Genomic DNA, 57,050 nt, shown 5'->3' on the forward strand with positions numbered 1-57,050 from the left:
CTTCGAGTTCGGGGGAGAGCGCTGCGGTGGTCATGCATCCATCCTTCGGAGGTCGGGGCGGCAATGCCTGGGGATCCTCCGGTCATTCTCGCAGCCGAATCTCCGCGCGACGCTGTGCGCTCTGCACAGTGCGTGACGTTCGCGCCGTGCACGCCGTGCGTCTGGTGTGTGCGGTGGCTCGTTTACCGATTGCGCGAGGAACCCACCGCGGCGGAAGCGCGCACGCCACGCACGCCCCGGGCGGAGGCGACGGCGCTGCTCATGACGATCAAAGCGACGCCTGCCCACTCCATGAGCGCGAGCTGCTGCCCCAGAATCACCCAGCCGAACAGGGCGGCGCACACCGGATTGCAACTGGTGAGTACCCCGAATAGCGAAGCGGGAACCCGGCGCAGCGCGAGCAGATCGACGATGTACGGCACCGCGGAACTCAGCACCCCGCAGGCCACGGCGAGCAGGATCACCGACAGCGTCGGGGTGTGCGACGCGAACCAGATCACTGCGACCGGGGCCCAGAATAGACAGGCGACGAGACTCGCCGCGCCGCTGCCCTCGAGCCCGGGCAACACGCGGCCGATGCGTCGATTGAGCAGGATGTACATCGCCCACGCGCACCCGGCGATCAGCCCGAAGGCGATCCCGAGCGCATCGGTTGACGGCCCGGGGTGCGTCAACGCGAGCACTCCTCCTGCGGCGACGAGGGCGCACCCCAGATCGATGAGACGTCGTGTTCCGAGGAGCGCGATGGTCAGTGGCCCGAGAAATTCCAGCGTGACCGCGAGGCCGAGGCCGATGCGCTCGACCGCGCTGTACAGGGCGAGATTCATGACCGAGAACGCGAGGGCCAGGCCGAGAATCGGCAGCCACTCCGCCCTCCCGTATCGCCGCAGCCTCGGCCGGCCCGCTGGCAGCAGCACGGCGAGCGCGACGAGTTGGCGGATCGCCACGACGCCGACCGGCCCGATCACCGGGAACGCGAGCGCCCCGAGCGCACCGCCGAGCTGGCCCGAGGCGCCGCCGGCGAGCACGAGCCCGACTCCGAACGCGCGTTGGCCCGGGCGGTCGGCGAGTGATCGGGGCTGCTGCGGGATCGGAATCGCCCCCGTCGCGGGCGTCGGTTGAAAGCTCACCCGACTACGGTACTGCCCGTGGCGTGCGACTCTGTTCGGGAGTCCGGCCGCTCCCCTGTGAAGCGAAGCCGCGTGAATCGTGCAATAGTGTGCAGCGCACCTGCAGGGTGGTGCGCGGAAGGCTGGGATCGTGGTCGACATGCAGCGACTCAGGTTGCTCAGGTTGCTCAGGTTGCTCTGGGGGCTCGATGTGCGCGGCACCGTTGCCGCGGTCGCTGAGGCCCTGAGTTACAGCCCCTCGGCCATATCGCAGCCGCTTGCGCTGCTCGAGCGCGAAGCCCGAGTGCCGCTGCCGCGCCGGGTAGGCCGCACACTCGAACTGACCCCCGCCGCTCATGCGCTCGTGGCCGAAACGCATGAGCGGCTCGCGGGCCTGGAGCGCGCCGAAGCCACGCTGCACCGTACTTCGCCGGCCTCGACCGACAACCTCTGATCGCTGATTGCTGATCGCATCAGCTTTGCGGCGCCGGTACTGGGAGTCGGTGATCCGGAATTCGCGCACGTGCACCGCCGGGCCGATGCTGCCGGATACCCGGCGCTCGAGGCGGTGCGCGGTGCGCTGCGCCTCGAGCGCCGGGCTCATCAGTGGCGAATCGACGCCGCTTACTTGACCTTCGGCTGCTGCTGCGTAATGCAGTGGATACCGCCGCCACGCGCGAAGAGCGGACGGGCATCGAGACCGATGACCTCGCGGCCCGGGTATGCCTCGCGCAGGATCGCGAGTGCGCGATCATCGGCGGGGTCATCGAATGCGCATGCGAGTACCGCGCCGTTGATCACGACGTGGTTGATGTAGCTGTAGTCGACGTATCCCTCGTCGTCGCGCAGGGCCTCCGGTGCTGGGAGATCGATGATCTCGAAGCCCGCGGAAGTATCTTCGCGATAGCGGTCCGCGACCTCGCGATTCGTGCGCGCGATGATGTGGTCGGGGTGCGAGGCCGCGTCTTGGCGGTGCATGAGGAGCAGATCCGGGCTGGTGAACGCGGCGAGGATATCGGAGTGACCGCGGGTGCCGAACGTATCGTGGTCGCGACTCAGGCCGCGCGGCAGCCACAGCGCACTCGTCGCGCCGATCGTGCGCTCGAGTTCGGCCTCGACCTGCTCCTGCGACCAGCCCGGGTTGCGACCCGGATCGAGCTGCACCGTCTTCGTGATGACGACGCGCCCCGTGCCGTCGACCTGGATGCCGCCGCCCTCATTCGTCATCTCCGAGTTCACGAGCTCGGCGCCCGAGGCCTCGGCGACGATGCGGCCGATGTGCTGGTCATGATTCCACTGGGCCCATTCCTGGCCGCCCCAGCCGTTGAACACGAAGTTCACGGCACCCAGTCGGCCATCGTCGCCGATCACGAAGCTCGGGCCGATATCGCGCATCCACGCATCGTTGAGGGGGGCCACGATACGGTCGATCTGACCCGACAGGTACTGAGCGGCGATGGCTTCATCGCCGGGGTTGACAACGACCGTCACGTGCTCGTGCTCGCTCGCGGCGTTGGCGACGGCCGCCCAGGTCGTGCGCGCTTCCTCGGCTTCGGCCTCGGTGTCGCCCAGGGTGTATCCGCTCGTCGGCCAGGCCAGCCAGAGGCGTTCCTGTTCGTGTCCTTCGATCGGCATGCGCCATGCAGTCATCAGTGCTCCCTTGTCTCCGAGTTCAAACGGCGTCGATTCAGTCTACTGGTTGCGTGACCAATAAGGCGAGCGGTGCGTTATTCGTCGTCGGTCACCCCGGTCGCCCACACCGTGCGGGAGCGCGAGATGTGCTTGCGCTGCAACGCTTCAGCCGCCACTGCGTCACCCGCGACGAGCAGATCGATGAGTTCGTGATGCTCGCGTGCGGAATCGACGAGGCGCCCCTGGCGGGCCAGCGAACCGATGCCGTAGAGCCGAGTGCGGCGGCGCAGCGAGGTGGCAAGGTCGACCAGCTGATCGTTGCCGGTCAGCGTCAGAACGAGTGCGTGGAACTCGCGATCGTGACGCAGATACGACTCGAGTTCGCCGCGCTCGGCCGCACGCAGACACGCATCAGCGAGGCGGCGCATTCCGACGACCGCGGCCTCCGGAACGTGACCCACGACGAAGTGCATCGCGGGGGGTTCCAGAAGCAATCTGATTTGCGCCAGGTCATCGAGATCGTGCTCACTCATCGTGGTCACCCGGAAGCCCTTGTTCTTCAGGGTTTCGACCAAGCCCTCGCGCGCGAGATCCATCATCGCCTCGCGCACGGGGGTCGCGGAGACACCGAGCGTGACACCGAGCGCCGGTGCCGAGACAACCTCGCCCTCCGCGATCTTGCCGGTGATGATTGCTGTGCGCAGCTGTTCGAGAACGGTCTCGCGCAGACTGAGCGGGCGCGTCAGCGGGGTGAGGGACGAGTCGAGCTCGCGCTCGTGAGGGGTGATGGCCATGCGGGCTCCTTGGAGTCCAGGGCGGCGCGCCGGATGCGGCGCTGCGCGCGGAGTATCGTCCCCTCATCTTCCCATGCCGACGTGCAGAGCAGCCGAGAGATGCTCGAAATCGCGCCGCAGGTGCGTTGTGCGAGTCGGCCCCCAGAAACAGCCGGCCGGGCCGCGTCGCACCGATGAGATGCGTCGCGGCCCGGCCGGGCGGTAGGGCTGCGCCTATTCTGCGTCGAAGCTGAGCGCGCGCGAGATGAGCGCCTCCTGCTCAACCGCGTGCACCTTCGCCGAACCTGTTGACGGGGCCGCCGACGCTGCGCGCGAGACGACGCGGATGCGATCGTTCGCGAGCTTCTTCGACAGCTCGAGCGAGATGAACGGCCAGGCGCCCTGGTTCTCGGGCTCGTCTTGCACCCACACCATCTCGGCGCCCGGGTACTGCGCGAGTACGCGTCCCAGCTGCACCGCAGGAATCGGATAGAACTGCTCGACGCGCACGAGTGCCACACGCGGGTCGGGGTTCTTCTCGAGTGCGCCGCGCAGGTCGTAGTAGACCTTGCCGGCGACGAGCAGCACGCGCTCGACGCTCGACGCATCGGTGATGTTCGGATCATCGATCACGGGCTGGAACGCGCCCTCGGTGAAGTCTTCTACCGACGACGTCGCGCCGCGCAGGCGGAGCATCGATTTCGGCGTGAACACGATCAGCGGCTTGCGAGGCCGGGCGTAGGCCTGGCGACGCAGCAGGTGGAAGTAGTTCGCGGGCGTCGATGGACGCGCAACGATCATGTTGTCTTCGGCGCAGAGCTGCAGGTAGCGCTCGATGCGCGCCGACGAGTGGTCGGGCCCCTGCCCCTCGTAGCCGTGGGGGAGCAGCATCACGACGGAGGACTGCTGACCCCACTTCTGCTCGGCCGCACCGATGTACTCGTCGATCACGGCCTGGGCCGTGTTCGCGAAGTCGCCGAACTGCGCCTCCCAGAGCACGAGTGCGTCTTCGCGCTGCAGCGAGTACCCGTATTCGTAGGCGAGTGCCGCGTACTCCGAGAGCAGCGAGTCGTAGATCCAGAACCGTGCCTGCTCTTCCGAGAGGTTGAGCAGCGGGATCCACTCCTGGCCGTTCGCACGGTCGTGGAACACGGCGTGACGCTGCGCGAAGGTGCCGCGACGCGCATCCTGACCGGCGAAGCGCACCGCGGTGCCTTCCATCAGCAGCGAGCCGAGCGCGAGCAGTTCGCCGAAGCCCCAGTCGATTCCGCCCTGACGGCTCATGTCGTGACGCTTGTTGAGCAGCTGCTGGAGCTTCTGGTGCACGGTGAAGCCATCGGGCTGGTTCGCGTGGGCGTCGCCGATGCGCTCGATGACGGTGCGATCGACCGCGGTCTCGAAGTTCTGCTCGGCGCGGCCGCCGGACTCTGCCACCTCGCCGATGCCGCTGGTGTCGATCACGGGGATCGAACCGGTCTGCGCCGCGTGCGTCTCCTGGAACGCGCGCTCCAGGCGATCCTGGAAGTCCTGCTTCGCCTTGTCGTACTCTTCTTCGGTGATATCACCGCGCCCGACGAGCGCGCTGGTGTACAGGCGTCGGGTCGAACGCTTCGCCTCGATCAGGTCGGTCATCAGCGGCTGCGTCATCGACGGGTCATCGCCCTCGTTGTGCCCGCGACGGCGGTAGCAGACCAGATCGACAATCACGTCGATATGGAAGCGCTGACGGAACTCGTAGGCGAGCTTCGCGACGCGCACGACCGACTCGGGGTCGTCGCCGTTCACGTGGAAGATCGGCGCCTGCACCACCTTGCCGATGTCGGACGAGTACGTGGTCGAGCGCGAGTCGAGCGGCAGCGTGGTGAAGCCGACCTGGTTGTTGATGATGATGTGGATCGTGCCGCCCGTACGGTAGCCGCGCAGCTGCGACATCTGCATGGTCTCGTAGACCACGCCCTGGCCCGCCATTGCCGCGTCGCCGTGAATGATGATCGGGAGCGTGGTGAACGAGCCGATCGGCTTCAGATCTTGCTTCGCGCGCACGATGCCCTCGAGCACGCCGTCGACGGTCTCGAGGTGCGAGGGGTTCGCGGCGAGGTGGATCGGCACCTGAGTGCCGTTCGGCGCCGTGAACACCCCGGAGGTGCCGAGGTGGTACTTCACGTCGCCCGAGCCGGCCTTATGCGCCTGCGCGCCCTCGAACTCGCGGAAGATCTGTCCGTAGGTCTTGCCGGCGATATTCGACAGCACGTTGAGGCGGCCGCGGTGCGCCATGCCGACGTCGACGCTGTCGACCCCGTCTTCGGCGGCGTCGCTGAGCATCGCATCGAGCAGCGGGATGACGGTCTCGCCGCCCTCCAGGCTGAAGCGCTTCTGGCCGACGTACTTCGTCTGGAGGAAGGTCTCGAAGGCCTCGGCCTCGTTGAGCTTCTCGAGGATGCGCATCTGCTCGTCGTGGCTCGGCTTGGCGTACGGCACCTCGAGCTGCTCGCGCAGCCACAGGCGCTGAGCCGGATCCTGGATGTGCATGTACTCGATACCGATCTTGCGGCAGTACGAGTCGCGCAGTACACCGAGGATGTCGCGCAGCGGCATGGAGCGCTTGCCGCCGATGCCACCGGTCGGGAACTCGCGATCGAGGTCCCAGAACGTGAGCCCGTGCGATTCGATTTCGAGGTCGGGGTGCGTGCGCTGCACGTACTCGAGCGGATCGACATCGGCCATCAGGTGGCCTCGCACGCGGAACGAGTTGATCAGCTCTTGCACGCGGGCGGTCTTGTCGACCGCGCCGAACACGTCGACGTGGATGTCGGACGCCCACTGCACCGGCTTGTAGGGGATGCGCAGCGCGGCGAAGATGTCTTCGTAGAAGTCGTGCTTGCCGATGAGGCGCTCGTGCACGAGCTTCAAGAACTCGCCCGAGCCGGCACCCTGGATGACGCGATGGTCGTAGGTGCTCGTCAGAGTGATGGTCTTCGAGATACCGAGACGGTTGAGGGTCTCTTGCGAGGCGCCCTGGAACTCGGCGGGGTACTCGAGCGCACCCGCGCCGATGATGCTGCCCTGGCCCTGCATGAGGCGGGGCACCGAGTGCACGGTGCCGATGCCGCCGGGGTTGGTGAGCGAGATCGTCGTGCCCTGGAAATCGCCTGCGCCGAGCTTGTTGGCGCGTGCGCGCTTGACGAGGTCTTCGTACGCGGCGAGGAACTCGTTGAAATCGAGCGATTCTGCGCGCTTCACGGCGGGGACGAGTAGTGAGCGGGTGCCGTCTGGCTTGGGGACGTCGATGGCGATGCCCAGGCCGATGTGCGCCGGGGCGACCACTGAAGGCTTGCCGTCGACCTCGGCGTACGAGACGTTCTGGCTGGGGAAGTCCTTGAGCGTCTGGATGAGTGCCCAGCCAATGAGGTGCGTGAACGACACCTTGCCGCCGCGGCTGCGGCGCAGATGGTTGTTGATGACGATGCGGTTGTCGATCAGGAGTTTGGCCGGAATGGTGCGCACGCTGGTTGCGGTCGGCACCGTCAGGCTCTGATCCATGTTCTTGGAGAGGGTGCGGGCCATGCCCTTGAGCGCCGTGACGACATCTTCTTCGAGCGGCTCGGAGTCAGTGGCCGTGCGCGCCCGACTCGGCGCATCTGCAGGGATCGGCGCGACACGGGGGGCAGCCTTCGTGGTGCGAGCCGGCTGCGTCGGCGTCGTGATCGGGGTCGTGCTCGGTCCGGTTGCTGGAGCGGTACTCGCCTGCACCGGCGGCGCCGGCGCTGCGGGGGCGCCCGATTGTTCGGCCCCGTACTTCTCCAGGACCGGCCACCACGACCGATCGACGGCGTTCTTATCGACCTGGAACTGCTTCCAGAGTTCGTCGACCAGCCACGCGTTTGCACCGAAATCTCCTGCGGGACCAGCCTGGTTGGTGGTCTCCGTGCGCTCCGCCAAAGCGACTTCCTCTCGTTGTGCCCTGCATGCAAGATAGATGTAGTCGTGAGGTGACGGCGCCTGAGCCGCACCGGTGACAAGCCTACGCCCATCTGTTCGACGCCGAGTAAAATCTCACAGCGCGATCGGGGAGTTCAGGTGGTAATCTCGGATGGCTATGGATGTTGATTCTCGAAGACCCTCAGACCCTCCGAGTATCGGCCGCGCTGAAGCGCGGCACATCGTCTCTGCACGGAGCCATGGATGAACGACTGGCTCCTTTTGCTCATCGGAGTGATCCTCACTCTGGGTACGGGTATCTTCGTCGCGGCGGAGTTCTCCCTCGTCGCGCTCGATCGTCAAGATCTTGAGCGTCGTCGTGCCGGTGGCGAGCACGGGCTCGACCGAGTCATTCGTGGCCTGTCGCGCACCTCGACACATTTGTCGAGCGCGCAGCTCGGCATCACGCTCACGACGCTGCTGGCGGGGTACACCCTCGAGCCGGCACTGAGCAATTTCCTCGGGGGGCCGCTCGGCGCGCTGGGGGTTCCCGAGGAGTTGCGGCGTGCCATCAGCGCGCCGATCGCGGTGGCGATCGCCACCGTCTTCTCCATGATCGTGGGCGAGCTCGTCCCGAAGAACTTCGCGATCTCGCGTCCGTTGCCCACCGCGAGGTTCGTCATGCCCGCGCAGGCCGCCTTCACGACGACGCTGAAGCCCGCCGTGCTGGTGCTGAACGGCAGTGCCAACGGGATCCTGCGCTCATTGGGCATCGAACCACAGGAGGAGCTCTCGGGTGCGCGTTCCGCCCAAGAGCTGTCGTCACTCGTGCGGCACTCCGCGGAAGCCGGCCTGCTCGAGGCCGATACTGCGACTCTGCTCGATCGAACGCTACGCTTCTCAGAACTCACTGCGGGCGACGTCATGACGCCGCGTCTGAAGGTCGAGAGCCTGCAGCGCCTCGAATCGGCGAAGGCGGTGCTCGAACTGTCGGGCCGTTCCGGGTTCTCGCGATTCCCGGTCATCGATGAGGATCGCGACGACATCGTCGGGGTCGTGCATGTGAAGCAGGCCGTCGCGGTGCCGCGAGCGAAGCGCGATGAGGTTCCCGTGGCCGCGCTCATGGAAGATGCGGTTCGCGTGCCCGACACGATGCACCTCGACCAGTTGCTCGAAGAGCTGCGCGGCAGCGGCTTCCAGCTCGCGATCGTCGTCGATGAGTACGGGGGCACGGCGGGTATCGCCACGCTTGAAGATCTCGTCGAAGAGATCGTGGGCGAGGTGGCCGACGAGCACGATCGTGCGGCCGCAGGTGTCGTCGGCACCGCCGAGCAGATGAGCTTCCCCGCCGATCTGCGCCCGGATGAGGTGCGCGAGCAGACCGGCATCGAGATTCCCGAAGACGATGCCTACGACACCGCAGCCGGGTTCGTGCTGCACGCACTCGGCCGTATTCCGGTACCCGGAGACGAGGCCGAACTGCCCGGCAGCGGCACGCTGCGGGTGATGCGCATGGACGGGCGTCGCATCGCGCGGCTGCGCTTCACCAGCGCCCCGTCAGTGACAGATGCCGAAACGGAGGACCGCGCATGAGCGACTGGGTCGGAATCGTATGGCTCGTCGTGCTGCTCGGCGCGAACGCTTTCTTCGTCGGCGCCGAGTTCGCCGTGATTTCGGCACGGCGCTCGCAGATCGAACCGCGCGCCGAGGCGGGGTCGAAGCGCGCCCAGACCGCGCTCTACGCGATGGAGCATGCGACGCTGATGCTCGCGACGAGCCAGCTCGGCATCACGGTCTGCTCGCTGCTCATCTTGAATGTCTCCGAGCCGGCGATCCATCACCTGCTCGAGGGGCCGCTGCACTGGACGGGAATTCCCGCCGAAGCGGTGTCGATCGTCGCGTTCGTGCTGACGCTGCTCGGAGTGTCCTATCTCCACGTCGTCTTCGGCGAGATGGTGCCGAAGAACGCCGCCTTCTCGATGCCGGATCGCGCGGTGCTCTTGCTCGCACCGCCGCTCGTGGCGATTTCGCGACTTTTTAAGCACGTCATTGCCGCGTTGAACGCGGTCGCCAACGGGGTGCTTCGGCTCTTCGGGGTCGAGCCGAAGTCGGAGACCAACAGCACGTTCACGCTGGAAGAGGTGGCGAGTATCGTGAGTCATTCGACGCGCGAGGGCGTGCTCGAAGACCGTAGCGGTGCGCTCTCGGCCGCGTTCGAATTCACGACGAAGCGGGCGCACGATCTGCTCGTCCCCGCTGAGCGACTCGTTGTGCTGCCGGCGGGCGCCACCCCCGAAGACGTCGAAGCGGCGGTCGCACGGCACGGATTCTCGCGGTATCCGATTGCGAACGAAGCCGGAGAACTCGATGGCTACGTGCACATCAAGGATCTCGTGCGCCTCGGCGACGAGCGCATCGCTCAGCCGATCCCCGGGAAGCGCATTCGCGAGATGGAATCGATCCGCGCCGCGACGGAGTTGGAAGACGTGCTCGCCAGGCTGCAGGGTCGTGGCATTCACCTCGCACGCATTCACGACGACGCCGGCGCCGTGCTCGGCGTCGTGTTTCTCGAGGACGTCATCGAGGAGCTCGTCGGGGAGATCCACGACGCGACGCGTCGCCAGCGCTTCGCGTAACCGCTTGGCCGCGCACCGCCCGGGCGTGAGAGGGGCGGGCCGGGCGCGATTACTGCGAGACGAGCACGAGGTGCGCCGAAACCTCGTCGAACGGCAGCCCTGCGGTCGATGCCAGCAGGTTGTCGGGCACCGCGAAAGTGACGTCGAATTGTGCCTGGTCTTCGCCGAGCTCCGTCGGGGTGAGTTCGACCGACGTGTTCGGCTGGGAGACGTTGCCGACCGAGAGCGTGCCGACCGAGCTGATCGCTTCGATTTCGTCGTCTGACTGCGCCAGGAGCCGGGTGGGCTTCGTCTGCACGAACGATGCCTCGGGCATGTCCGCGAACTTCACCGTCAGTTCGGCGGCCGTGATCATTCCGTCGTTGATGACCATGTACCCGGTCGACGAGATGCGGTGCTCGAGTGCTGAGCCGAGTGCAGATGCCGCCAACGGGGCGATGAGATTGATCTCGGTGACGTCGTAGGTGCGGTCGACCGGCATGGTGAGCAGATCGGAATCCGGGGCGGCCTGCAACTCGGCTGCCTGTGCGCTGAGGTCGATGGCGGGTGCGCACCCGGTCAGGCAGAGAGGGATCGCCGCGGTGACCGTGGCCACCACTCCCAGAGCGCGCGCCGAGGTGCGCGCATGCGAGATCGTCAAGCTGCCGCTCCTCTTACCTTCGATGCCGTCACGGGCTCCACGCGAGTGGTGCCCGACCGGCGGTGCGCCGGTGTGTATGGGGAGAGCCTACGATCGGTAGGTGGGAGGCTCCCGTGTGCTCCCTGCGAGCCCGCTCAGGCGGCGAGTAGGCGACGCAGCTGTGTTCCGACGCGCTCGAATTCGATGAGGAACGCATCGTGCCCGAACGGCGAATCGATGCGGGTGGCGAGGGGTCCATCGAGACTGCCCGGGCTGTGCTGAGCGATCTCGTCTTGCCCGTCGAGGGTGAAGAGTCGATCGCTCGGGATGCCGAGTACGAGGAGGGGGAGATCAAGCGTCGAGAGTGCTGCGCGCACCCCGCCGCGTCCGCGGCCGACATCGTGCGAATTCATGGCCTGTACCAGCGTTACATAGCTGCCGGCGTCGAATCTCCGCGTGAACTTATTGCCGTGGAAGTCGAGGTACGACTCGACGGCGAAGCGTCCGCCCGCTCCGAGTGGACTCACCGCGGACTGCCAGGCGCGCCCGAATCTCGCGTCCAACTCGGTGTTGCTGCGGTAGTTGAGCAGCGCGAGGCGGCGCGCGGTCGCCAAACCGTGGTGCGGCCCCACGCCGTCGGGAGAGTCGTAGTAATTGCCGCCTCGGTAACTGGGATCGGAGCGGATCGCCTCGAGCTGCACGAGGTTCAGGCCGATCTGGTCGGCGGTGGTGACCGGGGGTGCGGCGATGACCGCGAGACGCTCGACGCGATCCTGATGCGCGATGCCCCACTCGAGTGCGTGCATGCCCCCCATCGACCCGCCGATCACGGCAGCGAAACGATCGATTCCGAGTGCATCGGCGAAGCTGCGGGTCGCGGCGACTTGATCGCGAACGGTCAAATACGGGAACCGGCCGCCCCACTCGCGGCCGGTCGGGTCCAGCGATCCCGGGCCGGTGGTGCCCTGGCATCCACCGAGCACGTTCGGGGCGATGATGCAGTAGCGGTCGGTGTCGAGCGGTCGCCCGGGGCCGACGATCTCGCCCCACCAGCCGTCGGTCGAGTGCCCTGCCGATGCCGGGCCGACGAGATGGCTGTCGCCCGTCAGCGCGTGAAAGACGAGGATCGCGTTGTCTCGACGATCGTTGAGCTCGCCGTACGTCTCGTAGGCGAAGCGCACGTGGGGCAGGTGCCCACCGGTTTCAGTGGTGAACTCGCCGATCGAGAGGAACTGGCGATCGCCGACCGGATCACCGTCGCGCCAACCGCCCGAGATCGGCGGCCGCCCCATCAGCGCGCGCAGTTGCGCGTCGGTGATGAAGTCGGTCGGAAACGAATCCTCGGGGGTCTGCCAGTCCATGACTCACCATTCTGCCCTGGCAGCACCCCGAGGCTCCGTTTGTTACGCCCGAAGCGCGCGAGCTAGGCTCGCGCCGCTGACTCGGCGACGACCTTGCGGGCCGCGGCGAACCCGCGTTCGAGGTCGGCCTTGATGTCGTCGATGTGCTCGAGGCCGACCGACAGGCGCACGAGGCCGGGGGTGACGCCGGCGGTGAGCTGCTGCTCGGGGGTCAGCTGCGAGTGCGTGGTCGAGGCCGGGTGGATGATGAGGCTGCGCACATCGCCGATGTTCGCGACGTGGCTGAAGAGCTCGACGTTTTCGACGACCGCGCGGCCGGCATCCACTCCGCCCTTGAGTTCGAACGAGAGCACGGCGCCGACACCCTTCGGTGCGTACCGGTTCGCCGCGGCGTACCAGGGGCTCGACGGCAGGCCGGAGTAGTAGACCGATGCGACGTCGTCATGCGCGTCGAGCCACTCGGCGACCTCCTGCGCATTCTGCACGTGGCGCTCGACGCGCAGCGACAGCGTTTCGATGCCCTGCAGCAGCAGCCACGCACTGTGGGGTGCGATGGACGAGCCGAGATCCCGCAGCAGTTGCACGCGAGCCTTGATGATGTAGGCGATCGCATCCCCGACGGCACCGGTGTAGCTGACGCCGTTGTACGACGGGTCGGGCTCGGTGAGACCGGGGAACTTGTCGGCGTGCTGCGACCAGGGGAAGGTGCCGCCGTCGACGATGACGCCGCCCAGAGTCGTGCCGTGCCCGCCCAAGAACTTGGTGGCCGAGTGGAGCACGATGTCGGCGCCGTGCTCGAAGGGGCGCACGAGGTAGGGGCTCGCCACGGTGTTGTCGATGATGAGCGGCAGGCTGTTCTCATGCGCGACATCGGCGACCGTGCGGATGTCGAGGATGTTCGAGCGGGGGTTCGCGATCGATTCGGCGAAGAAGAGCTTGGTGTTGGGCCGCACGGCGCGCTGCCACGCTGCAGGATCATCCTGATCCTCGACGAAGGTGACCTCGATGCCGAGCTTCGCGAGCGAGTACTTGAAAAGGTTGTAGGTGCCGCCGTAGATCGAGCTCGAGGAGACGATGTGATCGCCGGAGTTGGCGATGTTCAGCACGGCGAACGTCGATGCGGCCTGGCCGCTCGCGAGCAGGAGAGCGGCGGTGCCCCCCTCGAGCGCGGCGATGCGCTCCTCGGCGACGGCGACCGTGGGGTTCGTGATGCGCGTGTAGATCGGGCCGAGCTCGGCGAGTGCGAAGCGGTTCGCCGCCTGTGCGGTGTCGTCGAAGACGAATGACGTCGTCTGGTGAATGGGCACGGCTCGCGCCCCGGTCTCGTCGGGCTGCTGGCCGGCATGGATCTGGCGGGTTTCGAATCCCCAGGCGCTCGGGTCGGTCATGGTGACTCCTTCGAAGAGTGTGAAGCGGAAGCGGTGGATGGTGGTGCGGTGCTCTGAGCGTACGAGAGCGCCCCGTGCCCGGCAACGGGTTCGGTCGCACTGCGTAACGTACCCCCTAAGCTCGAAGCAGGCCCGCAGGTGCGGGCGCGATGACGCAGCGAGGAGGACGTGATGCAGCGACGAGTGGTGGTCACTGGGGCCAGTTCAGGGATCGGCGCGGCGACGGTGCGTCGCTTCGCGGAACTCGGCTGGGAGACCGTGGCGGTCGCGCGTCGCGCCGAGAAGCTCGAAGCACTCGCCGCTGAGACGGGCTCACACGTCGTCGTCTGCGATGTCACCGATGAGGCGCAGGTCGCCGCGCTCGCCGCAGAGGTCGCCGCGACCGGCGGCGCCACGGCGCTCGTCAACAACGCCGGAGGTGCGCTGGGGGTCGAATCGGTCGAACACGCGTCGAACGACGATTGGCGACGCATGTTCGAGGTGAACGTGATCGGACTCCGCTCCGTCACTGCAGCGCTGCTGCCGGTGCTCCGCGAGGGCGCGCGCCGCTCGGGGTGGGCCTCGATCCTGAACCTGACCTCGACCGCCGGGCTCGATGCCTATCCCGGCGGCGGCGGATACAACGCCGCCAAGTACGCGGCGCACGCCGTGACGAACGTGCTGCGCCTCGAACTCGGCGGGGAGCCGATCCGCGTGATGGAACTGGCCCCGGGCCTCGTGCATACGGAGGAGTTCACGCTCAACCGTCTGCGCGGCGATGCCGCTGCTGCGGAGCAGCCCTACGCCGACGTCACGCCGCTCACGGCGGAAGACGTCGCGCGCGTACTCGTCGGCGCGTTCGAGCAGCCGCCGCATGTCAACCAAGATCTGATCGTGCTGCGCCCCGTGGCGCAGTCGAGCGTCTTCCATACCCATCGTGGGCCGCTGACACTGAAGGCCGAATGACCGGGATGCTCACGGGCCGCGGCATCGCCGATGACTGGGCTGCGGCGCTGGCGCCGGTCGCCGGCGAACTCGCCGCGGTCGACGCATTCGTGGCGGGGGAGCGGGCGGCGGGCATCGACGTGTTACCGGCACCTGAACGGGTGCTGGCGGCGTTCGAGAGACCGATGGGCGAGGTGCGCGTGCTCATCGTGGGGCAGGATCCCTACCCGACTCCCGGCCACGCCATCGGGCTGTCATTCGCGACCGACCCGGGGGTGCGACCGCTGCCCCCGAGCCTGCGGAACATCTATCGGGAGCTCGCCGATGATCTCGGGGTCGCGCCCGCAACGCACGGAGACCTCACACCCTGGGCCGATCGAGGGGTGCTGCTGCTGAACCGGGTGCTGACCGTTGCCGCCCATGACGCCGGGTCGCATCAGCGTCGCGGCTGGGAGGCGGTGACCTCGCGCGCGATCACCGCCCTCGCGGAGCGGGGAGGGCCGCTGGTCGCGATCCTGTGGGGCAAGCCCGCGCAGACCGTCGGCGCACTGCTCGGCGACACCCCGCGCATCGAAAGCGCGCACCCGTCGCCGTTGTCGGCGTCACGGGGGTTCTTCGGCTCGCGTCCGTTCAGTCGGGCCAACGCGGCGCTCGAGGTACAGGGTGCCGCCCCGATCGACTGGAGTCTGCCGTCGATCGAGGCGACCCTGTTCTAACGGCTCAGCGCTCGGGCGTCGAAGCGATGGCGATGGGCTCGGTGCGGTCGACGAGCTGGTGCGGCCGTCGTCCGGAACCGCGCACGAAGAGCAGGTAGCACGCGGTCAGCGCGGCGACCCAGATCAGCCCCACCCAGAGAGCGGGCCGAGACTCGGGCACGATGCCGACCATCACGATCACGAACACGATGAATCCGACCGTGAGCCATGAGGCCACCGGCCACAGCGGCACGGGAAACTCGCTCGGCAGCCTGCGGTCGCGGGCGATCTCGGCCTTCATGCGGATGTGTGCGACGAGGATCACCAGCCAGACCAGCACCGTCGCGAAGGTCGCGAGCGCACCGAGCAGGAATAGCACCTGATCGGGGTAGAGATAGTTGAGCACGACGCCGACGAGCAGGCCGATCACCATGGTGATGACGGTCATGATCGGCACTCCGGTGCGCGTGGTCCGCGTGAATGAGCGCGGGGCCTGGCCCTGCTCGGCGAGCCCGTGCAGCATGCGCCCGGCGCCGAAGATATCGGCGTTCATCGCTGAGAGCGCGGCGGTGATGAGCACGACGTTGAAGACCGCTGCCGCGGCCTGGAAACCGACGGACTCGAAGATGGAGACGAACGGGCTTGTCTCGCCGGTCAGCTCAACCCAGGGCTGAATGCACATGATCACGCCGAGCGTCAGCACGTAGAAGAGCAGGATGCGCACGGGCACCGAGTTAATCGCCTTCGGCAGCACCTGCTTCGGGTTCTGCGCCTCTCCGGCGGTGACACCGATGATCTCGATGCCCCCGAAGGCGAACATCACGATCGTGAAGGAGGCGAGGAGCCCCCACACGCCGTGCGGCAGGAACCCGCCGTGATCCACGAGATTCTGCGGTCCCATCTGGTCGTGGCCGGCGGCACCGAATCCGAACAGGATGATGCCGATGCCGGCGACGATCAGGGCGATGATCGCGACGATCTTGATGAGCGCGAACCAGAATTCGAGTTCTCCGAAGACCTTGACGCCGATGAGATTGATCGCGGCGATGAAGCAGACGACCGCGAGCACCCACACCCACTGCGAGACGTCGGGGAACCAGAACCGCATGTAGACGCCGATAGCGGTGGCATCGAAGACCGCGACGAGAAACATCTCGAAGGCGAACGTCCACCCGACCAGGAACCCCGCGTACGGGTGGATGTATCGGGACGCGTATTGCCCGAACGAACCGGAGACGGGGTGGCGCACGACCATCTCACCGAGCGCGCGCATCACCATGAAGACCGCCGCGCCGCCGATCACGTAGGCCAGCAGCACGGCGGGCCCAGCGGTCTGGATCGTCCCCGACGATCCCATGAAGAGCCCGGTGCCGATGGCCGACCCGAGTGCCATGAAACGGATGTGGCGCGCCGTCAGCCCGCGCTGCAGGCCCGAGTGCGAACCCGACTCGTCGGGCGAGGGATCGGCGGTGGTAGTCGATGCGGGTGCCGGAACGGTCATGGCATCATCCTTTCGTCGTTGAACGGAGGGGAGAAATCGGGCGCGACGGCGCGCCCCGCGACGCCGGTGCGCGTCAAGAGAGGTGGCGGGCGTCAGGTGGTGCGCCCAGGCGTTGAGCTTCGGGTGGGTCCGAGCCGGGTCAGCGCCCGAGTCGATGGGCGAGGCCGGCGGCAGCCTCGAGCACGAGCAGAGCGGCGAGACGCACGGTTCGGCCGTCAGGTGCGTCTGCGGTCGCATCGACCTCGGCGATGTCGATGCCGCGGACGCGATCGTCTGCGGCGAGCAGCCGGGTCGCCGTGCGCAGCTCGTGGGCTTGGATGCCTCCGGGAATCGACGCCGGGCACCCGGGGGCCACCGAGCGGTCGCAGACATCGACATCGAGGTCGACATGGATCGGGCCGCCACCGGCGCCGGCGATCTCCAGGGCTTCGGCGACGACGTCGCGCATCGGTCGCTCGTGGAGTTCATCGCGGTGGATCACCGTGATGCCGAGCTGCTGCGCCCGTTCGCGGTAGGCCAGGGAGTTCGCGAAGTCGGCGATGCCGATCTGTACGATGCGCCGCGGGTCGAGACCCGCCTCGATGACGCGGCGCACGGGCGAGCCGTTGCTGCGCCCATCACGCAGATCGTGGTGGGCGTCGAACGTGATCAGGCCGGCTGTGCCGAGCGAGGCCCCGGCGATGCCGAGCGCAGCCGGCACGGTGAGTGCATTGTCGCCGCCGAGCGCGACGACGAGTGCGGCGCGTGCGGCGAGCGCTGCGATCATTGAGGCGGCCGACTGCTCGCCGGGCTCGGTGTCGGGGTCCGGGCAATCGCCGGCGTCGACAATGGTGAGTGCCTCGTCGAGCACGAGCTGCGACTCGGAGCCGCGACGGTGCGGGGCTCCAGAGCCGACGACATGGCCGGAGTAGCGCCGGATCGCCTCGCGGATCGCCGCAGGGGTCTCGTGCGCGTTCGAGGGCGACAGCGAAGTGCGCGATGTCGGTACGCCAATGATCGCGAGGTCGATCGGCCCCGTATCCGCCGCAGCGCTGACGGGCCAGGCGCCGGTGCGGGGCCAGAGCGGATCGTGCGACAGGGTGGCGGCCATGGGACTCCTCGGAAGATCGATCGGTTCGTGCGGGCGCTCGATTCGGTGTCGTTGCGGATCGTGGCGCCGTCGCGGGGATGCTGACCCCAGTGTGCCGTTCGGGGCACGCACCACGCATCGGCCGAGCGAAATCGCCCGTCCGGGATCCCAGATCGACCCCCTCGGCCCATTTGTCCGGAATCCCGGACACGCACCCACGCGATCCAGTGGTCGCCGGGTCGCGAGTGCGCTGAGATCGATCCATGACTGATCACGCTGCACCCGCCGTCGTTCTCGGCGCCGCCCCCCTGACCATCGCCGACGTCGTCTCGGTCGCCCGTCACGACGCGCCGGTCGAGATCGCTCCCGAGGCGATCGCCCGTGTCGATGAGAGCCGCCGCGTGATCGAGAAGCTCGCCGATGACACGCGTCCCCACTACGGCGTTTCGACCGGATTCGGGGCGCTCGCGAACGTGCAGATCCCCGTCGAGAAGCGGCAGCAGCTGCAGCGCAGCCTCATCCGCTCGCATGCGGCGGGCACCGGCGACCATGTCGAGCGCGAGGTCGTGCGCGCACTGATGCTGCTGCGTCTGAACACGCTGGCCAGCGGCCGCACGGGCGTGCGCGTCGCCGTCGTCGAGACCTACGCGGCGATCCTGAACGCCGGCATCACGCCGGTGGTTCACGAGTACGGTTCACTCGGCTGCTCCGGAGACCTCAGCCCCCTCGCGCACTGCGCCCTCACGCTCATGGGCGAGGGCGACGTCCGCACCTCCGCGGACGCCGACAGCATTCCGGTCGCCGCGGCCGACGCGCTCGCCGCAGCGGGAATCACCCCGCTCGTACTCGCAGAGAAGGAGGGGCTCGCGCTGATCAACGGCACCGACGGCATGCTCGGCATGCTCTGCCTGGCCCTCACCGATCTCGCGCAGTTGCTCACGGTTGCCGACATCGCTGCTGCTGCCTCGGTCGAAGGGCTCACCGGCACCGACGCGGTGTTCGCCGCCGACCTGCAGGCCCTCCGGCCCCACCCGGGGCAGGCGAGTGCCGCGCACAACATGCGCCGGGTACTCGACGGCTCCCATCTCGTGCAGCGCCCGCGCGACGACGAGTTCACGCGGGTGCAAGACGCCTATTCGCTGCGCTGTGCTCCGCAGGTGCACGGCGCGGCGCGCGATACCGCGGCCCACGCCGCACGCGTTGCCGGCGTCGAACTCGTCTCCGCGGTCGACAACCCGGTGGTGTTGGCCGACGGTCGCGTCGAATCGAACGGCAACTTCCACGGCGCTCCGGTCGCCTACGTGCTCGACTTCCTCGCGATCGCCGTCGCCGACGTCGCGAGCATCTCGGAGCGCCGCACCGACCGATTCCTCGATGTCGCGCGCAACCACGGCCTGCCGCCGTTCCTCGCGGCCGACGCCGGGCTCGACTCGGGCCTCATGATCGCGCAGTACACGGCGGCCGGCATCGTCTCCGAGCTCAAGCGTCTCGCCGCTCCAGCCTCCGTCGATTCGATTCCGTCATCGGCGATGCAAGAGGATCATGTCTCGATGGGGTGGGCCGCCGGGCGCAAACTGCGTCGTGCGATCGATGGGCTCGCGCGCGTGCTCAGCATCGAGCTGCTCGCGTCGACCCGTGCGCTCGACTTCCGGGCGCTCGCCGGGGGTGGCGATCCCGCGCCCGCGACCGCGGCCGTGCATGCGCTGTTCCGCACCAGCATTCCCGCGCCCGAGACCGACACGTTCCTGTCGCCGACGATCACCGCGGCCCACGGGTTCGTGGCGAGCGGCCAGGTCACGGCCGCAGTCGCCGGAGCGCTCGGCGCGCCGCTCGAGTGAGGTCGGGTACGGCGGCGGGGGATAGGCTGCGGAGATGGTGACGCCGAAGGTTCCCGCAGCCGATCACACGCTGCGCATCCTCAGGCTGCTCGCGAGCTCGCGCGGACCGCTCGCCGCGAGCATGATCGCCGGGCAGCTCGACCTGCCGCGGTCGACGGTGTACCACCTGCTCGACACGCTGCAGGAGCACGGGTTCGTCATGCACCTCCCCGAGGAGCGACGGTACGGCCTCGGCATCGCCGCGGTCGAGCTGAGCTCTGCGTACGAGCGCCAGGAGCCGCTCGCCCGCATCGGGCGCCCGTTGCTGGCCGCACTCGTCGATCGGGTGCGGCTCAGTGGCCACCTCGCCGTTCCCCACGGTCGGGATGTGCTCTACGTCGTCGAGGAGCGGGCTCCCGGGTCGCCGCCGCTCGTGACCGACGTCGACGTGCGACTGCCCATGCAGCTCACCGCGAGCGGCCGCGCCATTCTCGCGGCGCTGCCGAAGGCGCAGGTGCGCGCCCTCTTCCCCGACCGCGAGGCATTCGTGCACCGGCACGACGACCCGGACGGGATCGACCGCTATTCCCGACTCCGCAGCGTGCTCGATGCCACAACGACGCGCGGCTACGCATTGGAGGAGGGGTCGGTGACCGCCGGTCTCTCGTCGATCGGAGTGCCGGTGCTCGACCATCGGGGGTGGCCGGTGGCAGCCATCGCAGTGACCTATCCTGCAGCGGGCGTGGCGCCCGAGGTCGCGGCAGGTTTGGCGGCAGAAGTGCGTGCCGCGGCGACATCGCTGTCGACCCGCATCCACGGTCGCGCTGCGACACCGAGTGCATCGCGCACCGACCGTGCGCCGCAGCGGGCCGGTCGGTCGGAAACCATGGTGTAGACTTGGTGGCTGTACTTCGGCGAGGGGCCTTCGAGCCCGTGATCGACGCGGGACGGACTGCCTCAGCGGGCCATCTTGCTGCGTAGCTACGCAAGTGCGAGACACCAATTCCGGCGGCCAGACCGCCCTCATTGGGCGAGAGCCCGCAAGGAGATATCACTATGAGCGAGACCAACCAGCTCGTCGGCCACGCACGCGATAACTTTGGCAAGGGCGCTGCACGCAAGCTCCGCGCTGCCGGCCAGACCCCCGCAGTGGTGTACGGCCACGGCACGGAGCCGATCCACGTGTCGATCGACACCCACCCGCTGAGCCTGATCCTGCGTCAGAAGAACGCGATCATCGAGCTCGACATCGCGGGCAAGAACCAGCTCGTGCTTGTCAAGGACGTGCAGAAAGATCCGGTACGCCAGATCATCGAGCACGTCGACCTCATCGTCGTGAAGAAGGGCGAGACGGTCGACGTCGAGGTTCCCGTGCACGTCACCGGTGAGTCGTTCTCGGGCACCAACGCGCTGCAGGAGCTCAACACCCTGCACCTCAGCGTCCCCGCGACCTCCATCCCCGAGCACATCGAGGTCAGCGTCGAGGGCCTCGAAGAGGGCGCTCAGGTGCTCGCCGGTGCCATCGAACTCCCGAAGGGTGCCACCCTGCTGGGCGATCCCGAGCAGCTCATCGTGAACATCGTCGTGCCCCGCGGCGCGGCTGCTGACGACGAGGAGTCGGCTGAGGAAGCCGCAGCGGAGTAATCTCCTCTCGAATACGGGCCCGTCGGCTCGGCGATGCGTCGCCGACCGGCGGGCCGTTCGTTTCTCCGTGAATGTCGGAGGCGCCTGCGAAGATGGGTGCCGAGAGGGGAACGAATGTTTTGGCGCAAGCGAAAGAAAGCGGAGGATCACGTGTCCGATGACAGCTGGCTCATCGTGGGTCTCGGCAACCCGGGGGCCAAATACGAGGCCACTCGGCACAACGTCGGCCAGATGGCCCTCGACGTCCTTGCCGGTCGCATCGGAGGCAGGTTCTCGGCGCACCGCACCGGTTCGCGCGTCGCCGAGGGGCGCGTGCGCCCCGGTGGCCCCAAGCTCGTGCTCGCCAAGTCGAACGGGTACATGAACACGTCGGGCGGCCCGACCTCCGCGCTCGCGAAGTACTTCGGTGTGCCCGCCGAGCGCGTGATCGTGCTGCACGACGAACTCGACCTCCCGTTCGACACCGTGAAGCTCAAGCAGGGCGGCGGCCACGGCGGTCACAACGGGCTCCGCGACATCGCGAAGGCGCTCGCGACGCCCGAGTTTCTTCGCGTGCGCATCGGCATCGGTAGACCTCCGGGGCAGCAAGACCCGGCAGATTTCGTGTTGAAGCCGTTCGGCACGTCCGAGCGGGCAAACCTCGGGGTGCTGCTCGAAGACGCGGCAGACGCCGCGGAAGCACTCGTCGATGAGGGGTTGCTCGCCGCACAGCAGCGATTCCACAGCCGGAGGGCGCAGTGACGCTGCGGGGGCTCGATCACCTGCTCGAGGCATCGGCGTCGTTCTCCACCGCGCTCGATGCGAGCGGCTCCGACGTGGAGCTTTCCGTCGTGGAGGGACTGCGTGCCCCGCTGATCGCGGGCATGCTGCGCCGACGCCGTGCCGGGGGCGATCGCGGCGCACTGCTCGTCATCGCCGCGACCAGCCGCGAGGCCGACGCACTCCGCAGCGCGCTCGCATCGCTCGTGCCCGAAGCCATCGCAACAGAATTCCCCGCATGGGAGACGCTGCCGCACGAGCGGCTCAGCCCGAGCGCTGAAACGGTGGGCCGCCGTGCCGCCGCTCTGCGCCTCCTGCGCGAGCACACCGGTGAGGTACCGCTCATCGTGGTGGCCTCGGTGCGCGCCGCGCTGCAGCCGGTGTCGCCGCACGCGGCCGCGGCTTCACCGATCGTGCTCACGGCGGGCGCCGATTCCGACGGCCTTGAATCGGTGGCGCGTGGTCTCGTCGATGCGGCGTACACCCGCGTCGACATGGTCACGCGTCGTGGCGAGTTCGCCGTGCGCGGCGGCATCCTCGACGTCTTCCCACCGACGGCCGAACAGGCCGTGCGCGTCGACTTCTTCGGCGACGAAGTCGATCAGATCAAGCGCTTCGCGGTCTCAGATCAGCGCAGTGCTGGCGATCCCTTGCCCGGTATCGAGTTGTGGCCGGCTCGTGAGCTGCTGCTTACCCCCGATGTGCGCGCGCGAGCGGCCGAGTTGTTGCCGCAGTTTCCGGCGCTCAGCTCGCTCCTCGAAAAGATCAGTCAGGGCATTCCGGTCGAGGGTATGGAAAGCCTGCTGCCGCAGCTGCTTCCTGGCGTCTCACCGCTGACTGCACTGCTGCCCGAGGGCGGCGCCGTGCTCGTCGCGTCGCCGGAGCGCGTGGCGAGCCGTTCGGTGAGCCTCGCCGAGACGAACCGCGAGTTCTTGGAGGCGGCCTGGCAGGCCGCAACGGCGGGTGCCGACGCGCCGGTGCCGGTCGACGACAGCGGCATGCTGTCCATCGGCCAACTGCGCGCCGCCTCAGCGGGGCGCCCCTGGTGGTCGGTCTCCAACTTCGTGCGCGACGAAACCGTCTCAGACGCGGTCGCGTCGACCAGTGATCCGTCGGTGCTGGCCGTGCACGCCGGGGTGTTTCCGCGGCCGGCGCAGGTCGGCGAGGCCACCGGTGCCGCGATTCGACTCATCGGCGAGCGACTGCGCGACGGCTGGCACGCGATCGTCACCGCACAGGGCATCGGGCTCGTGGAGCGCGCACGCGACGTGCTGGCCGAGGCCGGCGCAGCCGCACGCATCGTCGACGAGCTGCCCGAGGCCCTCGACGACGGAGTGGTCTATCTCGTTGCCGGAACCGCCTGGTCGGGCTTCGAGAGCGGTGAAGCGCGCCTGCTCGTCGCGACCGAGGCCGAGTTCTTCGGGCGCTCTGCCGGGGCGCAGGCGGCGGCCGGCCAGAAACTTGCAAAGCGGCGCGGCAAGAATGTCGTCGACCCGCTCAAGCTCGTGCCGGGCGACTACGTCGTGCACGAGACGCACGGCATCGGCCAGTTCGTTGAACTGACGCAGCGGATGGTGCCGACCGGCATCGGGCGCGATGCGACGAAGGCGCTGCGCGAATACCTGGTGCTCGAGTACGCCTCGACCAAGCGCAACATGCCGAAAGACAAGCTGTACGTGCCGACCGATCAGCTTGATCAGCTCTCCCGATACGTCGGCGGCGAGGCCCCGGCGCTCTCGAAGATGGGCGGCAGCGACTGGGCGACCGCGAAGAAGAAGGCGCGCAAGGCCGTGCGCGACATCGCCGTCGAGCTGGTGAAGCTCTATTCGGCGCGCGTGGCCTCCCAGGGATTCGCCTTCTCGACCGACACCCCGTGGCAGCACGAGCTCGAAGAAGCGTTCCCGTACGCCGAGACGCTCGACCAGCTCACCACCATCGACGAGGTGAAGCGCGACATGGAGCGGTCGATCCCGATGGATCGCCTGATCGCGGGCGACGTCGGCTTCGGCAAGACCGAGGTCGCGGTGCGCGCCGCGTTCAAGGCGGTGCAAGACGGCAAGCAGGTCGCGATGCTCGTACCGACGACGCTGCTCGTGAACCAGCATCTCGAGACGTTCCAGAACCGCTTCGCCGGGTTCCCCGTGCGACTGCGCCCGCTCAGTCGATTCCAGACCGAGAAGGAGTCGCGCGACACCCTCGACGGGCTTGCCGCCGGCACCGTCGACGTCGTCATCGGCACCCACCGGCTGCTGGCCGAGAGCGTGCGCTACAAAGACCTCGGCCTCGTCATCATCGACGAGGAGCAGCGTTTCGGCGTCGAGCACAAGGATTCGCTCAAGAAGCTGAAAACCAACGTCGACATCCTCGCGATGAGCGCGACGCCCATCCCGCGTACGCTCGAGATGGCCGTGACCGGCATCCGTGAAATGTCCACCCTCGCGACCGCGCCAGAAGATCGTCATCCGATCCTCACGTTCGTCGGTCCGCGCAGCGATAAGCAGATCACCGCCGCCATCCGTCGCGAACTGCTGCGCGAAGGCCAAGTGTTCTTCGTACACAACCGGGTGCAGTCGATCACGCGCATCGCGAACCAGATCGCCGAACTCGTGCCCGAAGCCCGCGTCGCCGTGGCGCACGGCAAGCTGAGCGAGCACCAGCTCGAACAGGTCGTGCAAGACTTCTGGGAGCGCAAGTTCGACGTGCTGGTGTCGACCACCATCATCGAAACCGGCCTCGACATCGCGAACGCCAACACGATCATCATCGACGCCGCCGACAAGTACGGTCTCAGCCAGCTGCACCAGCTGCGCGGTCGTGTCGGGCGCAGCCGCGAGCGCGCCTACGCCTACTTCCTCTACGATCCCGACAAGCCGCTCACCGAGCACGCGCATGAGCGCCTCGACACGCTCGCCACGAACAACGAGCTCGGCGCAGGCATGCAGGTCGCTTTGAAAGACCTCGAGTTGCGCGGCGCCGGCAACCTGCTCGGCGGCGAGCAGTCGGGCCACATCGCCGGTGTCGGCTTCGACCTGTATCTGCGCATGATCGGCGAAGCCGTCAGCACGTTCAAGGGCGAAGACGTCGCCGGTTCCCACGAGCTCGTGCTCGAACTGCCGGTCGACGCCCACATTCCCGAGGAGTACGTCGAGAGCGAGCGTCTGCGCCTCGAGGCGTACCAAAAGTTCTCGGCGGCCTCCCACCCGCAGGCCCCCGAAGAGCACGTGGCGCTCGTGCTCGAAGAACTCACCGACCGCTACGGCGCCCCGCCCGCCGAGGTCGAGCGGCTCGCCGCCGTCTCGGCGCTGCGCCGTCGCGCCTCGAGACTCGGCCTGACGAAGGTCGTCGCTGCGGGCCCGGCGCTGCGCATCGAACCGGTGAAGCTCCCCGACTCGCGCCGAATGCGCATGAATCGAATGTACCCGGGCTCACGCACCGTCGAGGCGACCGAGAGCCTGCAGATTCCGCTGCCCGGCGGCACCGCGTCATCGCGCAGCCCGCTCGCCGGTGTCGGCCAGAAGCACGTGGGCGACGAGAGCGACATCGTCGCCTGGACGACGCGCGTGCTCACCACGCTCTTGGAGCCCGACGCGCCCGCATCCAACTGACCCCGTGACACAGGTCGGGCCCCGATTCCGTCATGTGGAATCGGGGCCCGACCTGCACCATGCCTGGCTCAGCCGGCGCTGCAGACTTCCTGCAGCTTCTTGCCGGATTCAGTCAGCGCCGTCGACTGCTCCTGAAGCTTCGTCGAGATCTCTGCCGATTCCTCCTGGAACTTCTCGAGCTCGGCCATCTGCTCCGGGTCGGTCGGATCGATGTTGCTCGTGTCCGGGATCTCGAAGCCCGAGAGGGTGTCGCTCATGGCGTTGAACTGTGCGGTGACGTCGGCGAGGGCCGTCGACACTTCCTCGTTCGTGACCTTCGACTTGGCCTCATCGAGTGCTGCGCTGATGGGCTCGAACGCCGTCGAGAGGTCTCCGCCCGAGGTGACGTCGCTCATGATGCTCTGCAGGTCACCCGTCGCGTCGTTCACGGTGCTGTTCGCGACCTGGCAGGCCTCTGCAACACTCTGGCCGCCCGAGCACGCCGCAAGGCTGAGCGTGAGTGCGGCAGCGCCCAGCACGCCGGCGAGCTTGAAGACAGACTTCTTTTCCATGTGTGGATTCCCCTTGTTCGTCGGTGCCCCAACGTGATTCCCCGGGGCGCGACTAGGCTAACAGCAATCACACAGACTTTGCGCGCCAGATAGGGTGTCAGATTATGACGAGCGAAGCTGCTGCAGCCGGACGTCCGAATCACTTCGATGCATTGCTGGCCACGATCCGACGGCTCGTGGCTCCCGGGGGGTGTGCCTGGCACGAGGTGCAGACGCACGAATCGCTGACGCAGTTCTTGGTCGAAGAGACCGCCGAGCTCATCGATGCGATCGAGCGCGAACTGCCCGCCGACGAGATGCAGTCGGAACTCGGCGACGTGCTCTACCAAGTGCTGTTCCACGCGGCGATCGCCGAGCGCGACGGCGAGGGCTACGACATCGACGGCGTGGCGCGCACGCTGAACGAGAAGCTCGTGTCGCGTCATCCGCACGTGTTCGGCGACCGCGGGTACATGAGTGTTGAGGAGCTCCACGCAGAGTGGGAGCGCTTGAAAGAGGACGCTGCGGGGGAGGAGCGCGGGTCTCGCGGCCCGCTCGAGGGGATTCCGGCCGGAATGCCCACACTCGCCCGTGCCGCGAAGGTCGTGGAGCGCCTGAAACGTGCCGGGCTGGTGGATCCGGGTGCGGGCGACAGCTCGCCCGAAGACCCGCTCGCGGCGGTGATCGGGCCCGACGAGCAGCGCCTCGCAGAGTTCGGCATCGGCGACTCCATGCTCGCCATGATTATGCAGGCGAACCGTGCCGGGGTCGATCCCGATCGCGCACTGCGACTCGCGGTGGAGCGTCTGACCGCGCGCGTGCTGCACGACGAGGGCTGACGCCGCTCCGGGCGATCCGGCGCCGCGCGGTGCGCGGTGCGTTCGGTGCCGTGGAAGAATGGTGAACCATGGCCCAACCCGTGAACCCGCCGCGCGGCATGCGCGACTTCCTTCCCGCTGACAAGGCGCGTCGCGAGCACGCGCTCGGGATCATCAAGAGCGTGTATCGCTCGCACGGTTTCGATGAGATCGAGACCCCGGTGGTCGAAGACTACGCGCGTCTGCACGCAGGGCTCGGCGGCGACAACGAGAAGCTCAGCTTCTCCATTCTGAAGCGCGGGATCCGCCCCGAGTCGTTGGCCGCGGCCGCCGAGGCGGGCGACGCCGAGCAGCTGGCCGACCTGGGGCTCCGATTCGACCTGACGGTGCCGTTGACGCGCTTCTACGCCTCGCACCGGGCGGAGTTGCCGCCCGTGTTCCGCTCCATCCAGATCGCGCCGGTCTGGCGCGCTGAGCGACCGCAGAAGGGTCGCTACCGCCAGTTCGTGCAGGCCGATATCGACATCATCGGCGAGGCCGGGCTGCTCGCCGAGATCGAGCTCATCACCGCGACCTCGCAGGCGCTTGCCGCGCTCGGGCTCGCCGGGTGCGTGATTCGCGTGAACGATCGGCGCATCCTGTTCGGCCTGCTCGAGCACTGCGGGTTCCCCGCCGAGACCCATGACCGCGCCCTCATCACGATCGACAAGCTCGACAAGATCGGCGCCTCGGGCGTCGTCGAAGAGCTCCGCGAGATCGACGCGGCCGGGGCCGAGCGCATCGGTTCGGTGCTCGCCGCGGTCGAACCGCTGCTCGGGGCCGACGGATCCGGCGCCGGGATCGCCCTCACCCGTGAGGCGATTGCCGCGGTGCTGCCCGAGGGCGCCGCCGAGGCGGGCGTCGACAATCTCGCCGCTCTGGGCGACGCACTCGCCGGAAGCCTGCCCGAGGGGGTCAGCGTGCAGTTCGACCCGACCCTCGTGCGGGGCATGGGGTACTACACCGGCACCATCTTCGAGGTCGCGCACCCCGGCTCGGGCAGCTCGGTGGGCGGCGGCGGCCGGTACGACGGCATGGTCGGGCGCTTCCTGGGGCAAGACGTGCCAGCGGTCGGCTTCTCGATCGGGTTCGAGCGCGTCGTCGACCTCATCGAACTGCCCGAGACCACCGGGCCAGAGTCGGTTGCGCTCATCGCCGACGCCGACGTCGAACTCGCCGACCTCGTGGCGCTCAAGCGCGAACTGGTGTCGCGCGGGCACCGCGTGCGGCTCGAGAAGCGGCAGAAGAACATGAAGACGCTGCTCGCTCGCGTGGCCGAAGAGGGGTTCTCGAGCGTCGCGAACGTGCGCGCCGGGGTCTCGGATGCCGACGCGCTGGAGTTCCGCTCACTCGCCGACTGACGACGCGGCGCTGCAGGTGGCCCGCGCAACGCCGGTCGCGCATTGACGCGACGGCGGCGCGGTGCCACGCTTACCAGTGCGCCGCGCCGACGGGGCGGGCCGAACCTGGAGGATGCCATGAGCACGCAGATCTTCGTCAACTTCGCCACCGACGACCTGGAACGGTCGAAAGCCTTCTACACGGCGCTCGGCTGCGAGATCAACCCGAACTTCACCGATGAGAACGCCGCCTGCGTCGTGTGGGACGAGAGCATCTTCTTCATGGTGCTCACGCGCGAGTACTTCAGCACCTTCACCGACAAGCCGATCATCAACGCGCACGAGTCCGCGCAGGTGTCGCTCGCGTTCAGCCGCGAATCGCGCGAAGACGTGGACGATGTGCTCGCAAAAGGGCTCGCAGCCGGGGGCAGCGAGCCGCGCCCGGCGCAGGATCTCGGCTTCATGTACTCCCGCGATCTCGACGACCCCGACGGCAACTCGCTCGGATTCCTGTACATGGACCCGGTGGCTGCTGAGCAGGGGCCGGAAGCGTTCGAACAGCCCGAGGGCTGAGTCGACGGTGCCCTAGACTGGGGTGCGGCGGGTTCGCCCGTCGCACCCTTTGCTTTCACCCGGCACCGGACACCCCTTCAAGGAGCGCATAGTGGCTTTTATCGACGCAGTGATCGCCCGAGAGATTCTCGATTCGCGAGGCAACCCGACCGTTGAGGTCGAGGTCGGCCTGACCGACGATTCGGTGGGCCGCGCAGCGGTTCCGTCGGGAGCCTCCACCGGAGCGTTCGAAGCGTACGAGCTGCGCGATGGCGAAGACCGCTACCTCGGCAAGGGCGTGACCCGCGCCGTCGACGCCGTCTTTGACGAGCTCGCGCCGGCGATCGAGGGCCTCTCGGCCGACGACCAGCGCATCATCGACGAGACGCTCAAGGAGGTCGACGGCACCCAGAACAAGGAGCGCGTCGGCGCCAACGCGATCCTCGGCGTCAGCCTCGCCGTCGCCCACGCTGCAGCCGCAGCGGCTGAGCTGCCCCTCTACCGCTACCTCGGCGGCCCGAACGCGCGCACGCTCCCCGTGCCGCTCATGAACATCATCAACGGTGGCGCGCACGCCGACACCGGCGTCGACATTCAGGAGTTCATGGCGGTGCCCCTCGGTGCCGAGACGTTCTCCGAGGGCCTCCGCTGGGGCGTCGAGGTCTACCACTCGCTGAAGGCGCTGCTCAACGAGAAGGGCCTGTCGACCGGCCTGGGCGATGAGGGCGGCTTTGCTCCCGATCTGCCCACGAACGCCGAGGCGCTCGACCTGATCGTCGAGGCCATCACTCGCGCCGGCTACGAGCCGGGCCGCGACGTGGCCGTGGCGCTCGACGTGGCATCGTCGGAGTTCTACGAGAACGGCGTCTACACGTTCGAGGGCCAGCAGCGCACCGCTGCCGAGATGAGCGCGTACTACGCCGACCTGCTCGACCGCTACCCGCTCGTCTCGATCGAGGACCCCCTCGACGAGAGCGACTGGGAGGGCTGGAAGCACCTCACCGACGAAATCGGCGCGCGCGTGCAGCTCGTCGGCGACGACCTGTTCGTCACCAACCCCGAGCGTCTGGCGCAGGGTATCGAACAGGGGGCGGCGAACTCGATCCTCATCAAGGTCAACCAGATCGGCACACTGACCGAGACCCTCGACGCGGTGCAGCTCGCGCAGCGCTCGGGCTACACGGCCGTGATGTCGCACCGCTCGGGCGAGACCGAAGACGTGACGATCGCCGACCTCGCGGTGGCGACCGACTGCGGCCAGATCAAGACCGGTGCACCGGCACGTTCCGACCGCGTCGCGAAGTACAACCAGCTCCTCCGCATTGAAGAAGAGCTGGGTGCCGCAGCGCAGTACGCCGGCCGCGGCGCCTTCCCGCGCTTCGAGGCCTGAGCCCGGAATCTCCCGGTCTCACTGACGAACACCCCGCACGTACGAGACGACGACCACGATGAAACGCTGGATCGATGACATCGGAACGTGGGCTGCAAGCCTGCGGTTCAGCGCATTCACCGTGGTCGTCGTCGTGCTCGTGCTCGCAGGTGCTGTCATCGTCAGCCCGAGCCTGTCGACGTTCGTGCAGCAGCGCCGAGAGATCTCTGAACTGCGCGAAAGCGTGCGGCAGAGCCAGGAAGCGGTCGATGCCATCGATGCCGAGCGGGCGAAGTGGAAAGACCCGGTCTACGTGCGCGCCATGGCACGCGATCGCTTGTTCTACGTCATGCCGGGGGAGACCCAGCTCAACGTCATCGACGACATCGTGATGCCGGTCGAATCCGATGAAGAGACGGAAGCCGAGCTCTCGCGCATCCCAACGAACTGGGCCCGCACGCTGACCGCGTCGTTTTTGAGCGCCGGCACCACGGATGCGCCTCCGGTCGATCCCGCGGCATCGACCGATGTCGGCACTGCACCCACCCAGACCACTGACCCCGCTTCGGGTACCGACGCTGTCGACCCGGCGACATCCTCCGAGGAGAACCCGCAATGACCCGCCCGCCCTATACCGCCCCCACTGATGCCGACATCGCGGCGGTGAGCGAGCAGCTCGGGCGCGAAGCGCGCGGCGTGATCGGAATCGCAGCCCGTGCCGCAGACGGAAGCCCGGCAGTCGTGGCAACTGCACCGCGACTCCCTGACGGGTCTCCGTTCCCGACGTTCTACTACCTCTGCCACCCCGATGCGGTTGCTGCGGCATCGCGCCTCGAAGCTGCGGGCGTCATGAACGAGTTCAACGACCTGCTGGCAGAAGACGCAGAGATGCGCGCGCAGTACCAGCGCGCGCACGAGCAGTTCATCGCCGATCGCGACAGCGTGGGCGAGGTGCCCGAGGTCGCCGGGGTGAGCGCCGGTGGCATGCCCACCCGTGTCAAGTGCCTGCATGCGCTCATCGGTCACGCGCTGGCCGCCGGCCCGGGCGTCAACCCGATCGGCGATTTGGCACTTGCGCGAAGCGACTGGAACGGCTGAACGCCTCAGTTCTCGTCACGCGGACCTGTGAAAAGGCGATAAGCTTGGTCCACGGGCGTGTTGCGCCCGATTTTTCTGTGCCCGCATTGCGGGTCCGACACTGATTGCTGCAAGGAGATCGCTACGTGGCGAAGAAGATTCTGATCGTTGGTGGTGGCTACGCCGGCTTCTACACCGCATGGAAGCTCGAGAAGCTGCTCCGTGCCGGTGAGGCTGAGGTCACGATCGTCGATCCGCTGCCCTACATGGCGTACCTGCCCTTCCTCCCCGAGGTCGCCTCCGGTTCGATCGAGCCCCGCCACGCGGTGGTCGCGCGCCGCCGTCACTTGAGCAAGACCGCGAACATCGCGGGCAAGGTGACCGGCATCTCGCACGCGACGAAGTCCGTGACGATCACGCCGAACGTGGGCGAGGCGTACGACTTCTCGTACGATCACATCGTCATCACGACCGGCTCGGTCTCGCGCACCTTCCCGATCGCTGGCATCGCCGACAACGCGATCGGCATGAAGACCATCGAAGAGGCCGTCGCCGTGCGCGATCGCCTGGTCGGCAACTTCGAGCGCGCTGCGTCACTGCCCAAGGACTCGGCCGAGCGCGCGCGCCTGCTCACCGTCACGGTGGTCGGCGGCGGCTTCGCCGGTATCGAGACGATCTCTGAGCTCCGCTCGTTCGCGACCTCGCTGCTGCGTCGCTACCCCGAGATCTCGTTCGACGAGACGGTCTTCCACCTCGTCGAGGCGATGGGCCGCATCATGCCTGAGGTCTCGCAGGAGACAGCAGACTGGGTCGTCAAGGATCAGACGCGCCGCGGCGTGCAGATCCACCTCGACACGCAGCTCTCGTCGGCGCTCGACGGCAACATCGAGCTGTCGACCGGCGAAAAGTACGAGTCCGACCTGATCGTCTGGACCGCCGGCGTCATGCCCCGCCCGTTCCTGCGCGGCACCGACCTGCCGATCGGCCCCCGTGGCCACGTCATCGGCAGCCCGTCGCTCCGCATCACCACCGAAGAGGGCGAGGCTCTCGTCGGTGCGTGGACTGCCGGAGACACCTCGCAGACCCCCGACATCTCGTCGACCCCCGGCCCCGGCGGCTTCTGCGTGCCCAACGCGCAGCACGCGGTGCGTCAGGGCAAGCTGCTCGCGAAGAACATCGTCGCCGACCTGCGCGGTGAAGGCGTTGCCGAGTACAACCACAAGAACGCCGGCGCGGTCGCCGGTCTCGGCGTGAACACCGGTGTGTTCCAGTCGGGCAAGTTCGCGATGAAGGGCTACTTTGCCTGGCTCGCGCACCGCTTCTACCACGGCCTCGCGATCCCCTCGTGGGAGCGCAAGTGGCGCGTGTTCGGCGGCTGGGTCTCCCACTTCTTCCTGGGTCGCGATGTCGTCAACATCGAAGCGGTGCAGCAGCCCCGCGACATCTTCGAGGAGTTCGCGTCGCGCCCCAAGGCGTAACGCGAATCCGTTCGAAACGGGAGTGGCCCCGCAGCATCGCTGCGGGGCCACTCCCGTTTCTGCGCTGCGCGTCGCTAGGACGCTTCGGGCGAGTGCTTCGCGAGGAACTCGTACATCTCGGTGTCATCGACGCCGGGGAACGTGCCGGTCGGCAGCGGTGACAGTACGTGGGCGTGCATGCGCGCGCTCGGCCAGGCCTTGCCCTGCCACTTGGTGAGCAGACCGTCGGCCGGCGTGCGGCAGCAGGCGGGGTCGGGGCAGGTCGATACCTGCCGTTCGGTGGTGTCGCGACCTCGGAACCACTTCGCATCGTCGAAGGCGACGCCACAGGCGATCGCGAACGGGCCGAGTTCGGCATCGCCGGTCTGCACGCTCGACCAGAAGGTGCCCGAGGGGGTGTCCGTGTACTGGTAGAACTCGCTGGTGCGGTTGCGCCGGTTGAACGCGGTGCGGCCGCCCCATTTGTGGCAGAGTACTTCGCCCTCGATCGACCCGGAGTCATCGGCGGGGTAGGGGAGACCGTCGTTCTGGTATCCCCGTACGATGGCACCCGCGCCGTCGGCCCGGTAGTGGTGGGCGCGAAGGTCGAGATGCTGGGTGGCGAGATTGGTGAACCGGTGCGAGGCTGCCTCGTGAGTGACCCCGAATGCGTCGCGGAAATCCTCGATGGCGAGATTGCGGTTGCGTTTTGCGGCCTGCAGGAACTCGACAGCCCGAGCCTCGGGTATGAGGCACGCCGCCGCGAAGTAGTTGATCTGCAGCCGCTGCTGCAGAAACTCCGCGTAGCTCGACGGTTCGGAATGGCCGAGCACACGGTGCGCCATGGCTTGGAGCGCGAGCGAGCGGAGGCCGTGGCCGCCCGGGATCGACGCCGGAGGCAGGTAGATGCGCCCGTGCTCGAGGTCGGTGATGCTGCGGGTATTCGACGGGAGGTCATCGACGAAGATCAGTGTGAATCCGAGCATCTCGGCGAGCATCGCGACCTCGCGGTGCGTGACGGCACCGAGCGTGTGGCCGATGCGGCGCATGAGGTCGGAGGCGATGAGCTCGATGTCGTGGATGTAGTTGTCGCGTGCTTGCATCTGCATGCGGATCGCGGTGTTCGCGCGTCGTGCCTCTTCCGAGGTCGTTGCGGCGGCGCGGGATCGCCGGGCCAATTCTCGGTGCAGGCCCACGAGGGCTTCGAGCGTGTCGTCCGGCAACGTGCGCGGGGTGCGCACGTGGGGGAGTCCGAGCCGTGAGTAGGTCGGCGTCGATTGCGCGCGCTCGAGTTCGACCTCGAGGGTGCTGCGGCGATCCGGAGCCTCGCGCTTGAGGAGTTCGGCCGCATCGATGCCGAGCTCTCGGGAGACGCTCTGCAGCAGCCCGAGGCGGGGCTCGCGGCGACCATTCTCGATCAGCGACAGTTGGCTAGCGACCACGCCGACCCGCTCGCCGAGCTGTTCGAGTGTGAGGCCTGCGCGGGTGCGGAAGTGACGAATGCGTTTCCCGAGGATGAGACGGTCGAGTTCGGACTCGTCGAATCCAGAGGTGGTTGGGGGCACTTCAGGGGTCATTCCTTGACTATATGTCAAAAATGGCGAAAATTTCTGCTCGAAAGGGTGAATCGCTGGTGAACGGCCCACTCAGAATGGACATGTCGCCGGTTCTTCGCCCGGCGGCGTCACATTCCGAGGAGCACGTCATGGCACTGACCCAGACCATCGATACCGAGAACACGGTTGCCGATCTCGTTCGCAGCGGCGCGACGACGACCAACGAAGAAGTGCTGCAGTGGGTGACCGAGGTCGCCGAACTGACACAGCCGGAGTATGTGGTCTGGTGCGACGGCTCGCAAGACGAGTGGAATCGCATCACCGGCGAGATGGTCGAAGCGGGCACGTTGATCCCGCTCAACAAGAACCTGCGCCCGGGGAGCTTCCTTGCTCGCTCGAATCCCTCCGACGTTGCGCGCGTCGAGGATCGCACTTTCATCTGCTCGGTCGATGAAGCCGACGCCGGCCCGACCAACAATTGGGTCGCCCCCGACGCGATGAAGCGCGAACTCATGCCGCTCTTCGCCGGTTCGATGCGCGGACGCACCATGTACGTCGCACCGTTCTCGATGGGCCCTGTCGGCGGTGCGATTACGCAGCTCGGTATCGAGATCACCGATTCGCCCTACGCCGTGCTCAACCTGCGCATCATGACGCGCATGGGGCAGGATGCGCTGGACGGCATTCTTCCCGGCGGCGAGTGGGTGCGTACCGTGCACTCGGTGGGTGCGCCCCTCGAATTCGGTCAGGAAGACGTGGCCTGGCCCTGCAACGACACCAAGTACATCACGCACTTCCCGGAGACCCTCGAAGTCTGGTCGTACGGTTCGGGCTACGGCGGCAACGCGCTGCTGTCGAAGAAGTGCTTTGCGCTGCGCATCGCGAGTGTCATGGGCCGCAACGAGGGCTGGCTCGCCGAGCACATGCTGCTGCTCAAGCTGACGAACACCGAGAGCGGCAAGGCGTACCACCTGTCGGCGGCATTCCCGTCTGCATGCGGCAAGACGAACCTCGCGATGTTGCAGCCCACGATCCCGGGCTGGAAGGTCGAGACCATCGGCGACGACATCGCCTGGCTGCGACCCGGTGCCGACGGGCGTCTGTACGCGATCAATCCCGAGGCGGGTTTCTTCGGAGTCGCACCGGGTACCGGCGAGTCGACGAACCCCGTCGCGGTCGAGACGCTCTGGGGCAACACGATCTTCACGAACGTGGCACTGACCGACGATGGCGACGTGTGGTGGGAGGGCAAGACCGACGAAGTGCCCGCGCACCTCACCGACTGGCAGGGAGAGTCGTGGACGCCCGAGTCGGGTCGTGTCGCCGCGCACCCCAACTCGCGCTTCACCGTGCCGATTCAGCAGACTCCGACGCTCGCGCAGGATTGGTACGAGCAGAACGGCGTGCCGCTCGACGCGATCCTCTTCGGCGGTCGTCGTGCGACCAACGTGCCGCTCGTCGCCAAGTCGCTGTCGTGGGAGCACGGCGTGTTCGTCGGCGCGACCATCTCGTCCGAGAAGACTGCGGCCCAGGAGGGCACCGTCGGCGAGCTGCGTCGCGATCCCTTCGCCATGCTGCCGTTCTGCGGCTACAACATGGCCGACTACTGGGGCCACTGGCTCGAGATGGGTGAAGAGCTCGGCGAGAACGCACCGAAGATCTTCCAGGTCAACTGGTTCCGCAAGGGTGCCGACGGTCGCTTCCTGTGGCCCGGATTCGGCGAGAACTCGCGCGTGATCGACTGGATCATTCGCAGCGTCGAGGGCTCGGTCGAGGGACGCGAGACCGCGGTCGGCACGATTCCGGCAGCCGGTGAGCTCAACCTTGACGGCATCGAGGTGCCGCAGGGCGATCTCGACGAGCTGTTTGCGATCGATCCCACGTCGTGGCTCGCCGAGGCCGGCCTGACCGAAGAGTTCTTCGGCCAGTTCGGTGACCGGGTTCCGGCCGCGCTCTCCGCGCAGCTGACCGAGCTCCGCGCCCGCCTCGGCGACGCGTAGCATCCGCGCCGGCTCGCCCGGCGCCCCGAGACCGTAGGCCCCGCCGTTCTGCCCAATGGCGGGGCTTACTCGTACCCGGCGCTCGCGCCGGATCGTTCGACCTCGCAGAGTCTGCGAGAATCGGACGAGCCCCCTATAGCCCAACTGGCAGAGGCAGCCGACTTAAAATCGGCACAGTCAGGGTTCGAATCCCTGTGGGGGGACCAGGAGCGGCCGTGAGGTCGTCAGCCCGTGGGATCGCGGGGCCAGGCTCATGGTCTCGTCTGTCAGGGCGAACTGCATGGCCGTCGCCGCAATACACTGGCGACGTGCGCACGATGACGAAAACCAGGTTGACCGTTTTCGTGTGGCTCATCGGCTTCGCGGCGGGGACCACCACGCACGCAATCGATCTTGTGCTCGGTGGACGCGACGTCTACTCCGATTTCCCGACACTCGTTCGATGCTTCTGGGTGCTGCTCACCGTGCTCGACCCACTCATCGTCGTGCTGCTCATACGTCGATCGCGGGCGGCGGCTCCCATGGCCGTCATCGTGATGGTCGCGGACCTCGCCGTGAACTGGAGCGTGTTCTTCGCCGTTGGTGGCCTGTCCCTGTTCGGGGTGCTCGCGCAGTCTCTGTTCGGTGCCTTCGTGTTCCTCACTGCCGCGCACGTCTGGCGGAGTCATCGCCGCTGCAGCCGCCGCCAGACGTCGGCGTCGCGTAACTGAGCCGGCCGTCGAGTCGACTAGGCTGACCGCGTGCTCTTCGCCAAGTTCGTGCTCGTCGCCGCGATCCTCATCGCCGTCGTTTTCGCGGTGCTGATGCGCGTTCGGGCTGCCCGACTGCGCCGTGAGCGAGCACAGCGCGAACGAGCGCGAGCGAGGTCGCGCGCTGCGACGCCATAAGCATCAGCTGATCCCAGCAGATTCAATGCCGCCACCGGTAAGATGCCAACCATGTCTGGTGGATTGATTGCCACGCTCGTCGTGGGCGGCGTGCTTGTAGTGCTCATCGGGTACGTCTGGGCGACGTACAACTCGCTCGTGACGCTGCGCGTGCGCGTCGATGAGGCGTGGAGCGACATCACGGTGCAGCTGAAGCGTCGCGCCGACCTCATTCCGGCGATCGTCGAGACGGTCAAGGGGTACGCGGCCCACGAGAAGAGCGTGTTTGACGACGTCACCAAGGCGCGCGCCGAGACCATTTCTGCTCAGGGCCCGGCTGAGGCGTCGGCTGCTGAGAATCACATGCAGCAGGCACTGAAGAGCATCTTCGCGGTGGCCGAGGCATACCCGCAGCTGCAGGCCAGCCAGAACTTCCTGCAGCTGCAGAGCGAGCTTGTCGACACCGAGAACAAGATCCAGGCGTCGCGTCGGTTCTACAACGGTGGCGTGCGCGAGTACAACACGAAGATTCAGGTGTTCCCCAACACCTTGTTCGCCCGTGGCATGGGCTTCACGGAGCGCGTGTTCTTCGAGGTCGAAGACGTTGCTTCGATCTCGGAGCCGCCGCGCATCCAGTTCTAATCGGGGCGGGCCGTGTACCGGGCAATACGCCGCAATAAGGTCAACAGCTTCCTGATCATTCTGCTGTTTCTCGGCATCGTTGGGGGCCTCGGCTATCTGGCCGCGACCATTTATCGCTCGCCGGGCATCGTGATCGCGGTCGTCGTCGTGTCGATCGGGTATGCGCTGTTCCAATACTTCATGGCTGGGCGCCAGGCCATCTCGATGAGCGGCGCCCAGCGCATCACCGAGGCCGACCACCCGCGGCTCTACCGCATCGTCGAAAACCTGTCGATCACCACGGGAAGCCCGATGCCCGAGGTCTACATCGTGAACGACCCGGCGCCGAACGCCTTCGCCACGGGGCGCGACCCCGAACACGCGATGGTGGCGGCGACGACCGGGTTGCTCGATCTCATGACCGATCCCGAGCTCGAGGGCGTTATGGCGCACGAGCTCGGTCACGTGCGGAACTACGACATTCGCGTGTCGATGATCGTGTACGGCCTCGTGGTCGCCGTCGGCATGATCGCCGATGTGCTCGTGCGCATGGCGTTCTTCGGCCGCAATAACAACAACGGCAATCCCGTCGTACTGATCTTCGGATTGGTCGCGATGCTGGTGGCGCCGCTCGTCGCGACCGTCGTGCAGCTCGCGGTCTCGCGGCAGCGCGAGTACCTGGCCGACGCCACCGGTGCGATGACGACGCGTCACCCCGAGGCACTCGCCAGCGCGCTGCACAAGCTCTCGACCTACGGGCAGCCGCTGCAGCGCCAGCAGTCGAGCATGGCGCACCTCTGGATCGCCGACCCGCTGAAGCCGGGCATGGTGCAGCGACTCTTCGCCACCCACCCGCCGATTCCCGATCGCATCCGTCGCCTGCTCGACATGGGCGGCAAGTTCTAGTTCGCTCGTTCACGCTCACCGGGTGCGGCGAATGCTCGGCGGCACAGTTGAGAGGTTGGCTGGTCGGGCAGGCGTAAGGTAGAGGGGTAGCCGAGGAGGTCGCCCGTACCGTGTCAACCATGTTCCGCTCGCTCTCCGTTCGCGATTACCGCATCTGGTTCTTCGGAGCGCTGGTATCGAACATCGGCGCCTGGATGCAGGCCACGACGCAGAGCTGGGTGGTGCTGACCGAGCTCACCGATACGAATGCGGCGGCAGTCGGCACGACGATGGCGCTGCAGTTCGGCCCGCAGCTGCTGCTCGTACCGTTCAGCGGGGCGGTGGCGGATCGCTTCGACCGTCGACGCGTGCTCATGGTGACGCAGTCGCTCCTCATGCTGCTCGCCGCGGGTCTCGGGCTCCTCTTGATCACCGGTCAGGCGGAACTCTGGCATCTGTACGGCTTTGCGCTCGCGCTCGGAGTGGTCAACGCCTTCGACACAACGTCGCGTCAGGCGTTCGTCTCCGACCTCGTCGGTCTCGAACAGACATCGAACGCGGTCGCGCTCAATTCGGCGTCGTTCAACTCGGCGCGACTGATCGGCCCTGCCGTCGCGGGTGTGCTGATTGCAGCGATCGGTTCGGGCTGGGTCTTCATGATCAACGCGGTTTCATTCTTGGCTGTGCTCGGCGCACTCGCGGCGATTCGCACGCGCCGGGTCAAGCCGCCGCAGACGGGGCGCCGTGAGTCGCAGTGGCGTCAGCTCTCCGCAGGGTTCCGCTACGTGCGCGGCCGCCACGACCTGCTGGTGATCTTCGCGATGGTCTTTCTCGTCGGCGCGTTCAGCATGAACTTTCCGGTGATCTCGTCGACAATGGCGATCGAGTTCGGTCGGGGTGCGAGCGACTACGGATTGCTCTCGTCGGTGCTCGCGATCGGCTCGCTGGCGGGCGCGCTGCTCTCTGCACGCAGGCCGGCAGCGCGTATGCGAGTGGTGATCATCGCGGTGGGCGGCATCGGCATCGTGAGTGTCATCGCGGCTGTGATGCCGAATTTCTGGACGTTCGCGGCGACCCTCGTGTTCTTCGGGCTCGCGATTTCCACGATGCTGACCACCGCGAATGGCTTCGTGCAGACGACGGCCGCACCAGCGGTGCGCGGGCGAGTGCTTGCTCTGTACATGGCGATTCTGATGGGCGGCACCCCCATTGGTGCACCGCTGGTCGGCGCCGCGGCCGATGCGCTCGGGCCCCGGTCCACCCTGTTCATCAGCGCCGCAGCAGGCCTGGTGGCATTCGGGATCGGCCTGGCGTGGTTGTTCTCCGAACGCAACCTGCGGTTCCACCGCGACGGCACGCACGTGCGGGTCACCCATGTCGGGCGCCCGGGCCTCGATGATGACCCGAGCGCGCAGGTCGAGACGCTGACGGCGCCGATCTCCGTGCTGCGCCGCGAGGCCAGGCCGGCACCGATTATTGGTGCGGGGGAGTCGGTGCCGCAGGAAGGGTCGAGCAGCTCGGCGACGGGTGCGATCGGCGTCAGCGAAATTGTGACTGAACTCGAGCAGTCGACGCCCGGCACGAAGCCGGACGATCGCGACGATGATCGGCATCATCCGTCCGCGTGAGGCTCACCAGTCCAGGCCAGTGATGTTGAGTTGGGCAGGGCGGGGCTACGCGCGAGACTGGGATTCGTCGCGCAGCCGACCTGCGATGTCGCTCCCGATCTCTTTGAGATACCGATCCGCGTGCCGCATGCTCTCTGCGCGGTTCGGAGCCAGGTCCATCACGGCGTAGCACCCCACGAATCCCGCAGCACGCCAGTCGGATTCGGGGAGTGTCGTGGTTCCACAGACGGCAATCGTCGGAATCTGCAGGGACTGCGCCGCACGCTCGACGCCGACCGGGGTTTTGCCGCCGATGCTCTGCTGATCGAACGAGCCTTCGCCAGTGATGACGAGATCGGCCCCCGCCAAGTGAGCGCGAAGCCGAGTGAACTCCGCGACCATGTCGACGCCCGGTCGCTGGGTCGCTCCGAGCACGTGGAGCGCAGCGAATCCGACGCCTCCAGCGGCACCGGCACCGGCGGAGGTCGCAGCATCGAACGCGGCACCGCCCAATGCCGACTCCTGGACAACGTGGGCCGCGAATCGCGTGAGTGCCAATTCGAGCAGCACGATATCGGTACGGCTGGCCCCTTTCTGGGGCCCGAACACGGCCGCAGCGCCCCTCGGCCCGAGCAACGGATTGTCGACGTCGCTGGCGAGGATGAATCGGGTCGTCGTGATCCGCGGATCGAGACGGGAAAAATCGACGCGGTGCAGCTCTGCCAATGCGGCACCCCCGTCGCGAAGCTCGTGGTCGGCTTCGTCGAAGAATCGCGCGCCCAGGGCGGCGAGCATGCCGGCTCCGCCGTCCGTGGATGCGCTTCCACCGATGGCAAGCACAATGGTCGTGGCCCCGGCATCAAGCGCGGCGACGATAAGTTCTCCGGTGCCGCGAGACGTCGCCGCGAGTGCGTTTCGGTGCGCGGGCGGAAGGAGTTCAAGCCCGGAAGCGCGAGCAAGTTCAACGACTGCGAAGTGATCCTGCACAGCGAATGAGGCGTTGAGCGGCGCCCCGAGCGGGCCGGTCACCATGAGGGAATGCTCCATGAAACCGCTGGCGATTGCGGCTTCAAGCGTTCCTTCGCCACCGTCTGCCATCGGAACCACGGTGATGTCAGCGTCTGGAACGCACGACCGTATTCCGTCGGCGATCGCTGCACCCACTCCGCCGGCGTCGAGCGAGCCCTTGAACTTGTCCGGTGCGATGACGATACGCATGTCTCAACGCTATCGAATCAGTCGTGTCGGGGAGCCGCGTATCGCTCCGAATTTTCACTGGCGAGGAACGTACGCAGATGCCCGTTTCCGTCAATAATGCGGCCGCAGGGTGAACGGCTGCCCGCGTGCGCGCAGGACCGATAGGCTGAGTCCCGTCCCGGCGGCTCGAGCCGCTTTTCCACGAGTATGGAGCCATGATTCACGGTGAGTGATTTCTTGTCCGCACAGACCCGCACTGAAACGGACTCTCTCGGCAGCGTCGAGATCCCCGCCTCCGCCTACTGGGGGGTGCACACCGCTCGGGCGCACGAAAACTTCCCGATCGCGCGTCGCCCGGTGTCGGTGTACCCCGACTTCATTCGGGCGTTCGCCTGCGTGAAGCAGGCAGCCGCTCGAGCGAACCTCGAGATCGGCGCCCTTGATGAGCAGCGCGCTACCCTGATCGATCGCGCCTGCGAAGAGATCAAGACGGGCATGCTGCACGACCAGTTCGTGGTCGGCGTGATTCAGGGCGGTGCCGGTACCTCCACGAACATGAACGCGAACGAGGTCATCACGAACCGCGCGCTCGAGCTCGCGGGGCATGCCAAGGGCGACTACGCGTTCATCAACCCGAACGACCACACGAACCACAGCCAGTCGACGAACGACACGTACCCGACCGCGATCAAGATCGCGCTCGCGTTCTCGCTCGGCAGCCTGCTCGATGAACTCGGGCTGCTCGCCGAGTCGTTCGCCGCGAAGGGCCGCGAGTTCTCGCACATCATCAAGGTCGGTCGCACGCAGCTGCAAGACGCTGTTCCCATGACGCTGGGCCAGGAGTTCAACGCGTTCGCCGTGACGCTGCGCGAAGACATCGAACGTCTGCGCGAGGCCGTCTCGTTGCTGCGCGAGGTCAACATGGGCGCCACCGCGATCGGCACGGGCATCAACGCGCCGCGCGGGTACAAGGAAGCCGTCATCAAGCACCTCCGCGACATCACCGAGCTGCCGCTCGAGACCGCGGGCGACCTGGTTGAGTCGACGAGCGACACCGGCGTCTTCGTGACGTTCTCGGGTGCGCTCAAGCGCAGCGCGCTGAAGCTCTCGAAGATTTCGAACGATCTGCGTCTGCTCTCGTCGGGCCCGCAGGCCGGCTTCGGCGAGATCAACCTGCCTGCCCGCCAGGCAGGCTCGTCGATCATGCCCGGCAAGGTCAACCCGGTCATCCCTGAGGCCGTCACGCAGGTGGCATACTCAGTCGCCGGCGCCGACGTCACCGTATCGATGGCGGTCGAGGCCGGGCAGCTCCAGCTGAACGCGTTCGAGCCGGTTATCGCGCACTCGCTCTTCCAATCGATCACGTGGCTTGAGCGCGCGTGCCAGACGCTGCGCGTCAACTGCGTCGATGGCATCACCGCGAACGAAGACCGCCTGGAAGACATGGTCTCCCGCTCGGTCACCGTGATCACCGCGCTGGCGCCCGTCATCGGCTATGCGGAGGCGGCGAAGCTGGCGAAGGAGGCGCTCGCCACCAATGCAAAGGTCTCCGAGCTCGTCACCTCGCGCGGCTTGCTCGATCAGGCGCAGCTCGACGACATTCTGCAGCCGTCGAAGCTTGCGGGCCTCGCCCCCGAGACCGACGTGATCGACATCATCGCGGAGAACGCGATTGCCGCGCCGCAGAAGCTCGAGGACGGCGAAGGGCCCGAGGCCACGAAGAAGCCCGCGAAGTAGCGCGGGAGCTCAGACGTGAATGGGCGGGGAGGATCAGCTGATCCTCCCCGCCCATTCGCGTTGCTGCTGCGCCCGTCTCACTGCACCGTACTGGCCCCGCAACATGAATGGGTGTCACTTTCTGTGCGAAATGCGTGCGGGTTCGCGCAGAAAGTGACACCCATTCTGGTGCCGCGGGCAGCCGAGGGGGTTACGCCTCGACGCAGTGCGAAGTGAGTGCGCCGATGCCCTCGATGGTCACGGTGACCTCGGTGCCCGGGCGCAGGTACAGCGGCGGTTTGCGCGAGCGGCCGGCGCCACCGGGGGAGCCCGTCGAGATGACGGTGCCCGGGAGCAGCGTTGCCTGCTGTGAAATCGAGGCGATGAGCTGCGCGACCGTACGAATCATGAAGCCGGTCGTCGAGTCTTGCACCCGCAGACCGTTCACGTCGGTGGTCAGCGCCAGTGCCTGAGGATCGGGGATCTGGTCGGCGGTGACGACGACCGGGCCGATCGGGGTGAACCCGTCGAACGACTTGCAGCGCGACCACTGCGGCTCCTGGAACTGGATGTTGCGAGCCGTCACATCGTTGATCGCGGTGTAGCCGAAGACGTAATCGAGTGCCTCTTCGGCCGTGACGTTCTTTGCCGGCTTGCCGATGATGACCCCGAGCTCGCCCTCGTAGTCGACCTCTTCACTGACCTCGGCATCGAGCGGCACCTGGCCGCCGTGCGCTCCGAGGGAGTTCGGGAAGAGCGAGAAGAGCACCGGGCCCGAGTCGTTGTCGAGGCTGAGCTCGCTCGCGTGCTCGTCGTAGTTGAGGCCCACCGCGAGCACGATCGGCGCGCCGATGACGGCCGGGGCGTGCTCCGTGTCTGCGACGGGCTTCCACGCATCGGCGGGAAGCGACGCGGCGGCGGCGCGCACGCGCTCGAGGGCGGCATCACCGGCCTCGATGAGGTGCTGCAGGGTGCCGAACGCCTCCCCGAGGTCACGCAGCGCGACGTAGCGATCTGCGTCGATGGCGACGAGAACGGGGGCGGAGTGCGGATCAAGGATCAGGTGTGCGAATCTCACGCACTCAGGGTATCTGATGCCGAAGGCGGTTGTAGGTACGGTGCAGTCTCAAGCCCTGCGCTTTGTAGGGCGCTGCGCTGGCTCTTCTGACGTTTGAGCCGCGCTCCGGGGCGGCCGCGCACACGACACGGTTTCCCTCTGGGCGAACTCGGAGCCCGAATCGCTCGGAGATCCAGCAGAATGAAGTCATGACTGAATCACCGAAGACGAAGCCGGAGATCGAATTCCCGGAGGGCCCCGCGCCCGCTGAGCTGCAGATCGTAGACATCGTGGAGGGCTCCGGCGAGGAAGCGCTCGCCAGCTCGACGGTCGACGTGCACTACCTCGGTGTCGAATACGACTCCGGCGAAGAGTTCGACTCGTCGTGGAACCGCGGCGAGTCGATTAACTTCCCGCTGCGCGCACTCATCCAGGGGTGGCAGGTCGGCATCCCCGGCATGAAGGTCGGCGGTCGCCGCAAGCTCATCGTGCCCGCGGCGCAGGCCTACGGCACCTCGGGCGGTCATCCCCTTTCGGGCAAGACGCTCATCTTCGTCATCGATCTGCTCGGCGTCAGCTGAATCTGACCCGACACCGCCGCCTCGTGCGGTGAATCCTGAGGCCGTCCGCAACCGCGGGCGGCCTCAGGCGTCTGTGGGCGGTGGTACCGTCTTCTTGTTCAGTGAACACTCAGCAAGACGGATTGGAGCGGCCCGTGGCGGACCCGCAGCAGGTGACGAACGAGCAACGGCCCTCGGGCGCATGGGGCGGTGTTGACCGCTACTTCAAGATCTCGGAGCGCGGATCTACCTTCGGCACCGAGGTCCGCGGCGGCCTCGTGACCTTCGTAACGATGGCGTACATCGTCATCTTGAACCCGATCATTCTGACGAGCGGCGTCGACGTCAACGGAGACACGTTGTCGTTCCCCGCGGTCAGTGCCGTCACCGCACTCACCGCGGGTGTCATGACCATCCTGTTCGGCCTCGTCTCGCGCCTGCCGTTCGGGTTCGCGGCGGGTCTCGGCATCAATGCATTCCTCGCGTTTTCCGTCGTGGGTCAGGTCACCTGGCCCGAGGCCATGGCCCTCGTCGTCATTAACGGTGTGCTCATCGTGCTGCTCGCGGCGACCGGCCTGCGTCGCATGATCTTCGACGCGGTTCCCGTCGAGCTGAAGCTTGCGATCACCGTGGGCATCGGCCTGTTCATCGCATTCATCGGGTTCGTGAATTCCGGGTTCGTGACTTCGACGGGCAGCTCGTCTCCGCCGGTGGGCCTCGGTATCGGCGGTTCGGTCGTGACGGTGCCGACACTCATCTTCGTGATCACGCTCATTCTCACGGGCGTACTCGTCGCCGCACGCGTCAAGGGCGGCCTGCTGATCGGCCTCGTCGCGGGCACCGTCATCTCGGTCGTGGTCGAGGCGATCTGGCACCTCGGGGCCGGCACCGACAACCCTGGCGGTTGGGGCCTGACCGTGCCGGCACTCAGCGGAGCACCGTTCAGCCTGCCCGATCTGAGCCTCGTCGGTGCGGTGAGCTTCGACCTGAGCCGGGTCGGCGCGGTCACGATCGTCATGCTCGTCTTCACCCTGCTGTTCACCAATTTCTTCGACGCCATGGGCACGATGACCGGGCTGTCGCGCGAAGCGGGGCTCGCCGACGAGAAGGGCAACTTCCCGCGCCTCAAGTCGGCGCTCGTCGTCGAGGGCGTCGGCGCAATCGCCGGCGGCCTGACGTCGTCGTCGTCGAACACCGTCTTCATTGAGTCGGGTGCCGGCATCGGCGAGGGCGCACGCACCGGGTTCGCGAACATCGTGACCGGGCTCATGTTCTTGCTCGCGATGTTCTTCACGCCGCTCACCAACATCGTGCCGACCGAGGTCGCCGCGGCCGCGCTCGTCATCGTGGGTGCGCTGATGATGGCGCAGATCAAGCACATCGACTTGACCGACTTCCGTGTGCTGCTGCCCGTGTTCCTCACCGTCGCCGTCATGCCGATGACCTACTCGATCGCCAACGGCATCGGAGCGGGCTTCGTCGCCTGGGTACTCGTGCACGCGCTCTCCGGGCACGTGAAGCGCATCCACTGGCTGCTCTGGGTCGTGGCGATCGGCTTCGTGCTGTTCTTCGCACGCGGGCCGATCGAGGCCGCGCTGGGCGTGTAATCGCCCGAAACATGTGAAAGGGGGTGCCGGATCAGCGATCCGGCACCCCCTTTCACATGTTGGGGCGGTGCGTGCTATTCGCCGCCGAGCACGACCTCTCGGAGTTCTGCGACCAGGTTGGGCGAACCGGCGACGAGGAACGGCTCGCCCGGAGGCGTGGCGTCGTCTCGGCCGAGGAGGCGTGCTCCCGCCTCGCTCGCGATGAGCACGCCGGCCGCGTAGTCCCACGGCTGCAGTCCGCGTTCGAAATATGCGTCGAGACGACCCGAGGCGAGCAGGCACAGGTCATAGGCGGCCGAGCCGATGCGCCGGATGTCGCGGGCCTTGGGCAGCAGACGCGACACCATGGCGGCCTGCTCGATGCGGCGTTCGACGGTGTAGCCGAAGCCGGTGGCCACGAGTGAGACCGCGAGATCTTCCTGGCCTGTGATCGTGATCCGCTCGCCGTTGCGGGTCGCGCCACCGCCCTGCCAGGCGACGAATAACTCGTCGGTGCGCGGGTTGCACACGGCCCCGGCGATGGCGCGGCGGCTATCGGCGAAAGCTGTGGCGTCTGTGACGGTTGCGGCGATGCTGACGGCGTACGCGGGAAGGTCGTACAGGTAGTTCACCGTGCCGTCGATCGGGTCGATCACCCAGGTGATCCCGCTCGTTCCGGCGATTCCGGTGCCTTCTTCGCCGAGAATGCCATCATTCGGGCGCGCGGCTTGGAGGGCGGCGACAATGAAGCGCTCCGACTCCTGGTCAGCGGCAGTGACGATGTCGACCGCGCTCGACTTGCTCGCGGCCACCGAGACCCCCTCTGCACGAAGTGCGAGGATGCGTGCGGCCGCCTGCTGCGCGATCTCGGCGGCGAGCTCGGCGAGCGCTTGCGGGTCGTGTGCGGGCGTTGCGGGTGCATCGGGAGAGTCGCTCATAGGGCGAGCCTACTGCGTGGGCGCAGCAGAACGGGGCCCGGGCTTCTTCGACCGGACCCCGTGCTCAAGTGAGACGGATCAGCGCAGTTGCGCGTTCACCACCTCGGGCTCTGCGTAGGCGTACGCCTCCTCGCCGTGGGCGGCGAAGTCGATGCCGGCCTCTTCGACCTGCGGCGGAACCCGCAGACCGGTCACCAGCTTCACGCCGAGCGCGATCACGAGCGAGACGACGAAGGAGTACACCATCACCGCGACGACCGAGATCGTCTGCACCAGCAGCAGGCCGGCGTCGCCGCCCGTGAACAATCCGTCATCAAAGGCGAAGAAGCCCAGGTAGAGCGATCCGATGACCCCGGCGACGAGGTGCAGGCCGACGACGTCGAGCGAGTCGTCGTAGCCGAGACGGTACTTCCACTCGATCGCGAATGCGCAGGCCATGCCGGCGATGAGGCCGAGCAGCAGCGCCCAGACCGGAGAGAGGCTGGCAGCTGCGGGGGTGATGGCGACGAGGCCGCCCACGGCACCAGACGCGGCGCCGATGACGCCGGGCTTCTTGCCGCGCAGTGCGTCGACGATGATCCAGCCGATGATGCCCGCTGCAGGCGCTGCGAGCGTGTTCACCAGGATCAAGCCGGCCTCGCCGGTTTCCGTTGCGAGCCCGCCGTTAAACCCGATCCAACCGAACCACAGGAGGGCGGCGCCGATCGTGACGAGCGGGATGCTGTGGGGCTGGTGCGATCCCTTCCCGAAGCCGATGCGCTTGCCGACGACGATTGCGAGCGCGAGTGCTGCGGCGCCCGCATTGATGTGGATCACCGTGCCGCCGGCGAGGTCGATCACATCGGGCAGCCCGAGCGCGCTGCCCAGGTTCTGGATCCAGCCGCCGCCCCAGACCCACGCGGCGACGGGGAAGTAGACGAATGTCGCCCACACGCCGGAGAAGAGCACCCACGATCCGAGGCCGACGCGATCAGCGATCGCCCCCGAGATGAGGGCCGCGGTGATCATGGCGAATACCGCGCCGAAGCCGACACCGATGAAGCTCGCCGGGTCGGTGTTGACGAGCCCGAAGTCCTTGAACGGGCTGCCGGCGAACCCGCTCTCGCCCTCTGCGAAGTAGTTCATGCTGTATCCGAAGAGGATCCAGAGCACTCCGACGACGCCCATGGCGCTGACGCTGAAGAGCATCATGTTGACGACGGAGCGGACGCGGACGAGGCCGCCGTAGAAGAGCGCGAGGCCCGGGGTCATGATGAGGACGAGTGCTGCGCTGGTCAGCGTCCACACATCCGAAGGGGTGAGTTCCATGCTGCTGCCTTTCTCTCGTGCGGGCCGTGGCCGCCACAGTGTGACCAGTGTGCGCGGTCGCTGTTTCGCGGTCGTTCCCCGGGAGTTTCGCTGCCGTACCGATCGTGTTTCGAGTTGGTGACGAGGTTTTCAACTCCGGCAGCGGGCGTGCGACGCATGAGCACGTGAATGCTGCTAAGCTGTACAGGTTGCCGTGAATACGGCCGCGGATAAAGAGAGCCCCAGCACCCCGCTGAAGGCGCCGCGCAGCAAGAGGAAGGGGATCCCTATGGCACTGAATGCAGAGGTCAAGAAGGCGATCATCGATGAGTACGCAACCAAGCCCGGTGACACCGGTTCCCCCGAGGTTCAGGTCGCGATGCTCAGCCGTCGTATCAAGGATCTGACCGAGCACCTCAAGGAGCACAAGCACGACCACCACTCGCGTCGTGGCCTCCTGCTGCTCGTCGGCCAGCGTCGTCGTCTCCTGGGTTACCTCCAGGACGTCGACATCACGCGCTACCGCTCGCTCATCGAGCGCCTCGGTCTGCGCCGCTAGTCGTTTCAGGTTCGCGGCGATCGCATGATCGCCTGACGCACCATCTGCGAAGCGCCCGTCACCTCACGGTGGCGGGCGCTTCTGCGTTGCTCGGGGAGCGTCGTGGTGCTAGAACGCCGCAGCCAAGAATCCGCTGAACAGGCTGAACACGAATGACAGCGCTCCGAGGGCGGCGGAGACCGCGGCTCCGATGGCCGTCCACCGCCAGCGGGTCATCGTCTTCGAGACGAGCCCGATGATGGCGAGAACGCCCGCAATGACGATCGTCGACCCGTTCACGATCCAAGAGATCGTCGATGCGAAGGTGTAGGAGTCGAACTCCATTCCGATCCTCATGAGGAGCGGAAGAAACAGCGACATCAGCGACGACAGCGCGAGCACGGCCAGGGCGATGATGCCGGGAACGTTGAGCTTGCCGGCACTCGCGGCGCCGCGAGGCTGCGGCGTCGGGGCAGCGTACTGCGACGGGAATTGCTGGTGCGTGGCGAACTGCTGCTGCGGTGCGTACTGCTGCGGTCGCTGAGCTGAGTGCTGCTGCTGAGGTGCGTACTGCTGCTGCGCTGCGTACTGCGGGGGTGGTGTGCCCTGCGGCTGTTGCGGAGATGCGGGCTGCTGAATCGGCTGCTGTGGCTCGAAGCTGCTCATGTCAGGAATTTTATCCGCGGCCGCTCCGTCGCGGTAGGCCTGTCAGGTGGCGTGCACATTCACACGCGCGGGCGAGTCCCGCGGGACGCCCGCAGAAATGGGTGTGGCCCCCACGCCGTCAGGCGAGGGGGCCACACCGATCCCGAATCGGGGTCCGCGATCAGATCTTGGAGGACGCGTCCTTCAAGACACTGCGCAGGATGCCGCCGATCTCGGCGAACTCCGACGGACCGATGGTCAGCGGGGGAGCGAGCTGGATGACGGGGTCTCCACGGTCGTCGGCGCGGCAGTAGAGGCCGGCCTCCCACAGTGCGGGGGAGAGGTAGTCGCGAAGCAGTCGATCCGACTCCTCCTCGTTGAAGGTCTCCTTGGTGGCCTTGTCCTTCACCAGCTCGATGCCGAAGAAGTAGCCCTCGCCGCGCACGTCACCGACGATGTCGATGTCGAGCAGCTTCTCGAGCTCGGCGCGGAACAGCGGGCTGTTCTCGCGCACGCGGCCGTTGAGATCCTCTTCCTCGAAGATGTCGAGATTCTCGAGCGCCGCAGCCGCCGCAGCCGGGTGACCGGCGAAGGTGAAGCCGTGGTAGAAGGTGTTGTCGACCGAGTTGAACGGCTCCGACACCTTGTCCGAGACGATCATCGCACCGAGCGGGACGTAGCCCGAGGTGATGCCCTTGGCGGACGTGATGATGTCGGGCTCGTAGCCGAGTGCCTTCGAAGCGAAGAACTCGCCGACGCGGCCGTAGGCGCAGATGACCTCATCCGAGACGAGCAGCACGTCGTACTGGTCACAGATCTCGCGCACGCGCTTGAAGTATCCGGGGGGCGGGGGGAAGCAGCCGCCCGAGTTCTGCACCGGCTCGAGGAACACGGCGGCAACGGTCTCGGGGCCCTCGAAGAGGATCGCCTCTTCGATGCGGTTCGCGGCCCACTGGCCGAAGGCCTCGAGGTCGTTCGAGGGTGCGCCCATCTCGTCGGCGCGGTAGAAGTTCGTGTTCGGCACGCGGTGGCCGCCCGGGGTGAGGGGCTCGTAGAACTTCTTCATGTCGGGAATGCCGGTGATGGCCAGCGCGCCCTGCGGGGTGCCGTGGTAGGCGACTGAGCGCGAGATGACCTTGTGCTTCATCGGCTGGCCCTTGATCTTCCAGAAGTGCTTCGCCAGCTTGAACGCCGACTCCACAGCTTCGCCACCGCCGGTGGTGAAGAAGACCTTGTTCATCTCGCCGGGCGCGTACGAGGCGAGGCGCTCCGAGAGCTCGATGGCTGCCGGGTGGCCGTACGACCAGATCGGCATGAAGTCGAGCTGCTGCATCTGCTTGGCCGCGGCCTGCACGATGCGCTCGCGACCGTGGCCGGCGTTCACCACGAACAGGCCGGCGAGGCCGTCGATGTACTGCTTGCCGGCAGCGTCGTAGATGTGGTGGCCCTCGGCGCGGGTGATGACGGGGATGCCGTCATTGAGCACCTTGCGGTTGGTGAAGTGCGGCCACATGTGCTTCTTGGCAGAAGCCTGGAGCGCGGCAGTGTCTACCGCTGCAGTGGGATCAAAAGACATGGTTATCGTGTTCCCCAGTCGTATTTCTGTTTGGTGAGTTGAAGGTAGACGAACGATTCGGTCGATGCCACGCCCTCGATCTTGCGGATCTGGTCGTTGAGCAGTTCGATCAACCCGTCGTCGTCCTCGCAGACGACCTCGGCGAGGATGTCGAAGGAGCCTGCGCTGAGTACGACGTAGGCGATCTCCGACATTTCGGCGAGGCGATCGGCAACGACCCTGGTGTCGCCGGATACGCGGATGCCGAGCATGGCCTGACGGCTGAAGCCGAGGCTCATCGGGTCGGTCACGGCAACAATCTGCATGACCCCGGCATCCGTGAGCTTTTGCACACGCTGGCGCACGGCGGCCTCGCTGAGGCCGACCGCCTTGCCGATCTCCGCGTACGATCGACGGCCATCTCGCTGGAGTTGCTCGATGATCGCCTTCGACGTGGAATCGAGCGCCGGCGTAGTGCGTTTGCTGCTCACGCTTCTGATTCTTGCAGTCAAACCCCGAAAGCGCAAAGGAATCCGAAGAATGAATGCAGATATTCAGCCTATTTCCACATTTCACGCAGGTGAATTCACCGCACACATTCGGAAAATTGACCCCTGTGCAGACTGTTCGCTTGCGTGCGTCCGCACGACGGGTGCAAGATGATGGCTTGGTGATCCCCCTATTGCCCCAGTGAAGCTGCTCGGCGCGACACCGCTCGAGTGGAGCAGCTGTTCTTGAAGGAGAGAACATGACGGCACTATCTGCTCCGGCCTCTTCGAACGGAGCCCGACTCAAGCGCAGCCTCGGGCTGTGGGCGATCGTCGGTCTCGGTCTCGGCTACATGACTCCGACCGTCGTGTTCGACACGTTCGGTCTCGTTGCGCGCGACACGAACAACGTCGTGCCGCTCGCCTATCTGGTGGCTTTGATCGTGATGATCTTCACGGCGGTCAGCTACGGCAAGATGGCGGGCGCCATTCCGAGCGCCGGTTCGGCGTACACGTACGCGCGTGAATCCATGCACCCCAACGTGGGCTTCGTGGTCGGGTGGACGGCACTCATCGACTACATGCTGCTTCCCATGGTGAACTGTCTCATCATCCGCAGCTACCTCGAGGCGTTCTTCCCCGGCATCCCGGGTGCAGTCTGGGTCATCGTCTACGTGATCTTCGTGACGAGCATCATCTACCTCACGATGCGCGGCACGTCGAACATCAACATGCTGCTGCTCATCTTCTCCATCGTCGTCATGGCCGTGTTCGTCTTCATGGTGATCGTGCAGCTCTCGGGCGGGGCGGGCAACAACGGCGTCGTCACGATCCAGCCGTTCTTCCACAGCGGTGTCGAGTTCGGGGCGGTGCTCGCGGGCGCCACGATCGTGTGCTTCTCGTTCATCGGCTTCGACGCGGTCACCATGTACGCGGAAGAGGCGAAGACCCCGAAGATCATGCCGAAGGCGATTCTGCTCACCGTGGTGCTGGGTGGCGCGATCTTCTTGATCGCCGGCTACTTCACCCAGCAGCGCTTCGCCGACTGGAACGAGTTCGCGCCGGGCGGCGACATGCAGTTCGTCGAAGACAGCACCCTGCCGATCATCGGCGAGCTCGTCGGCGGCAAGGTGTTCTCCGCGGTGCTGACGGCCGCCGGTTTCGCGGCGACGCTGGCGTCGGGCCTCGCTTCGCACGCATCGGTGTCGCGCATGCTGCTCGTGATGGGGCGCAACAACGTGCTCCCGAGCAAGGTGTTCGGCTACATCAATCCGAAGACGCACACCCCGACCTTCAACATCGTGCTGACGGGCGCGATCTCGCTGCTCGCGATCGCGTTCACCCTCGAGATGATCGCCGCCTACATCAACTACGGCGCCCTGATCGCGTTCACGTTCGTGAATCTGTCGGTGATCGCCTGGTTCGCGATCCGCAAGGGCCGCCGTCGCACGCCGAAGGACATCTTCAACTACATCGTGATGCCGGTGGTGGGCACGTTGCTGACGGGTCTGCTGTGGGTCAACCTCGACGGCCACGCGCTGCTGGGCGGCCTGATCTGGACGGGCATCGGCGTGCTCTACCTCGTCTTCCTGACGAAGGGATTCCGCCGCAAGGTGGCGTCGTTCGATGAGAGTCAGCCGGTCACCGGATTCAATAAGGTGAGCGACGAGGTGTAGCGCACCGCGCGGGCGAAGCCCGTCGCGTCAGTTGGGGAGCGGTGCTTCCCGGTCTGATGCGGCGGGCTTCGCCATATCTGTTTCGGGGGAAGTCGCGGGGCGCCGGATCGCCTGGCCCGCGAAGAGTGGCAGCGTGATCGAGCAGAGCGGCCCGATGAGCACCGCGAAGACGACGGTGCCGACGCCGACGTTGCCGCCGAGCCACCAGCCGATGAGCAGCACGGTGACCTCGACGCCGGTGCGGCCCACCCAGATCGGGCTGCCGAAGCGACGGTGGATGCCGGTCATGAGGCCGTCGCGGGGGCCGGGGCCGAGATTGGCGCCGATGTAGATGCCGCTGGCGACGGCGAGCAGCAGCAGGCCGATCGCGAAGAAGAGGATGCGCACGACGAGCGTCTGCGGGGTGGGGAGCAGCCAAAGGCCGAGCTCGATCCCGGGCCCGACCAGCAGGATGTTGAGCACGGTGCCGATTCCGGGCTTCTGCCGCAGCGGCCACCAGAGCAACAGTACGAGTACGCCGACGATGTTGGTGAGGACTCCGATGCCGAGTCCGGTCTGGAGCGAGAGGCCCTGGGCGAAGACGGTCCAGGGGTCGACGCCGACGGCGGCGCGGATCATGAAGGCGTCGGCGACTCCGTAGAGCAGGAGGCCGGGGATGAGTCGTGCGAGTCGAGCGAACATGGAGCTAGTTCACCGCCAATTGGCCTTGTCGACAAGATGCCAATCTGCATAGAGTGGCCTGATGAACGAAATGTGGACTCCGCAGCGACTGGGCGCCCGGCGACTCGCGGAGCTACTGGGTGCCTGGCGCGGCAACGGGCACGGCTACCGTGAGCTTGCGGAGAGCATCGCGCTGCTCGTGCGCGACGGTCGGGTCGCTCCGGCGACGACGCTGCCGGCCGAGCGACCGCTCGCCGACGCCCTCGGCGTCAGCCGCACCACGGTCGCGGCGGGGTATCAGCGGCTGCGCGAACTCGGCGTCGTCGCCTCGCGTCGCGGCTCGGGCACGGTGGTGCGGGGTGGTGGCGGGCCACGGGCCGGCCTGTGGGCGGGCGCGAGTGCCGGCATCGATCTGTCGAGCGCGTGCCCCGAGCCCTGGAACGGCATGGCATCGCTCAACGCCCGAGCACTGGCGGAGCACCCCGAAGCGTTCGCGCAGATCGGATACGACACACTCGGCCTCCCGGCGCTCCGTGCTGCGATCGCCGACCGCTACACCGCACGCGGCTTGCCGACGTCGCCCGAGCACATCATGGTGACGCTGGGTGCGCAGCACGCGATCTTCCTCATCGCCCGCACACTGCTGAGGCGTGGCGATCGGAGTCTCATCGAATCGCCGAGCTATCCGCACGCACGGGAGGCGCTCGCCGCTACGGGTGCGCTCGTCGCCGAGCTGCCGATCGGCGGCCCGTTGGCGGCAGAACCCTACGATGCCGCTGCGCTGCTCGAGATCGCGGAGCGCACGAGCCCCAAGCTCACCTACCTGATTCCGGATCATCACAACCCGACCGGCCTCACCATGCCCGATGGGGTCAAGCGCGGACTCATCACGGTGCTCGCCGGTCAGGGAGGGTACGTCATCGCGGATGAGACGACCGCCGAGTTGACGCTGGGCGAGCCCCGAGATCTGCGGCCGTTCGCGGCGTTCGCGGAGCAGACGCATCATGAGGATGCGATCCTGACCATCGGGTCGCTCGGGAAGACGGTCTGGGGCGGGATGCGCGTCGGGTGGGTGCGTGCGGCACCCGATCTGATCGTGCGGTTGGAAGCCGCGCGCCGGGTCGGTGATCTCGGAACGGGCACGTGGGAGCAGGTGCTCGCGCTGCTGGCACTCGAGCAGTACGACGAGATTCTGACCGAGCGTTCCGCGCAGCTCACCGAGCGCCACCGCGTGCTGGTGGAGCGCGTCGCGCTCGAATTGCCCGAGTGGCGGCTCTCCGCGGCGGGCGGAGGCGTCTGCGTGTGGGCCGATCTCGGCTCGCGAGCGAGCACGCGACTCAGCCGCACCGCATCCGCCTACGGGGTGCATCTGCCGCCCGGCCCGAGGTTCGGCAGCCCGGGCACCTTCGAGCGTTTCGTGCGGCTGCCGTTCTCGGCGCCGGAGTCGACACTGATCGCGGCGGTGTCGCGACTCGCCGAGGCCTGGCGCAGCGAAGGGGAAGCGGTCGGCGCGGCCAGCATCTCCGAAGCCGTGATCTGAGGCGGGTGCGCGGCGAGTAAGCTTGGGCCTCATGCTCGACCTTGATTTCTCCGCCCGCATCCGCGCGCTTCGCTCCACCTACGCTGATATCGCCGCGGTGACGGATCTGCCGAAGCTCGATCGCGAGATCGTCGAGCTCGAGGAGCAGGCGGCAGCGCCAGACCTCTGGGACGATCCTGCGGCCGCGCAGAAGGTCACGAGCGGGTTGTCGCATCGCCAGGCGCGCGTGAAGCGTCTGCGCGGTGTCGAGCAGCGCCTCGACGACCTCGAGGTGCTCATCGAGCTGGCCGAGGAGGCCGACGACGAGGATTCGGCGGCTGAGGCGACAGAGGAGTTGGCTGCGCTCGAGAAGGTGATTCAAGATCTCGAGGTGCAGACGATGCTCTCGGGCGAGTACGACGAGCGCGCCGCGGTGGTCACGATCCGCTCGGGCGCCGGGGGTGACGACGCGACTGACTTCGCCGAGATGCTGCTGCGCATGTACCTGCGCTGGGCCGAGCAGCACGATTACCCGACAAAGGTGCTCGACACGTCGTATGCGGAGGGTGCGGGCATCAAGTCGGCCACCTTCGAGATCGACGCGCCCTACGCGTTCGGCACCATCTCGGTGGAGGCCGGCACGCACCGCCTCGCGCGCATCAGCCCCTTCGGCTCCGCAGACAAGCGCCAGACCAGCTTCGCGGGCGTCGAAGTGATCCCGCTGCTCGAGGAGGCGACCGAGGTCGACGTGCCCGAGACCGATATTCGCGTCGATGTGTACCGTTCGTCGGGCCCCGGCGGCCAGTCGGTGAACACCACCGACTCCGCCGTGCGCATCACGCACCTCCCCTCGGGCATCGTCGTGTCGATGCAGAACGAGAAGTCGCAGATTCAGAACCGCGCGGCGGCCATGCGCGTGCTGCAGACGCGCCTGCTGCTGCTGCAGCGCGAGCAGGAGGCCGCGAAGAAGAAGGAGCTGGCCGGCAGCATCACCGCCAGCTGGGGCGACCAGATCCGCTCGTACTTCCTCTACGGGCAGCAGCTCGTCAAGGACCTGCGCACCGGCCACGAGGCGTCGCAGCCCGAAGCCGTGTTCAACGGTGATCTCGACGGGTTCATCGCCGCCGGCATCCGGTGGCGCTCGCTGTCGAAGAACGACTGAGAGTTCGCCCGAAGCGCGCGCGTTGCAGCGCGCCTGGGGTGTCGCGCGGGCGCGAGGGCGTACAGTCGTCTCGTCATGATCCTCTTCGAGAACGTCACCAAGAAATACCGGGGCACCGCGAAACCGGCACTCGACGGCATCGACCTCAAGGTCGACCGCGGCGAGTTCGTGTTCATCGTGGGCGCATCCGGTTCTGGGAAATCCAGCTGCTTGCGGTTGATCCTTCGTGAGGATCAGCCGAGTGCCGGGAAGATTCACGTGCTGGGGCAAGACCTCAGCAAGATCTCCTCGCGCAAGGT

The 57,050-nt window shown here is 67.0% G+C and carries 50 protein-coding genes and 1 tRNA gene (1 of these 51 running past the window's edge); 32 read left to right on the plus strand and 19 right to left on the minus strand.

Annotation, left to right across the window (positions count from 1 at the left end; genetic code table 11):
- Nucleotides 1–182: 182 nt before the first annotated feature.
- The gene (locus AMS67_RS14230) at nt 183–1,130 is read right to left on the minus strand and encodes an EamA family transporter (protein ID WP_241488099.1); all 948 of its coding nucleotides are present in this window, start codon (nt 1,128–1,130) and stop codon (nt 183–185) included.
- 139 nt (nt 1,131–1,269) lie between these two features.
- On the opposite strand from AMS67_RS14230, the gene AMS67_RS16960 reads away from it, so the two are divergent.
- On the plus strand, nt 1,270–1,563 hold the full coding sequence (locus tag AMS67_RS16960) for a LysR family transcriptional regulator (protein WP_206541781.1): 294 nt from the start codon (nt 1,270–1,272) through the stop codon (nt 1,561–1,563).
- 170 nt (nt 1,564–1,733) lie between these two features.
- Here AMS67_RS16960 and AMS67_RS14240 read toward each other — a convergent pair whose 3' ends face one another.
- From AMS67_RS14240 to AMS67_RS14250, 3 genes are all read right to left on the minus strand, one after another.
- Nucleotides 1,734–2,759, minus strand: coding sequence for an agmatine deiminase family protein (locus tag AMS67_RS14240; RefSeq protein ID WP_053387976.1), 1,026 nt, complete (start codon nt 2,757–2,759; stop codon nt 1,734–1,736).
- 77 nt (nt 2,760–2,836) lie between these two features.
- Nucleotides 2,837–3,535: a GntR family transcriptional regulator gene (locus AMS67_RS14245; protein ID WP_053387977.1), complete on the minus strand. Its 699-nt coding sequence runs from the start codon at nt 3,533–3,535 to the stop codon at nt 2,837–2,839.
- A gap of 213 nt (nt 3,536–3,748) precedes the next feature.
- Complete coding sequence (locus AMS67_RS14250; RefSeq protein WP_075201427.1) at nt 3,749–7,453, minus strand: multifunctional oxoglutarate decarboxylase/oxoglutarate dehydrogenase thiamine pyrophosphate-binding subunit/dihydrolipoyllysine-residue succinyltransferase subunit; 3,705 nt, start codon at nt 7,451–7,453, stop codon at nt 3,749–3,751.
- Nucleotides 7,454–7,696: 243 nt separating this feature from the next.
- Here AMS67_RS14250 and AMS67_RS14255 point away from each other — a divergent pair, with 243 nt between their 5' ends.
- Together AMS67_RS14255 and AMS67_RS14260 are read left to right on the plus strand one after the other, a co-directional pair.
- Nucleotides 7,697–9,025 carry a hemolysin family protein gene (locus AMS67_RS14255; protein WP_053387978.1) on the plus strand — a complete coding sequence of 443 codons (1,329 nt, stop codon included), beginning with the start codon at nt 7,697–7,699 and terminating at the stop codon, nt 9,023–9,025.
- On the plus strand, nt 9,022–10,068 hold the full coding sequence (locus AMS67_RS14260; RefSeq protein ID WP_053387979.1) for a hemolysin family protein: 1,047 nt from the start codon (nt 9,022–9,024) through the stop codon (nt 10,066–10,068). Before AMS67_RS14255 ends, AMS67_RS14260 begins: the two co-directional genes overlap by 4 nt.
- Nucleotides 10,069–10,117: 49 nt before the next feature.
- Here AMS67_RS14260 and AMS67_RS14265 read toward each other — a convergent pair whose 3' ends face one another.
- The 3 genes from AMS67_RS14265 to AMS67_RS14275 all read right to left on the minus strand — a co-directional run bounded on the left by AMS67_RS14265 (nt 10,118) and on the right by AMS67_RS14275 (nt 13,436).
- Entirely contained in the window at nt 10,118–10,708 is a 591-nt protein-coding gene (locus AMS67_RS14265; protein WP_053387980.1) for a hypothetical protein, read from the minus strand.
- A 134-nt stretch (nt 10,709–10,842) separates the two neighbouring features.
- Nucleotides 10,843–12,048 carry a homoserine O-acetyltransferase MetX gene (gene metX / locus AMS67_RS14270; RefSeq protein WP_053387981.1) on the minus strand — a complete coding sequence of 402 codons (1,206 nt, stop codon included), beginning with the start codon at nt 12,046–12,048 and terminating at the stop codon, nt 10,843–10,845.
- Nucleotides 12,049–12,110: 62 nt separating this feature from the next.
- Nucleotides 12,111–13,436 (minus strand): bifunctional o-acetylhomoserine/o-acetylserine sulfhydrylase, encoded by a 1,326-nt coding sequence (locus AMS67_RS14275; RefSeq protein WP_053387982.1) that lies wholly within the window; start codon nt 13,434–13,436, stop codon nt 12,111–12,113.
- A gap of 171 nt (nt 13,437–13,607) precedes the next feature.
- On the opposite strand from AMS67_RS14275, the gene AMS67_RS14280 reads away from it, so the two are divergent.
- Both AMS67_RS14280 and AMS67_RS14285 read left to right on the plus strand, forming a co-directional pair.
- The gene (locus tag AMS67_RS14280; RefSeq protein WP_193787089.1) at nt 13,608–14,381 is read left to right on the plus strand and encodes an SDR family oxidoreductase; all 774 of its coding nucleotides are present in this window, start codon (nt 13,608–13,610) and stop codon (nt 14,379–14,381) included.
- Entirely contained in the window at nt 14,378–15,076 is a 699-nt protein-coding gene (locus tag AMS67_RS14285; RefSeq protein WP_053387983.1) for a uracil-DNA glycosylase, read from the plus strand. Before AMS67_RS14280 ends, AMS67_RS14285 begins: the two co-directional genes overlap by 4 nt.
- Nucleotides 15,077–15,080: 4 nt before the next feature.
- On the opposite strand, the gene AMS67_RS14290 is transcribed toward AMS67_RS14285, so the two are convergent.
- Entirely contained in the window at nt 15,081–16,556 is a 1,476-nt protein-coding gene (locus tag AMS67_RS14290; protein ID WP_053387984.1) for an amino acid permease, read from the minus strand.
- 139 nt (nt 16,557–16,695) lie between these two features.
- Nucleotides 16,696–17,646 (minus strand): arginase family protein, encoded by a 951-nt coding sequence (locus AMS67_RS14295; protein ID WP_053387985.1) that lies wholly within the window; start codon nt 17,644–17,646, stop codon nt 16,696–16,698.
- A 242-nt stretch (nt 17,647–17,888) separates the two neighbouring features.
- Here AMS67_RS14295 and hutH point away from each other — a divergent pair, with 242 nt between their 5' ends.
- The 5 genes from hutH (at nt 17,889) to mfd (ending at nt 25,450) form a co-directional block, all read left to right on the plus strand.
- Entirely contained in the window at nt 17,889–19,463 is a 1,575-nt protein-coding gene (hutH, locus tag AMS67_RS14300; RefSeq protein WP_053387986.1) for a histidine ammonia-lyase, read from the plus strand.
- 34 nt (nt 19,464–19,497) lie between these two features.
- Entirely contained in the window at nt 19,498–20,337 is an 840-nt protein-coding gene (locus AMS67_RS14305; protein WP_053387987.1) for an IclR family transcriptional regulator, read from the plus strand.
- Between the two features lie 161 nt (nt 20,338–20,498).
- A complete protein-coding gene (locus tag AMS67_RS14310) occupies nt 20,499–21,086 on the plus strand; it encodes a 50S ribosomal protein L25/general stress protein Ctc (protein WP_053387988.1) in 588 nt (195 codons plus the stop codon).
- 114 nt (nt 21,087–21,200) lie between these two features.
- Nucleotides 21,201–21,827, plus strand: coding sequence for an aminoacyl-tRNA hydrolase (pth, locus tag AMS67_RS14315; protein WP_053387989.1), 627 nt, complete (start codon nt 21,201–21,203; stop codon nt 21,825–21,827).
- Entirely contained in the window at nt 21,824–25,450 is a 3,627-nt protein-coding gene (gene mfd, locus AMS67_RS14320; protein ID WP_053387990.1) for a transcription-repair coupling factor, read from the plus strand. The genes pth and mfd overlap by 4 nt, the downstream gene beginning before the upstream one ends.
- A gap of 68 nt (nt 25,451–25,518) precedes the next feature.
- On the opposite strand, the gene AMS67_RS14325 is transcribed toward mfd, so the two are convergent.
- Nucleotides 25,519–26,001 (minus strand): hypothetical protein, encoded by a 483-nt coding sequence (locus tag AMS67_RS14325; RefSeq protein ID WP_053353513.1) that lies wholly within the window; start codon nt 25,999–26,001, stop codon nt 25,519–25,521.
- A gap of 104 nt (nt 26,002–26,105) precedes the next feature.
- Here AMS67_RS14325 and AMS67_RS14330 point away from each other — a divergent pair, with 104 nt between their 5' ends.
- From AMS67_RS14330 to AMS67_RS14360, 7 genes are all read left to right on the plus strand, one after another.
- Nucleotides 26,106–26,819 (plus strand): MazG nucleotide pyrophosphohydrolase domain-containing protein, encoded by a 714-nt coding sequence (locus AMS67_RS14330; protein ID WP_053387991.1) that lies wholly within the window; start codon nt 26,106–26,108, stop codon nt 26,817–26,819.
- Between the two features lie 68 nt (nt 26,820–26,887).
- Nucleotides 26,888–28,198, plus strand: a complete 1,311-nt coding sequence (gene hisS / locus AMS67_RS14335) for a histidine--tRNA ligase (protein ID WP_053387992.1) — start codon at nt 26,888–26,890, stop codon at nt 28,196–28,198.
- Between the two features lie 117 nt (nt 28,199–28,315).
- A complete protein-coding gene (locus tag AMS67_RS14340) occupies nt 28,316–28,750 on the plus strand; it encodes a VOC family protein (protein ID WP_053387993.1) in 435 nt (144 codons plus the stop codon).
- A gap of 91 nt (nt 28,751–28,841) precedes the next feature.
- The gene (gene eno, locus AMS67_RS14345; protein ID WP_053387994.1) at nt 28,842–30,119 is read left to right on the plus strand and encodes a phosphopyruvate hydratase; all 1,278 of its coding nucleotides are present in this window, start codon (nt 28,842–28,844) and stop codon (nt 30,117–30,119) included.
- 58 nt (nt 30,120–30,177) lie between these two features.
- Nucleotides 30,178–30,717 (plus strand): FtsB family cell division protein, encoded by a 540-nt coding sequence (locus AMS67_RS14350; protein WP_053387995.1) that lies wholly within the window; start codon nt 30,178–30,180, stop codon nt 30,715–30,717.
- Nucleotides 30,714–31,196 (plus strand): DUF501 domain-containing protein, encoded by a 483-nt coding sequence (locus tag AMS67_RS14355; protein ID WP_053353507.1) that lies wholly within the window; start codon nt 30,714–30,716, stop codon nt 31,194–31,196. Before AMS67_RS14350 ends, AMS67_RS14355 begins: the two co-directional genes overlap by 4 nt.
- A 125-nt stretch (nt 31,197–31,321) precedes the next feature.
- Nucleotides 31,322–32,653, plus strand: a complete 1,332-nt coding sequence (locus AMS67_RS14360) for an NAD(P)/FAD-dependent oxidoreductase (RefSeq protein WP_053353506.1) — start codon at nt 31,322–31,324, stop codon at nt 32,651–32,653.
- Between the two features lie 74 nt (nt 32,654–32,727).
- On the opposite strand, the gene AMS67_RS14365 is transcribed toward AMS67_RS14360, so the two are convergent.
- Complete coding sequence (locus AMS67_RS14365; protein ID WP_082305541.1) at nt 32,728–34,209, minus strand: helix-turn-helix domain-containing protein; 1,482 nt, start codon at nt 34,207–34,209, stop codon at nt 32,728–32,730.
- A 128-nt stretch (nt 34,210–34,337) separates the two neighbouring features.
- Between AMS67_RS14365 and AMS67_RS14370 the strand changes: the two genes are divergently transcribed.
- From AMS67_RS14370 to AMS67_RS14395, 7 genes are all read left to right on the plus strand, one after another.
- The gene (locus tag AMS67_RS14370; RefSeq protein WP_053387997.1) at nt 34,338–36,188 is read left to right on the plus strand and encodes a phosphoenolpyruvate carboxykinase (GTP); all 1,851 of its coding nucleotides are present in this window, start codon (nt 34,338–34,340) and stop codon (nt 36,186–36,188) included.
- A gap of 129 nt (nt 36,189–36,317) precedes the next feature.
- Nucleotides 36,318–36,394 (plus strand) — tRNA-Leu (locus tag AMS67_RS14375).
- Nucleotides 36,395–36,496: 102 nt separating this feature from the next.
- Entirely contained in the window at nt 36,497–36,898 is a 402-nt protein-coding gene (locus tag AMS67_RS14380; RefSeq protein ID WP_156316691.1) for a hypothetical protein, read from the plus strand.
- 30 nt (nt 36,899–36,928) lie between these two features.
- Nucleotides 36,929–37,075, plus strand: a complete 147-nt coding sequence (locus AMS67_RS17475) for a hypothetical protein (RefSeq protein ID WP_156316692.1) — start codon at nt 36,929–36,931, stop codon at nt 37,073–37,075.
- A gap of 51 nt (nt 37,076–37,126) precedes the next feature.
- Nucleotides 37,127–37,696, plus strand: coding sequence for a LemA family protein (locus AMS67_RS14385; RefSeq protein WP_053387999.1), 570 nt, complete (start codon nt 37,127–37,129; stop codon nt 37,694–37,696).
- 12 nt (nt 37,697–37,708) lie between these two features.
- On the plus strand, nt 37,709–38,581 hold the full coding sequence (locus AMS67_RS14390; RefSeq protein ID WP_053353502.1) for a M48 family metalloprotease: 873 nt from the start codon (nt 37,709–37,711) through the stop codon (nt 38,579–38,581).
- Nucleotides 38,582–38,700: 119 nt separating this feature from the next.
- Nucleotides 38,701–40,188 (plus strand): MFS transporter, encoded by a 1,488-nt coding sequence (locus AMS67_RS14395; protein ID WP_075201428.1) that lies wholly within the window; start codon nt 38,701–38,703, stop codon nt 40,186–40,188.
- A gap of 45 nt (nt 40,189–40,233) precedes the next feature.
- On the opposite strand, the gene AMS67_RS14400 is transcribed toward AMS67_RS14395, so the two are convergent.
- On the minus strand, nt 40,234–41,385 hold the full coding sequence (locus tag AMS67_RS14400; RefSeq protein ID WP_053388001.1) for a glycerate kinase: 1,152 nt from the start codon (nt 41,383–41,385) through the stop codon (nt 40,234–40,236).
- Nucleotides 41,386–41,589: 204 nt separating this feature from the next.
- Between AMS67_RS14400 and AMS67_RS14405 the strand changes: the two genes are divergently transcribed.
- Nucleotides 41,590–43,101, plus strand: coding sequence for an aspartate ammonia-lyase (locus AMS67_RS14405; protein ID WP_053388002.1), 1,512 nt, complete (start codon nt 41,590–41,592; stop codon nt 43,099–43,101).
- Nucleotides 43,102–43,291: 190 nt separating this feature from the next.
- Here the strand turns inward: AMS67_RS14405 and AMS67_RS14410 are convergent, their stop codons facing one another.
- Nucleotides 43,292–44,158 (minus strand): fumarylacetoacetate hydrolase family protein, encoded by an 867-nt coding sequence (locus AMS67_RS14410; protein WP_053388003.1) that lies wholly within the window; start codon nt 44,156–44,158, stop codon nt 43,292–43,294.
- Between the two features lie 188 nt (nt 44,159–44,346).
- Between AMS67_RS14410 and AMS67_RS14415 the strand changes: the two genes are divergently transcribed.
- Nucleotides 44,347–44,718: an FKBP-type peptidyl-prolyl cis-trans isomerase gene (locus tag AMS67_RS14415; RefSeq protein WP_053353497.1), complete on the plus strand. Its 372-nt coding sequence runs from the start codon at nt 44,347–44,349 to the stop codon at nt 44,716–44,718.
- Nucleotides 44,719–44,852: 134 nt separating this feature from the next.
- Nucleotides 44,853–46,304 (plus strand): NCS2 family permease, encoded by a 1,452-nt coding sequence (locus tag AMS67_RS14420; RefSeq protein ID WP_193787096.1) that lies wholly within the window; start codon nt 44,853–44,855, stop codon nt 46,302–46,304.
- 74 nt (nt 46,305–46,378) lie between these two features.
- On the opposite strand, the gene AMS67_RS14425 is transcribed toward AMS67_RS14420, so the two are convergent.
- Nucleotides 46,379–47,221, minus strand: coding sequence for an inositol monophosphatase family protein (locus AMS67_RS14425; RefSeq protein WP_053388004.1), 843 nt, complete (start codon nt 47,219–47,221; stop codon nt 46,379–46,381).
- A 78-nt stretch (nt 47,222–47,299) separates the two neighbouring features.
- The gene (locus tag AMS67_RS14430) at nt 47,300–48,529 is read right to left on the minus strand and encodes an ammonium transporter (protein WP_053388005.1); all 1,230 of its coding nucleotides are present in this window, start codon (nt 48,527–48,529) and stop codon (nt 47,300–47,302) included.
- 268 nt (nt 48,530–48,797) lie between these two features.
- Between AMS67_RS14430 and rpsO the strand changes: the two genes are divergently transcribed.
- Nucleotides 48,798–49,067 carry a 30S ribosomal protein S15 gene (rpsO, locus tag AMS67_RS14435; RefSeq protein ID WP_053353494.1) on the plus strand — a complete coding sequence of 90 codons (270 nt, stop codon included), beginning with the start codon at nt 48,798–48,800 and terminating at the stop codon, nt 49,065–49,067.
- A 108-nt stretch (nt 49,068–49,175) separates the two neighbouring features.
- On the opposite strand, the gene AMS67_RS14440 is transcribed toward rpsO, so the two are convergent.
- From AMS67_RS14440 to AMS67_RS14450, 3 genes are all read right to left on the minus strand, one after another.
- A complete protein-coding gene (locus AMS67_RS14440; RefSeq protein ID WP_053388006.1) occupies nt 49,176–49,712 on the minus strand; it encodes a DUF5336 domain-containing protein in 537 nt (178 codons plus the stop codon).
- Nucleotides 49,713–49,872: 160 nt separating this feature from the next.
- Complete coding sequence (locus AMS67_RS14445) at nt 49,873–51,267, minus strand: aspartate aminotransferase family protein (RefSeq protein WP_053353491.1); 1,395 nt, start codon at nt 51,265–51,267, stop codon at nt 49,873–49,875.
- Nucleotides 51,268–51,269: 2 nt separating this feature from the next.
- Nucleotides 51,270–51,737 (minus strand): Lrp/AsnC family transcriptional regulator, encoded by a 468-nt coding sequence (locus AMS67_RS14450; protein WP_053353490.1) that lies wholly within the window; start codon nt 51,735–51,737, stop codon nt 51,270–51,272.
- A 257-nt stretch (nt 51,738–51,994) separates the two neighbouring features.
- Between AMS67_RS14450 and AMS67_RS14455 the strand changes: the two genes are divergently transcribed.
- Nucleotides 51,995–53,410 carry an APC family permease gene (locus AMS67_RS14455; RefSeq protein ID WP_193787090.1) on the plus strand — a complete coding sequence of 472 codons (1,416 nt, stop codon included), beginning with the start codon at nt 51,995–51,997 and terminating at the stop codon, nt 53,408–53,410.
- 27 nt (nt 53,411–53,437) lie between these two features.
- On the opposite strand, the gene yczE is transcribed toward AMS67_RS14455, so the two are convergent.
- Nucleotides 53,438–54,091 carry a membrane protein YczE gene (gene yczE / locus AMS67_RS14460; protein ID WP_053388007.1) on the minus strand — a complete coding sequence of 218 codons (654 nt, stop codon included), beginning with the start codon at nt 54,089–54,091 and terminating at the stop codon, nt 53,438–53,440.
- Between the two features lie 61 nt (nt 54,092–54,152).
- On the opposite strand from yczE, the gene yczR reads away from it, so the two are divergent.
- The 3 genes from yczR to ftsE all read left to right on the plus strand — a co-directional run.
- The gene (gene yczR / locus AMS67_RS14465; RefSeq protein WP_053388008.1) at nt 54,153–55,610 is read left to right on the plus strand and encodes a MocR-like transcription factor YczR; all 1,458 of its coding nucleotides are present in this window, start codon (nt 54,153–54,155) and stop codon (nt 55,608–55,610) included.
- A 31-nt stretch (nt 55,611–55,641) separates the two neighbouring features.
- Nucleotides 55,642–56,751 carry a peptide chain release factor 2 gene (gene prfB / locus AMS67_RS14470; protein ID WP_053353487.1) on the plus strand — a complete coding sequence of 370 codons (1,110 nt, stop codon included), beginning with the start codon at nt 55,642–55,644 and terminating at the stop codon, nt 56,749–56,751.
- A gap of 75 nt (nt 56,752–56,826) precedes the next feature.
- Nucleotides 56,827–57,050, plus strand: the 5' end (the start) of a protein-coding gene (ftsE, locus tag AMS67_RS14475) for a cell division ATP-binding protein FtsE (protein WP_053388009.1). Its footprint extends 943 nt past the window's final position; the window shows 224 of its 1,167 coding nt (coding positions 1–224); the start codon lies at nt 56,827–56,829; its stop codon lies off the right edge, out of view.

Source organism: Leucobacter japonicus, from assembly GCF_001273855.1.
Taxonomy (GTDB): Bacteria; Actinomycetota; Actinomycetes; order Actinomycetales; family Microbacteriaceae; genus Leucobacter; species Leucobacter japonicus.

What these genes read in the sequence shown, in the direction of transcription:
- yczE (WP_053388007.1), bottom strand. Translation starts at nt 54,091, where the DNA reads ATGTTCGCTCGACTCGCACGACTCATCCCCGGCCTCCTGCTCTACGGA.
- AMS67_RS14385 (WP_053387999.1), top strand. Translation starts at nt 37,127, where the DNA reads ATGTCTGGTGGATTGATTGCCACGCTCGTCGTGGGCGGCGTGCTTGTA.
- AMS67_RS14275 (WP_053387982.1), bottom strand. Translation starts at nt 13,436, where the DNA reads ATGACCGACCCGAGCGCCTGGGGATTCGAAACCCGCCAGATCCATGCC.
- pth (WP_053387989.1), top strand. Translation starts at nt 21,201, where the DNA reads ATGTTTTGGCGCAAGCGAAAGAAAGCGGAGGATCACGTGTCCGATGAC.
- AMS67_RS14365 (WP_082305541.1), bottom strand. Translation starts at nt 34,209, where the DNA reads ATGACCCCTGAAGTGCCCCCAACCACCTCTGGATTCGACGAGTCCGAA.
- AMS67_RS14260 (WP_053387979.1), top strand. Translation starts at nt 9,022, where the DNA reads ATGAGCGACTGGGTCGGAATCGTATGGCTCGTCGTGCTGCTCGGCGCG.
- AMS67_RS14255 (WP_053387978.1), top strand. Translation starts at nt 7,697, where the DNA reads ATGAACGACTGGCTCCTTTTGCTCATCGGAGTGATCCTCACTCTGGGT.
- AMS67_RS14355 (WP_053353507.1), top strand. Translation starts at nt 30,714, where the DNA reads ATGACCCGCCCGCCCTATACCGCCCCCACTGATGCCGACATCGCGGCG.
- AMS67_RS14415 (WP_053353497.1), top strand. Translation starts at nt 44,347, where the DNA reads ATGACTGAATCACCGAAGACGAAGCCGGAGATCGAATTCCCGGAGGGC.
- AMS67_RS14310 (WP_053387988.1), top strand. Translation starts at nt 20,499, where the DNA reads ATGAGCGAGACCAACCAGCTCGTCGGCCACGCACGCGATAACTTTGGC.
- prfB (WP_053353487.1), top strand. Translation starts at nt 55,642, where the DNA reads ATGCTCGACCTTGATTTCTCCGCCCGCATCCGCGCGCTTCGCTCCACC.
- AMS67_RS14285 (WP_053387983.1), top strand. Translation starts at nt 14,378, where the DNA reads ATGACCGGGATGCTCACGGGCCGCGGCATCGCCGATGACTGGGCTGCG.
- AMS67_RS14370 (WP_053387997.1), top strand. Translation starts at nt 34,338, where the DNA reads ATGGCACTGACCCAGACCATCGATACCGAGAACACGGTTGCCGATCTC.
- yczR (WP_053388008.1), top strand. Translation starts at nt 54,153, where the DNA reads ATGAACGAAATGTGGACTCCGCAGCGACTGGGCGCCCGGCGACTCGCG.
- AMS67_RS14400 (WP_053388001.1), bottom strand. Translation starts at nt 41,385, where the DNA reads ATGCGTATCGTCATCGCACCGGACAAGTTCAAGGGCTCGCTCGACGCC.
- AMS67_RS14325 (WP_053353513.1), bottom strand. Translation starts at nt 26,001, where the DNA reads ATGGAAAAGAAGTCTGTCTTCAAGCTCGCCGGCGTGCTGGGCGCTGCC.
- hisS (WP_053387992.1), top strand. Translation starts at nt 26,888, where the DNA reads ATGGCCCAACCCGTGAACCCGCCGCGCGGCATGCGCGACTTCCTTCCC.
- AMS67_RS14330 (WP_053387991.1), top strand. Translation starts at nt 26,106, where the DNA reads ATGACGAGCGAAGCTGCTGCAGCCGGACGTCCGAATCACTTCGATGCA.
- AMS67_RS14430 (WP_053388005.1), bottom strand. Translation starts at nt 48,529, where the DNA reads ATGGAACTCACCCCTTCGGATGTGTGGACGCTGACCAGCGCAGCACTC.
- AMS67_RS14245 (WP_053387977.1), bottom strand. Translation starts at nt 3,535, where the DNA reads ATGGCCATCACCCCTCACGAGCGCGAGCTCGACTCGTCCCTCACCCCG.
- AMS67_RS14295 (WP_053387985.1), bottom strand. Translation starts at nt 17,646, where the DNA reads ATGGCCGCCACCCTGTCGCACGATCCGCTCTGGCCCCGCACCGGCGCC.
- AMS67_RS14445 (WP_053353491.1), bottom strand. Translation starts at nt 51,267, where the DNA reads ATGTCTTTTGATCCCACTGCAGCGGTAGACACTGCCGCGCTCCAGGCT.
- metX (WP_053387981.1), bottom strand. Translation starts at nt 12,048, where the DNA reads ATGGACTGGCAGACCCCCGAGGATTCGTTTCCGACCGACTTCATCACC.
- AMS67_RS14240 (WP_053387976.1), bottom strand. Translation starts at nt 2,759, where the DNA reads ATGACTGCATGGCGCATGCCGATCGAAGGACACGAACAGGAACGCCTC.
- AMS67_RS14290 (WP_053387984.1), bottom strand. Translation starts at nt 16,556, where the DNA reads ATGACCGTTCCGGCACCCGCATCGACTACCACCGCCGATCCCTCGCCC.
- AMS67_RS14350 (WP_053387995.1), top strand. Translation starts at nt 30,178, where the DNA reads ATGAAACGCTGGATCGATGACATCGGAACGTGGGCTGCAAGCCTGCGG.
- AMS67_RS14395 (WP_075201428.1), top strand. Translation starts at nt 38,701, where the DNA reads ATGTTCCGCTCGCTCTCCGTTCGCGATTACCGCATCTGGTTCTTCGGA.
- AMS67_RS14425 (WP_053388004.1), bottom strand. Translation starts at nt 47,221, where the DNA reads ATGAGCGACTCTCCCGATGCACCCGCAACGCCCGCACACGACCCGCAA.
- AMS67_RS14280 (WP_193787089.1), top strand. Translation starts at nt 13,608, where the DNA reads ATGCAGCGACGAGTGGTGGTCACTGGGGCCAGTTCAGGGATCGGCGCG.
- AMS67_RS16960 (WP_206541781.1), top strand. Translation starts at nt 1,270, where the DNA reads ATGCAGCGACTCAGGTTGCTCAGGTTGCTCAGGTTGCTCTGGGGGCTC.
- AMS67_RS14440 (WP_053388006.1), bottom strand. Translation starts at nt 49,712, where the DNA reads ATGAGCAGCTTCGAGCCACAGCAGCCGATTCAGCAGCCCGCATCTCCG.
- AMS67_RS14340 (WP_053387993.1), top strand. Translation starts at nt 28,316, where the DNA reads ATGAGCACGCAGATCTTCGTCAACTTCGCCACCGACGACCTGGAACGG.
- hutH (WP_053387986.1), top strand. Translation starts at nt 17,889, where the DNA reads ATGACTGATCACGCTGCACCCGCCGTCGTTCTCGGCGCCGCCCCCCTG.
- AMS67_RS14305 (WP_053387987.1), top strand. Translation starts at nt 19,498, where the DNA reads ATGGTGACGCCGAAGGTTCCCGCAGCCGATCACACGCTGCGCATCCTC.
- rpsO (WP_053353494.1), top strand. Translation starts at nt 48,798, where the DNA reads ATGGCACTGAATGCAGAGGTCAAGAAGGCGATCATCGATGAGTACGCA.
- AMS67_RS14455 (WP_193787090.1), top strand. Translation starts at nt 51,995, where the DNA reads ATGACGGCACTATCTGCTCCGGCCTCTTCGAACGGAGCCCGACTCAAG.